At 45.8% G+C, this 57,671-nt stretch carries 53 protein-coding genes, 1 tRNA gene and 1 pseudogene (2 of these 55 only partly in view); 23 read left to right on the forward strand and 32 right to left on the reverse strand.

Annotation, left to right across the window (positions count from 1 at the left end; all coding sequences use genetic code 11):
* The 3 genes from R50345_RS21945 to R50345_RS21955 form a co-directional block, all read left to right on the forward strand.
* A protein-coding gene (locus R50345_RS21945) for a sensor histidine kinase (RefSeq protein ID WP_042130100.1) crosses the window boundary here: on the forward strand, window positions 1-1,090 show its 3' portion. The gene continues 755 nt to the left of window position 1, outside the view; only the last 1,090 of its 1,845 coding nucleotides appear in the window; its start codon lies off the left edge, out of view; the stop codon is at window positions 1,088-1,090.
* Window positions 1,050-1,883 carry a response regulator transcription factor gene (locus R50345_RS21950; RefSeq protein WP_231573870.1) on the forward strand — a complete coding sequence of 278 codons (834 nt, stop codon included), beginning with the start codon at window positions 1,050-1,052 and terminating at the stop codon, window positions 1,881-1,883. The genes R50345_RS21945 and R50345_RS21950 overlap by 41 nt, the downstream gene beginning before the upstream one ends.
* Before the next feature lie 190 nt (window positions 1,884-2,073).
* Window positions 2,074-4,911, forward strand: a complete 2,838-nt coding sequence (locus R50345_RS21955; RefSeq protein ID WP_052414689.1) for a GxGYxYP domain-containing protein — start codon at window positions 2,074-2,076, stop codon at window positions 4,909-4,911.
* On the opposite strand, the gene R50345_RS21960 is transcribed toward R50345_RS21955, so the two are convergent.
* Together R50345_RS21960 and R50345_RS32230 are read right to left on the reverse strand one after the other, a co-directional pair.
* Window positions 4,901-5,116, reverse strand: coding sequence for a hypothetical protein (locus R50345_RS21960; RefSeq protein WP_231573871.1), 216 nt, complete (start codon window positions 5,114-5,116; stop codon window positions 4,901-4,903). The genes R50345_RS21955 and R50345_RS21960 overlap by 11 nt on opposite strands.
* Window positions 5,098-5,220, reverse strand: coding sequence for a hypothetical protein (locus tag R50345_RS32230; RefSeq protein ID WP_269321968.1), 123 nt, complete (start codon window positions 5,218-5,220; stop codon window positions 5,098-5,100). The genes R50345_RS21960 and R50345_RS32230 overlap by 19 nt, the downstream gene beginning before the upstream one ends.
* Before the next feature lie 278 nt (window positions 5,221-5,498).
* Between R50345_RS32230 and R50345_RS30425 the strand changes: the two genes are divergently transcribed.
* On the forward strand, window positions 5,499-8,165 hold the full coding sequence (locus R50345_RS30425) for a cellulase family glycosylhydrolase (RefSeq protein ID WP_052414690.1): 2,667 nt from the start codon (window positions 5,499-5,501) through the stop codon (window positions 8,163-8,165).
* A 218-nt stretch (window positions 8,166-8,383) separates the two neighbouring features.
* On the opposite strand, the gene R50345_RS21970 is transcribed toward R50345_RS30425, so the two are convergent.
* The 6 genes from R50345_RS21970 to R50345_RS21995 all read right to left on the reverse strand — a co-directional run bounded on the left by R50345_RS21970 (window position 8,384) and on the right by R50345_RS21995 (window position 19,182).
* Window positions 8,384-10,351, reverse strand: a complete 1,968-nt coding sequence (locus tag R50345_RS21970) for a GH92 family glycosyl hydrolase (RefSeq protein WP_081954153.1) — start codon at window positions 10,349-10,351, stop codon at window positions 8,384-8,386.
* Window positions 10,352-10,464: 113 nt separating this feature from the next.
* Window positions 10,465-15,369: an S-layer homology domain-containing protein gene (locus tag R50345_RS30435; RefSeq protein ID WP_052414693.1), complete on the reverse strand. Its 4,905-nt coding sequence runs from the start codon at window positions 15,367-15,369 to the stop codon at window positions 10,465-10,467.
* 72 nt (window positions 15,370-15,441) lie between these two features.
* Window positions 15,442-15,570, reverse strand: a complete 129-nt coding sequence (locus R50345_RS32235; RefSeq protein ID WP_256719208.1) for a hypothetical protein — start codon at window positions 15,568-15,570, stop codon at window positions 15,442-15,444.
* 160 nt (window positions 15,571-15,730) lie between these two features.
* The gene (locus R50345_RS21985; RefSeq protein ID WP_042130108.1) at window positions 15,731-17,281 is read right to left on the reverse strand and encodes an extracellular solute-binding protein; all 1,551 of its coding nucleotides are present in this window, start codon (window positions 17,279-17,281) and stop codon (window positions 15,731-15,733) included.
* A gap of 73 nt (window positions 17,282-17,354) precedes the next feature.
* Window positions 17,355-18,233: a carbohydrate ABC transporter permease gene (locus tag R50345_RS21990; protein ID WP_042130109.1), complete on the reverse strand. Its 879-nt coding sequence runs from the start codon at window positions 18,231-18,233 to the stop codon at window positions 17,355-17,357.
* A gap of 10 nt (window positions 18,234-18,243) precedes the next feature.
* Window positions 18,244-19,182 carry an ABC transporter permease gene (locus R50345_RS21995; protein ID WP_042130110.1) on the reverse strand — a complete coding sequence of 313 codons (939 nt, stop codon included), beginning with the start codon at window positions 19,180-19,182 and terminating at the stop codon, window positions 18,244-18,246.
* Window positions 19,183-19,419: 237 nt separating this feature from the next.
* Here R50345_RS21995 and R50345_RS22000 point away from each other — a divergent pair, with 237 nt between their 5' ends.
* The 4 genes from R50345_RS22000 (at window position 19,420) to R50345_RS22015 (ending at window position 23,528) form a co-directional block, all read left to right on the forward strand.
* A complete protein-coding gene (locus R50345_RS22000; RefSeq protein ID WP_042130113.1) occupies window positions 19,420-21,732 on the forward strand; it encodes a helix-turn-helix transcriptional regulator in 2,313 nt (770 codons plus the stop codon).
* A 68-nt stretch (window positions 21,733-21,800) separates the two neighbouring features.
* On the forward strand, window positions 21,801-22,745 hold the full coding sequence (gene manA, locus R50345_RS22005; RefSeq protein ID WP_042130116.1) for a mannose-6-phosphate isomerase, class I: 945 nt from the start codon (window positions 21,801-21,803) through the stop codon (window positions 22,743-22,745).
* A 136-nt stretch (window positions 22,746-22,881) separates the two neighbouring features.
* Complete coding sequence (locus R50345_RS22010; RefSeq protein ID WP_042130118.1) at window positions 22,882-23,280, forward strand: sigma-70 family RNA polymerase sigma factor; 399 nt, start codon at window positions 22,882-22,884, stop codon at window positions 23,278-23,280.
* Window positions 23,281-23,330: 50 nt separating this feature from the next.
* On the forward strand, window positions 23,331-23,528 hold the full coding sequence (locus R50345_RS22015; protein ID WP_042130121.1) for a helix-turn-helix domain-containing protein: 198 nt from the start codon (window positions 23,331-23,333) through the stop codon (window positions 23,526-23,528).
* Window positions 23,529-23,843: 315 nt separating this feature from the next.
* On the opposite strand, the gene R50345_RS22020 is transcribed toward R50345_RS22015, so the two are convergent.
* Window positions 23,844-24,989, reverse strand: a complete 1,146-nt coding sequence (locus tag R50345_RS22020) for an IS701 family transposase (protein ID WP_081954154.1) — start codon at window positions 24,987-24,989, stop codon at window positions 23,844-23,846.
* A gap of 707 nt (window positions 24,990-25,696) precedes the next feature.
* Between R50345_RS22020 and R50345_RS32030 the strand changes: the two genes are divergently transcribed.
* Both R50345_RS32030 and R50345_RS22030 read left to right on the forward strand, forming a co-directional pair.
* Entirely contained in the window at window positions 25,697-25,915 is a 219-nt protein-coding gene (locus R50345_RS32030) for a MerR family transcriptional regulator (protein ID WP_256715173.1), read from the forward strand.
* 78 nt (window positions 25,916-25,993) lie between these two features.
* Window positions 25,994-27,202, forward strand: coding sequence for a tyrosine-type recombinase/integrase (locus R50345_RS22030; RefSeq protein ID WP_052414694.1), 1,209 nt, complete (start codon window positions 25,994-25,996; stop codon window positions 27,200-27,202).
* Window positions 27,203-27,611: 409 nt separating this feature from the next.
* Here R50345_RS22030 and R50345_RS32495 read toward each other — a convergent pair.
* Window positions 27,612-28,342: pseudogene (locus R50345_RS32495) on the reverse strand (DUF6946 family protein).
* 145 nt (window positions 28,343-28,487) lie between these two features.
* Here R50345_RS32495 and R50345_RS22050 point away from each other — a divergent pair.
* On the forward strand, window positions 28,488-29,216 hold the full coding sequence (locus tag R50345_RS22050; protein WP_231573873.1) for a M48 family metallopeptidase: 729 nt from the start codon (window positions 28,488-28,490) through the stop codon (window positions 29,214-29,216).
* 40 nt (window positions 29,217-29,256) lie between these two features.
* On the opposite strand, the gene R50345_RS22055 is transcribed toward R50345_RS22050, so the two are convergent.
* From R50345_RS22055 to R50345_RS31410, 8 genes are all read right to left on the reverse strand, one after another.
* Entirely contained in the window at window positions 29,257-32,190 is a 2,934-nt protein-coding gene (locus R50345_RS22055) for a type I restriction endonuclease subunit R (RefSeq protein WP_042130130.1), read from the reverse strand.
* Window positions 32,187-33,479 carry a restriction endonuclease subunit S gene (locus R50345_RS22060; protein ID WP_052414695.1) on the reverse strand — a complete coding sequence of 431 codons (1,293 nt, stop codon included), beginning with the start codon at window positions 33,477-33,479 and terminating at the stop codon, window positions 32,187-32,189. Before R50345_RS22060 ends, R50345_RS22055 begins: the two co-directional genes overlap by 4 nt.
* Entirely contained in the window at window positions 33,469-34,965 is a 1,497-nt protein-coding gene (locus R50345_RS22065; RefSeq protein ID WP_042130133.1) for a type I restriction-modification system subunit M, read from the reverse strand. The genes R50345_RS22060 and R50345_RS22065 overlap by 11 nt, the downstream gene beginning before the upstream one ends.
* A 159-nt stretch (window positions 34,966-35,124) precedes the next feature.
* On the reverse strand, window positions 35,125-35,856 hold the full coding sequence (locus R50345_RS22070) for a hypothetical protein (protein WP_042130134.1): 732 nt from the start codon (window positions 35,854-35,856) through the stop codon (window positions 35,125-35,127).
* Between the two features lie 148 nt (window positions 35,857-36,004).
* Window positions 36,005-37,876: an outer membrane protein assembly factor BamB family protein gene (locus R50345_RS22075; RefSeq protein WP_042130136.1), complete on the reverse strand. Its 1,872-nt coding sequence runs from the start codon at window positions 37,874-37,876 to the stop codon at window positions 36,005-36,007.
* 153 nt (window positions 37,877-38,029) lie between these two features.
* The gene (locus R50345_RS22080) at window positions 38,030-38,311 is read right to left on the reverse strand and encodes a hypothetical protein (protein ID WP_042130138.1); all 282 of its coding nucleotides are present in this window, start codon (window positions 38,309-38,311) and stop codon (window positions 38,030-38,032) included.
* On the reverse strand, window positions 38,308-38,637 hold the full coding sequence (locus R50345_RS22085; protein ID WP_042130139.1) for a hypothetical protein: 330 nt from the start codon (window positions 38,635-38,637) through the stop codon (window positions 38,308-38,310). The genes R50345_RS22080 and R50345_RS22085 overlap by 4 nt, the downstream gene beginning before the upstream one ends.
* A 42-nt stretch (window positions 38,638-38,679) precedes the next feature.
* The gene (locus R50345_RS31410) at window positions 38,680-38,838 is read right to left on the reverse strand and encodes a hypothetical protein (protein WP_156114849.1); all 159 of its coding nucleotides are present in this window, start codon (window positions 38,836-38,838) and stop codon (window positions 38,680-38,682) included.
* Between the two features lie 284 nt (window positions 38,839-39,122).
* Between R50345_RS31410 and R50345_RS22090 the strand changes: the two genes are divergently transcribed.
* The 6 genes from R50345_RS22090 (at window position 39,123) to radC (ending at window position 41,838) form a co-directional block, all read left to right on the forward strand.
* Window positions 39,123-39,464, forward strand: a complete 342-nt coding sequence (locus R50345_RS22090; protein ID WP_042130141.1) for a helix-turn-helix domain-containing protein — start codon at window positions 39,123-39,125, stop codon at window positions 39,462-39,464.
* 127 nt (window positions 39,465-39,591) lie between these two features.
* A complete protein-coding gene (gene sda / locus R50345_RS30935; protein WP_081954156.1) occupies window positions 39,592-39,756 on the forward strand; it encodes a sporulation histidine kinase inhibitor Sda in 165 nt (54 codons plus the stop codon).
* Window positions 39,757-39,760: 4 nt separating this feature from the next.
* On the forward strand, window positions 39,761-40,147 hold the full coding sequence (locus R50345_RS22095) for a hypothetical protein (RefSeq protein WP_042130143.1): 387 nt from the start codon (window positions 39,761-39,763) through the stop codon (window positions 40,145-40,147).
* Between the two features lie 24 nt (window positions 40,148-40,171).
* Entirely contained in the window at window positions 40,172-40,504 is a 333-nt protein-coding gene (locus R50345_RS22100) for a hypothetical protein (RefSeq protein ID WP_231573875.1), read from the forward strand.
* Window positions 40,505-40,571: 67 nt separating this feature from the next.
* A complete protein-coding gene (locus tag R50345_RS22105; protein ID WP_052414696.1) occupies window positions 40,572-41,081 on the forward strand; it encodes a BRO family protein in 510 nt (169 codons plus the stop codon).
* Window positions 41,082-41,232: 151 nt separating this feature from the next.
* Window positions 41,233-41,838, forward strand: coding sequence for a RadC family protein (gene radC / locus R50345_RS22110; protein WP_081954158.1), 606 nt, complete (start codon window positions 41,233-41,235; stop codon window positions 41,836-41,838).
* A gap of 446 nt (window positions 41,839-42,284) precedes the next feature.
* Here radC and R50345_RS22120 read toward each other — a convergent pair whose 3' ends face one another.
* Entirely contained in the window at window positions 42,285-42,689 is a 405-nt protein-coding gene (locus tag R50345_RS22120) for a helix-turn-helix domain-containing protein (protein ID WP_042130152.1), read from the reverse strand.
* A gap of 246 nt (window positions 42,690-42,935) precedes the next feature.
* On the opposite strand from R50345_RS22120, the gene R50345_RS22125 reads away from it, so the two are divergent.
* Complete coding sequence (locus R50345_RS22125) at window positions 42,936-43,820, forward strand: hypothetical protein (protein ID WP_042130154.1); 885 nt, start codon at window positions 42,936-42,938, stop codon at window positions 43,818-43,820.
* A 117-nt stretch (window positions 43,821-43,937) separates the two neighbouring features.
* Here the strand turns inward: R50345_RS22125 and R50345_RS22130 are convergent, their stop codons facing one another.
* The 4 genes from R50345_RS22130 to R50345_RS22145 form a co-directional block, all read right to left on the reverse strand.
* Window positions 43,938-44,726, reverse strand: coding sequence for a hypothetical protein (locus tag R50345_RS22130; RefSeq protein ID WP_042130156.1), 789 nt, complete (start codon window positions 44,724-44,726; stop codon window positions 43,938-43,940).
* A gap of 689 nt (window positions 44,727-45,415) precedes the next feature.
* The gene (locus R50345_RS22135) at window positions 45,416-46,225 is read right to left on the reverse strand and encodes a sigma-70 RNA polymerase sigma factor region 4 domain-containing protein (RefSeq protein WP_042130157.1); all 810 of its coding nucleotides are present in this window, start codon (window positions 46,223-46,225) and stop codon (window positions 45,416-45,418) included.
* Between the two features lie 241 nt (window positions 46,226-46,466).
* Window positions 46,467-47,414 carry a hypothetical protein gene (locus R50345_RS22140; RefSeq protein WP_042130159.1) on the reverse strand — a complete coding sequence of 316 codons (948 nt, stop codon included), beginning with the start codon at window positions 47,412-47,414 and terminating at the stop codon, window positions 46,467-46,469.
* A gap of 52 nt (window positions 47,415-47,466) precedes the next feature.
* Window positions 47,467-48,501, reverse strand: a complete 1,035-nt coding sequence (locus tag R50345_RS22145; protein WP_042130161.1) for a hypothetical protein — start codon at window positions 48,499-48,501, stop codon at window positions 47,467-47,469.
* Between the two features lie 243 nt (window positions 48,502-48,744).
* On the opposite strand from R50345_RS22145, the gene R50345_RS22150 reads away from it, so the two are divergent.
* Together R50345_RS22150 and R50345_RS22155 are read left to right on the forward strand one after the other, a co-directional pair.
* The gene (locus R50345_RS22150) at window positions 48,745-49,320 is read left to right on the forward strand and encodes a helix-turn-helix domain-containing protein (RefSeq protein WP_042130162.1); all 576 of its coding nucleotides are present in this window, start codon (window positions 48,745-48,747) and stop codon (window positions 49,318-49,320) included.
* On the forward strand, window positions 49,313-49,957 hold the full coding sequence (locus R50345_RS22155; RefSeq protein ID WP_042130164.1) for a hypothetical protein: 645 nt from the start codon (window positions 49,313-49,315) through the stop codon (window positions 49,955-49,957). Before R50345_RS22150 ends, R50345_RS22155 begins: the two co-directional genes overlap by 8 nt.
* A gap of 42 nt (window positions 49,958-49,999) precedes the next feature.
* On the opposite strand, the gene R50345_RS22160 is transcribed toward R50345_RS22155, so the two are convergent.
* From R50345_RS22160 to R50345_RS22175, 4 genes are all read right to left on the reverse strand, one after another.
* Window positions 50,000-50,941 (reverse strand): tyrosine-type recombinase/integrase, encoded by a 942-nt coding sequence (locus tag R50345_RS22160; RefSeq protein ID WP_042130165.1) that lies wholly within the window; start codon window positions 50,939-50,941, stop codon window positions 50,000-50,002.
* Window positions 50,942-51,114: 173 nt separating this feature from the next.
* Window positions 51,115-51,200 (reverse strand) — tRNA-Leu (locus R50345_RS22165).
* Window positions 51,201-51,360: 160 nt separating this feature from the next.
* The gene (locus R50345_RS31730; RefSeq protein ID WP_042130167.1) at window positions 51,361-51,843 is read right to left on the reverse strand and encodes a hypothetical protein; all 483 of its coding nucleotides are present in this window, start codon (window positions 51,841-51,843) and stop codon (window positions 51,361-51,363) included.
* Between the two features lie 75 nt (window positions 51,844-51,918).
* A complete protein-coding gene (locus tag R50345_RS22175; protein WP_042130169.1) occupies window positions 51,919-52,605 on the reverse strand; it encodes a M15 family metallopeptidase in 687 nt (228 codons plus the stop codon).
* A 290-nt stretch (window positions 52,606-52,895) separates the two neighbouring features.
* On the opposite strand from R50345_RS22175, the gene R50345_RS31735 reads away from it, so the two are divergent.
* A complete protein-coding gene (locus R50345_RS31735) occupies window positions 52,896-53,054 on the forward strand; it encodes a hypothetical protein (RefSeq protein ID WP_197069706.1) in 159 nt (52 codons plus the stop codon).
* A gap of 2 nt (window positions 53,055-53,056) precedes the next feature.
* Here R50345_RS31735 and R50345_RS22180 read toward each other — a convergent pair whose 3' ends face one another.
* Both R50345_RS22180 and R50345_RS22185 read right to left on the reverse strand, forming a co-directional pair.
* Entirely contained in the window at window positions 53,057-53,392 is a 336-nt protein-coding gene (locus R50345_RS22180; protein WP_042130171.1) for a YolD-like family protein, read from the reverse strand.
* 379 nt (window positions 53,393-53,771) lie between these two features.
* Window positions 53,772-54,332, reverse strand: coding sequence for a hypothetical protein (locus tag R50345_RS22185; protein WP_042130173.1), 561 nt, complete (start codon window positions 54,330-54,332; stop codon window positions 53,772-53,774).
* Between the two features lie 118 nt (window positions 54,333-54,450).
* Between R50345_RS22185 and R50345_RS22190 the strand changes: the two genes are divergently transcribed.
* Window positions 54,451-54,939 carry a PH domain-containing protein gene (locus tag R50345_RS22190; protein ID WP_042130174.1) on the forward strand — a complete coding sequence of 163 codons (489 nt, stop codon included), beginning with the start codon at window positions 54,451-54,453 and terminating at the stop codon, window positions 54,937-54,939.
* Window positions 54,940-54,997: 58 nt separating this feature from the next.
* Here the strand turns inward: R50345_RS22190 and R50345_RS22195 are convergent, their stop codons facing one another.
* Complete coding sequence (locus tag R50345_RS22195; protein ID WP_042130176.1) at window positions 54,998-56,473, reverse strand: glycosyl hydrolase; 1,476 nt, start codon at window positions 56,471-56,473, stop codon at window positions 54,998-55,000.
* Window positions 56,474-56,585: 112 nt separating this feature from the next.
* A complete protein-coding gene (locus R50345_RS22200) occupies window positions 56,586-57,002 on the reverse strand; it encodes a cytidine deaminase (protein WP_042132382.1) in 417 nt (138 codons plus the stop codon).
* Window positions 57,003-57,103: 101 nt separating this feature from the next.
* Between R50345_RS22200 and R50345_RS22205 the strand changes: the two genes are divergently transcribed.
* The gene (locus R50345_RS22205) at window positions 57,104-57,541 is read left to right on the forward strand and encodes a NucA/NucB deoxyribonuclease domain-containing protein (RefSeq protein WP_042130177.1); all 438 of its coding nucleotides are present in this window, start codon (window positions 57,104-57,106) and stop codon (window positions 57,539-57,541) included.
* A 79-nt stretch (window positions 57,542-57,620) separates the two neighbouring features.
* Here R50345_RS22205 and R50345_RS31420 read toward each other — a convergent pair whose 3' ends face one another.
* On the reverse strand, window positions 57,621-57,671 hold the final stretch of the coding sequence (locus R50345_RS31420) for a hypothetical protein (RefSeq protein ID WP_156114850.1). Its footprint extends 96 nt past the window's final position; 51 of the gene's 147 nt are visible here — the last part of the coding sequence; the start codon falls outside the window, past its right edge; it ends in the stop codon at window positions 57,621-57,623.

Here is a 57,671-nt window from a genome sequence, read left to right on the forward strand (position 1 = left end):
GTCTGAGCTGCTGAAAGACTCCTCCTTTACCGCCGAAAGCGGGGTATCGAAGACGATGATTGGAGGCAAGACCTTTCTGATTGTGACCCATACCTCGAACCAGACTGGGCTCAAGGTGGTCAGTCTGATCCCGCGCCATAATCTGATCAAGGAGACACTGCCCTTGCGCAGGCTGTCCCTGTGGATCGGCGGCGTCTGCCTGCTTGCTGCGGTCTTAATGGCCTTTTACTTCTCCAACCGGATAAGCCGCCCCCTTACCGAGCTGCGCAACAAAATGAAGCTTGTGCAGCAAGGCGACTTCGAGCAAAGTCTACCCGCAACAAGCCGGGACGAGATCGGTCAGCTCGCCAGGGGCTTTAATCGCATGTCTTCGGAGATTGAGCGCCTGATGAGCGAGGTGTACGAGCTTGGAGTGAAGGAACGGGATACCGAGATCGCGGCGCTGCTGAGCCAGATGAATCCGCACTTTATGTATAACACGCTCGAGTCGATTAATATGAAGGCCATCCAGCTGCAGCAGTACGATATTTCAGATATGGTCTCTGCCTTGGGCAGCCTGCTGCGCTACACCATTGATACTCGTTCAAAGCTCGTTCCGCTGCATATGGAGCTTTCCTTTATCGAGTCCTATGTCTACATTCAGCAGCTCCGCTTTGGTACTCGCCTGCACGTCGTCATTGATGCCGATCCGGCGCTCGGGGGGGGGCTATTCATTCCAAAGCTGCTGCTGCAGCCGCTCGTCGAGAACGCAATCTGTCACGGTATTGAGAACCAGCCCGAAGGCGGAAACGTGTGGATTTCGGCGTGCGGGGAGGGCGAGCAGCTTCTATTGACAGTCCGGGACGACGGTCCGGGATTGACGGCACAGGCACTTGCCCGGCTGCTAGACTCGCTAGGCGAGACGATTCAGAAGCCCCTGTCCTCCGCGCAGGAAGGACGGCGAAACGGAGTGGCACTCCGCAATCTCGATCAGCGGATCAAGCTGCTCTATGGTCAACCCTATGGCTTGCGGATAGAAATGACGCACAGTAAAGGAGCCTGCTTCACCATTGTGCTCCCAATCGGAAAGGAAGGGGATTCAATTGCGTAAAGTATTGGTCGTTGAAGATGAGGAGATCATTCGCAAAGGCATTGTTCAACTCGTGCATACCCTGCCGGGTGAATACGCGGTGACAGAAAAGGAGCATGGCAAAGCGGCACTAGAGCATCTGCATGCGAATGTGCCTGATCTGATCATCTCCGATATTCGGATGCGGGAAATGGATGGGTTGACTTTCTTGCGCAGAGCCAAGGCCCTTTACCCTTCCGTTCCTTTAATGATCATTAGCGGCTACGGGGATTTCGAGTATGCTCAGCAGGCTATCCGTATCGGTGTCGGCGAGTTCATGCTGAAGCCGGTAAACCGCAAAGCGTTCCTTCTGGCACTTGAGCGTCTGCTTGACCGGAGCACACCTGTGCCACAGATCCAGAGCGAAACGTCCGGACAAGCCATTATGTTTGAGGAGGGTGCATCGCAGCATGGCGACAAGCATGTCATCACTGCAATTAAATCCTATATCGCAGACAATCTGGACGGTGATCTTACGCTGCAGAGTCTGGCGGAGCTAGTCCATCTGCATCCGGCCTACATCAGTCGTCTGTTCAAACAGTGTACGGAAACAATGGTTTCCGAGTATATTACACAAGCGAGAATAGAGCGGGCCAAGTATCTGCTGTCACAGACGCCGCTCAAAATCTACGATGTCGCTAGCATATGCGGCTACCAGAGTCCGAAGCACTTCATGCTCGTCTTCAAGCAGCAGACAGGACAAACGCCGGGTGCGTTCCGCAACAATTACGACAACAGCCTCAGCCTGACAATAGGCAAGCAGGAGAATCACTAGCCTGGTTAGTGTTGCAAATGATATGGTTAATCATAAATGATATAAAAGTATTATTGACTAATATGTTATTTATATTTATTATTAATACCGTGAGCATGAGTGTGCATGTTCCGACTTCCTGGAGAGGAGTGTTTACACTTTCAATTCAGCATCATGTAAACGGATTCAAAAAATTGAAGGGAGTTTGATTATGCCAAAAAAGGGATTTAGAAATAGGCTTCTCTCAGTCTTCACCATCATACTTGCGGGTACGGGAATATTCGCCAGCGCTTCCCCCGTTTCCGCCGCCGTCACCTGGCCTTCATCACAAATACTGCCGACCTTATCCGCACCGGCATCTACGCTGGATGCTATAGGTCTTAAGACTGATTACTCCTACGGTGCAACAGGATCGCAAATCCAGCATGAGACGGGCCTAGCAGCAACGAAGGATCATCAGGATTACTGGGCAGCCCGCACCTCTATGGACACACCCAACAAGCTGATCGCTTACGGGCCCTATGCTACGGACATTCCGACCGGCATCAATACAGCCTTTTACAATTTGCTCGTGGACAACAATACGGCCAACAACGATAATGTCGTCACGATCGACGTATACGATTATACAGCCAATCAGATTCTCGCAACCCGCACGCTCACCCGCCAGGAATGGACTTCTGCAGGGTCCTTCCAGCGCTTCGAGTTAACCTACACCAACGCCACGGCCGGGCATGCGCTTGAGTTCAGGGTCCGCTGGCTGGGCACCTCCTATGTCGGTCTGTCCAGCGTTGGATCTTCACCGCGCAGTCTGGTAGATGCGTCCAACCTATTCACCTCCCTGAAGGGGCTGCTGGCTAAATCCCAGCCGCGTATTTACACACTCGGCGAGGAAGAGGGGAGCCACACCTGGGCGAACTCGCTGGGACTCGGGTATACAGATGTCGCAGACAAATGGTCGCTTCTAACCAAATATCGCAATGAGATCAGCGGCATTGTTGTCTACGATTACAATGTGCCGGACACGCTTAATCTCGCAGCCACAATTGCCTCTGTACAAAATGGTATCGTAGCGGGTCCTGAGCTGGTCCAGAAGCTGACGTCCGCCCCCTACAACCTGCCGATTCTCGAAGATCTGAGGAATGACTTCACGACCAAGATCCAGGTCTACGAATACTTGAAAGCTAATTACTGGCCGCAAACAACGCATCGGGTGCTGGTCGGCCTCGATCCGAAGCTGCCGGGACATTTGAGAGACTATGCCGCCGCCATGGGAGCCTCCGTCGTTTGGCTCGACCCGAGAATACCCGCAGAGGATGCCCTGCTGCGCCAATTCTTAGCCGATATGCCTGCCGGCACCGTATACATGGGCTGGTGGCCGGATGAAGCCTCCGGTGTGCAGCGTGTATCGGAATACGGCATATCAACGGTTGCCGCCGATTATTCCAACAATTTAACGGTGTTTGCCGGCACATCGCGTACCGTCACCGTCAAGCCCACGCCGAACAAAATACCGCTGGAAAATAAAATCTACGTTTCCTTGATCATGAGCGACGGCGACAACCTGCAATACATGGAACGCCGCTTCCGCAATCTCTGGGACAGTGCCAGCCGTGGTACCGTGCCGTTGGGCTGGACTATCTCACCTGCGATGCTCGATGCAATGCCCGGCGTGCTTGACTATTATTACAACACAGCCACAGAGAATGACGCTTTCATCTCAGGGCCGAGTGGCATCGGATATACCTATCCGAATTTCTGGAGCAACCAGGCCTACCTTGACCAGTTCATAGCCCAATCCGATGATTACATGAAGCGCAGCGGCCTGAAGGTGGCCACAATCTGGAATTTCATCAACGGTGGCATAAATGGCAACGTCGGCAACAGTTTTGCCAACAATGCTCCTTCCCTGCTTGGGCTTACCACGCAGCAAAGCGGAGGTGGCATTGACATTTACAATAGTTTGCTGCCTGCACAAGGTCTCAACGTAAACTATGGCGACTCTGCAAACGCATTAATCCACGAGATCAATCAGGGAATCGCTAGCTGGAACGGCCAGTCGCCGCGTTTCCTTTCCATTCAGGCGAATCCATGGCAGACCAACTACGAGGATCTTGTCACCACAGTAAATAGCTTTTCATCCAATCCAAATGTCGTCTTTGTCCGTACCGATACTTATTTCCAATTAATGAGGGAACAGAATGGTTTGCCGGTTGATCCGGACACACTCGTCGCGCGCCTGGAAGCCGAGAATACGAGCTATGCCGTTTCCCCGTTCAGCCATAGTGTCGGTCGCGCGGAAGACAATGGCTGGACAGCAAACGTTGCTCAGGACAGTCCCGGCTTTATGCTCTGGGGACCGTATGCTTCTACTTATCCTGCAGGCAAGCTGACGGCAACTTACCGGATCAAAATAGATTCACTGGCCGGCAACAACGACAAAGTCCTCACCCTTGATGTGCGGGACAACACAACTGGCGCAGTGCTCACATCGTACGATGTGTATCGCAGCCAGTTCAAGGCAAGCGGCCTACACCAGGATTTCAGTCTGGCATTCAATAATACCACCGGTCACGAGCTTGAGCTCAGAGCCTACTATCACGACAACTCCGCTGTGAATATCGACAAGGTAACGATTACGAAGAACATCGGCAAATACGAAGCTGAAGGCTCCGTAATCAGCCATACCATCGGACGCGCAGTTGAAGGTGGCTGGCAGGCGGACCCAGCACAGGACAACAGCGGCTTTATGCTGTATGGCCCTTATGATGCCAACGTTCCTGCAGGTGCACACAAGATCACCTTCCGCATGAAGGTGAACAACAACAGCACCGACAATGATGTAGTCGCCACAATCGACGTCCGGGATGCGACTACCGGCGAGACCATCATTCAGAGACAGCTTACCCGCCAACAGTTCTCAGCCGCCAATCAATATCAGGATTTCACCCTGGATTTCAACCATACCCAGCCCGGACATAAGCTTGAGTACCGCGTGCGCTTCGAGGACAAGGCGACCTTGACGATCGACAGCGTGATCAATAATTAATATCCGTAAACGGGCAAAACCATAACAGACGGGATGAGGCGGCTTCAACCGCTTCACCCCGTCTGTTTTTGCCGATATGCAACTGTTCCCTGTGAGTCAGTACCTGTCCGGCTTGCAAACACCAATATGCCTTGATTCCCGCCTGCAGGCGAATCAAAGCCTCCAGATCGTAATAATCTCCCCAGTTCATATGTCCATCCGGCACTCGGCACGAATAGCCCAAAAAGGATATCGTTCTGAAAATGGCCCGGGATCAGGAATATCCAATAAAGCCAGCCCCCATAATCTTTCCGGCAGTAGTGACGCCATTTCAAATGATATTAGAAACAAACCCGTTGAGAAAGCGGCTATGCTGTGTGCCCTTTCCATCTTGATTATAGACCTAATGTACTATCTTTTAAGACGGATAGCATAACCCGTAATATACCTTAATATAAATCTATATTTGCATTTACCTCTCTATTCTGACTAAGGAGGTGCCCCTGACTAACCCGTTCATCCTCTCAATTTCCGAAACAAATCAGCAAGACGATTCCATGCTGGGAATGAGGAATTAAGGAGACTAATTAAATGGAGGGTAATCAAGCATGCACAAGCAAAGAGCGGCAAGGAAGAAGTTAAAGGTATTCTTTAGTCTGGTTATGCTGAGCAGTCTGCTGTTTTCCGCAATCGGTTTCGGAGTTGAATCCACGGCAAATGCTGCAGCAGGCTTGGGAAGCGCGGACTTTCTAAAAACGAACGGAACCACTATCCGCAAAGCAAACGGCAGCGGGGAGACCGTTCATTTAAGAGGGACCAATGCGGGAGGCTGGCTAGTCCAAGAAGACTGGATGAATCCAACCAATGCACCTGACCAGAAGACCATGATGGATACATTGAAGTCCCGGTTTGGCGCCGCAGTGAGAGATCAGCTGGTGGCTATCTATGAAGACAACTATTGGACTACGCAAGACTTCGATAATCTCGCAGGCATGGGGATGAATGTAGTCCGGCTGCCCTTTTCTTATATGAATCTGACCGATGATAACGGAAATTTGAAAGCGGATGCATGGAAAAGACTGGACTGGTTCGTAAGCAACTGCAGCCAGCGGGGAATCTATGTCATCCTTGATATGCACGGCGCTTTCGGCTCGCAGAACGGCATGGACCATTCAGGCGAAATTAATGACGGCAATCAGCTGTACGGCAGCCCGTCCAACCGGGAGAAGACGCTCGCGTTATGGGAGAAGATTGCCGAACATTTCAACGGCAATCCCGCCGTTGCCGGTTATGACATTTTGAACGAGCCGGGAATCAAAGCCGCAGCCACCACCAGTCTGCAATGGGATTTCTATAATGAAATCTACAAACGGATCCGGGCCAAAGATTCCAATCACATTGTTATTATGGAATCCTGCTGGGATGCAGGCAATTTGCCTAACCCGAGCCAATACGGCTGGACGAATGTAGTCTATGAATACCACTACTATCCATGGGATGCGGTTTCCAGCACCTCCGGCCAGGCTTCTTATATTGCGAGCAAGGTCGCTGACATCACAAGCCACAACTATGGCGTTCCGACCTATATAGGGGAATTCACCTCTTTTGACCAAGAGGATGCCTGGAAGAATACCATGTCATCCTTCAATCAGCAGGGATGGAGCTGGACGACCTGGACCTACAAAGTAACCGGAACCAACTCCTCATGGGGAATTTACACCCATAATCCGCAAAAGGTGGATATTTATAACGACTCCCAGGATACCATCCGTCAGAAATGGTCAGGCGTCGGCACCTCAAACGCAACCGTGAACGCTAAGATCCACAATGTTATCAAAGCCTATCTGCCTGGAACGGTCAGCCCCGGAACCGGCGACGGCGGTGTTACCTTCTACGAAAACGATAATTATGGCGGGCTTGCCGTTATGCTCGGAGCAGGCTCCTACGATTTGAATCAAATGGTGGCGGCCGGAATTCCTAACGACAAAATCTCTTCAGTCAAGGTGCCTTCCGGGCTGAAGGTTACCCTGTACGAGAATCTGAACTTTGGCGGGGCCCAGCGGGTTCTGACCTCGGATGTATCCCAGCTCAGCGATTTCAATGATAAGACCTCTTCCATTAAGATTGAAAAAGCCGGTGCGACTCCATTCAGTGACGGCGAATATTATCTGACCTCGGTGGCCAATGGAGGCGTGGTTACGGCTGATAATGCTGGGGCGGAACCGCTAGCGGCCATCCGGCCTGCCATTGGTGGCGCATGGGAAACACTCTCGTTGAAAAACAACAGTGATGGAAGTGTCTCCTTCCTGTCGCAAGCCAATCAGAAATATATATGTGCGGTGATTGATGAATCCAACCAGCTACTGGCCCGCAGCACCTCCATCGGCACCTGGGAGAAATTCCAGCTGGTCAGCCTGGGTGACGGCACTTATGGAATCAAAGCCAGCGCGAACGGCACATTTGTGCAGGCCAATATGGATAATGGCGGCAGACTGGAAGCGACCAAGGATCAAGTGAACGGTGCCTGGGAAGCCTTCAAAATCACCAAGGTCGGTGACAGCTCGGGCTTGGTCTATGACGACAGTGTGGCCTCGAAAAAAGCGGAGTTTTTTGTGGATGCGGGCTATCAGGGGAAAGCCGTCCAGCTTGGAGTCGGCACGTATAACTATAACAGCCTGGTCAGCAAGGGGTTGTCCAACGACGCCATTTCATCTGTCAAAGTGCCCAAAGGCTACAAGGTAACTCTATATAATGATGATAACTATAGCGGGGGAACCAAGGTTTTATTTGAGGATGCATCATCCTTAGGGAGTTATAATGATAAAGCCTCTTCATTGAAAATTGAGAAGGCCAGTCTCGCCAACCTTGCTGCCGGTAATTACTGCTTCACCTCGATCGCGAACAACAAAGTCGTCACGGCCGACAACAGCGGCAAAAATCCGCTGGTCGCAAACCGCGATTCCTATAGCGGTGCCTGGGAGACCTTTACGCTCGTGAACAACAGTGACGGCACGGTTTCCTTCCGCTCTGCGGCCAACAACCAATATCTGACCGCTGTCGTTGATGAAGACAGCCAGCTATTGGCGAGAAGCACCACCATCGGAAGCTGGGAACGATTCTATATTGAGAGTATTTCAGGCGGACAATACGGTATCTATGCCGCCGCCAACGGCAAATACATCAATTCAGACCAAAATAAAGGCGGCAAGCTGCTGGCCAACAGCGAAACGATAGCCGGTGCCTGGGAAGCCTTCTGGATTACCCTAGTCAACTAAGAGCAGGAGAATTTGACGGTGAGTTAATATAAGGGCAGCAGCCACTCTGCTATTGCAAAATGGCTGCTGCTCTTTAGGTTTGCTATGAGAAAGTTTGAAGAACTGCTGCAAGCATTGTCTCAAAACACTGCCTTGATGATATTCGATCATTAACTATAAAAGCTGATTTTCTTCACTTTTCACCATATGCTCATCTCTATACTGGCCGGGACTGACGCCTACATGCTTCTTGAACACTTGGCAGAAACGCCGGGACAGAACGGATACATCCCCAGGCTGGCAAAAATATACCACGCGCTCAGGCTGCCGTTATCTTCATCTCCGGGCAGTCCATCCATCTCAGCGCTGAACAGCTCCTCCGCCGTTTTTCTCACCCAGTACTGGGTTTCGGACGGCGAGCCGATCACCGCGAAGATATAGGGCAAATGAAAGCTCGGCTGGTTGCTGATGGCAAATTGCCCGAAATCGACAGCAGCCATCTCCGACATCTCATGAATCTCGATCTCATAGCCTCCGGTCTTGAATTCCGGAGGAACGGTCATCAGCTCCTTCATCCGGGCCAGCAGCACCTCTCTTCCGCCCATCTGTTCAGCCAGACCCAGCATGTCATGCTGAACGGCCCAGCTGCTTTGCCAAGGACCTCCTTCACAGTAGGCTCCGCCCCACTTCAGGAGATCAAAGGCCTCCAGCCAGCTTCCATCCGCTTTCCTGGCCCGCATGAAGCCAAGCTCAGGGTCAAGCAGGCGGGTGTAATTGCCCGCGCGGCCGATCAGCAGCTCGTAGTCTTCCTTTCGCCCCAGACCCTTTGCGACCTGGGCAACACAGAAGTCCCCGTACGCATAATCCAGGGTGCTGCTGACGCTTTCATGATAGACCTCTCCCGGCAAGTATCCGTATTGTTCATAGGCCTCGAAGCCCTTTCTGCCGAAACGGGGGTCCTTGGAGGCCTGCAAGGCGTGCTTGCGCAAGCCTTCATAGGCAAGCTCCACATCAAAGCCTTCGATGCCTTTCGCGTACGCATCGGCGAGCACCGCATCAATCAGTGTCCCCGGCATGGAGCTGCGTTCACCCGGCGAGCACCACTTGGGCAGCCAGCCACCCTCTTGATAGGCATTGACATAGGATTGCAGAATCTCGCCCAAACGGCTTGGAAAGAGCAGGCTGAACAAGGGATAGGAAGTTCGGAACGTATCCCAGAATCCGTTGTCGCAGTACATCGGCCCTTTCTCAATTTGTCCGTTATATGGACTGTAATGGACTTTTTGCCCGTCCTCCGTAAATTCATGCCACATCCGGGGAAACAGACAGGTCCGGTACAGGCAGGTATAGAAGGTGCGGAGCTTGCGTTCGCTCCGGTCCTCCACCTGCACCCGGCTCAGCGTATCTTCCCAAGTCTCGGCCGCTTCCGCCCGGACAGCCTCGAAGGATTTGCCGCCGATCTCCTGACGGAGATTGGCGGCGGCCTGCTCGATGCTGATGAATGAAGTGCCTACCGTAAGCCCCGCTTCGCCAGACTCCGGCAGGCACAGGCCGATAAAGGCTCCGACACGTTCACCGGTTCCGCTGAGTTGAATAACAGTCGCCCCGTCCCCTGTGAAGGTGCCGCAGGCCTGTACATCAAAGTCGCAGTCGAAATCCATCACGAAATACATAGCGAAGTTCTCGGGAACCCCCTCCGAGTTGGCCCGGGTATACCCGCTCAGTCTTCGGGCGGCAGGGTCGATTGTAACCAAGGATTCGCCTGCAAACGGCACGGCGAGCATTCTCGCCTCCTCACGCTGCGTGAACTTCAGGCGAATGCTCGCACAGCGCTCTGTCGGGCTTAGCTCGAGCGAAGCCCGATAGCGACGCAATGAAATACGGAAATAATCGGGCATCACCGTCATGTCCTCCGGGCGAAAGGAGGAAGAACGTTGCCTGGCCGGCAGAGCCAGTACTCCGCTCTGCGGCATCAGAACGAGATGTCCATAATCCCTGATCCATGGACTGGGCTGATGGGTCAGACGAATCCCTTCGAAATGACGGTGAGAGGGATGGAAGAACCATCCATGGCCAGCTTCGTCCGTTTGCGGACTCCACGCCGCCATGCCGAATGGCCGGGCAATGAGCGGAAGCGTATTTCCGTTGGAAAATCGAAATGTGGACGCTGTCCCCTGCAGAGGATTGACATGCTGTAATAAATTCAAGATAAAACACCAACCTTTTCTTCATGTTCTATTTCTAAAAAACAGATGAGGCTGAGATTAGATAAACAAAACCTAGAACAGCGATTGGCTGCTAGGTTTTGCTTCATTACTCTTTATCGATTGCTTTGATAATCCTGTATCCGCAGCAGCATCGCTACTGCTTCCGCTCGGCTTGCTGTAGCATTCGGCACGAACTTGCCCTCGCCGCGACCGTTTACGATCCCGAGTTGGTGCATGGCTTCAGCCGCAGCCTTCGCCCACTTCGGAATGGCTGCGCCATCCGCGAAGCTGGTTGCGTCTTGCGCATTCAGCGGCAGCTCCAGCGCTCTCGCGATCATCGCCACCATCTCCGCACGCGTGATACGCTCGTTCGGCTGGAAGTTGCCATCCGGGTAGCCGCTGACGATTCCAGCTGCCACTGCCTCCGTCACCGCTTCCCTTGCCCAAGCGCCGATCTTCGCTTTATCCTCGAAGGCGAGAGTTGAGCCTTCCCCTTTCCAGCCAAGCGCTTTAGCCAGCATCACCGTGAATTCAGCCCGGGTAATCGCAGCGTTCGGTTTAAACGTGCCATCCGGGTAGCCGGTGATCAACTGCTTGCTCACCGCGTTGCGGATAGCATTCTCGCCCCAATGTCCGGCGATGTCCGTGAACGTAACAGCAGGCTGCCCCGGATTCGGTTCGACCGCCTTCTTCCCGACCGACATTACTGCAAATTTCGTAAAGTGGTTCACTACAGCCGTCATCCACTCTCCATTCACGACTCCGCCTACTTCTATCCATTCCCTCTTCTCTTCATTATAGTAGAAAATGGCAGCTCTCTGATTCGCACCTACCTTAGCCGGATCAAACTTCATCGTGAGGATGACCGATTTGCGGAATGGCCCCGGCACATTCTTCGTCATCTCATAAACAGAGCTGATGAAAGCTCCTTGATCGGCTTGCGGTATAGCCGCCGTCGCGAGCTTTTCAATGATCACTCGCAGTTCACTGTTCGCCGCACCTACCGGAAGCGAAACCATCACGTCTCCGTTCAGGCTCACTTCGCCGGATTTTCCGCTCGGGATAACAATGCTGCCATTCGTGGAGATGACCGTAGACAAAGCGCTAGTCCCTGTGCTACCAGAATCACCTCCGTTATCTGGCGTTACCGGAGCAAGCGGAGTCACAACAGCCATGTTCGAGAACGCGCTCTCCCCGGCCGCATTCGCGGCCTTCACCGCGAATGCATAGCTCATGCCGTTCGTCAATCCAGGTACCGTATAAGCGGTGGCCGTAATACCCGCCTCGACGAGTTCCCGTGATCCGGGATCGGCTGAGGCCTTCCCTCCCTTATAGCGGTAGACGGAATAGCTATTCGCCCCAGTGGCGGCACTCCAACTCAGAACCGTGCTTCCATTCCCTGTCGCAGCGCTCAGGTTTCGTGGCGCTGCCGGAACTTCCGGCAATGTCGCACTCGGCACTCCGATGATCACGTTGGAGAAGTCACTCTCCCCGGCCACATTAACAGCCTTCACCGCGAACGCATAGCTCGTTCCGTTGGTCAATCCGATTACCGTGTAAGTGGCCTCCGTTACGCTGGTAGTCAGCTTCCACTCGGCCGGATTGACCGGGGCCGATACACCTTCATACCGGTACACCGCGTAAGTAACCGCATCCGCTGATGCGTCCCAGCGAAGCCGCACTTCTGCGTCCCCTGCCACTCCGGTCAAGTTCACCGGGGCGAACGGAACCGTATGTGCTTCACCGGTGGGAGTCGCAACCACAGCGGGGGAGAAGTCGCCTACCCCGGTTAGATTAACCGCTTTGACTGCAAAGGTATAATTCGTTCCATTGGTCAGTCCCACAACCGTATAGGTCGTCGGTTTAAGGTCCGCTTCTACAAGCTGCCAAGCGCTTGGATCGGCAGGCGCCGCGTCGCCTTCGAAGCGATATACCTGGTAGCTGTCCGCATTCGGAACGGCATCCCAACGAAGCGTGACCTTCCCATCACCCACCAGCGCAGTCAGATTTGCCGACGCTTCCGGAACTTCCGGATTCACATAATCGGTTCCCCATTGAACGGTCGCACCGGTTTGCACTGTGATCGGGGAAAATGCGCCAGGTAGTTTCAGCGCTTCTCCGGATAATTGAATGGTCGCACCGTTAATATCCGTGTCGAAGATCTTCCCCATCCATGTCAGTCCCGCGACTCCACCGGTCGCTCCGGGTAACCGAACAAAGGCGGGAGCTCCAAGGTCCATACGATATCCATTGGCCATCCATACGTTATCGATGAGGTTAACGATTCCAAAGAGAGAAGGATAAATACTCGTCGCAATTGGAATGGCGTTGATATCGTCCGAAGACTTCTCGTATACCTCAGCGAAGGTCTTCGTTCGCACGATATCGCGGGTGACGGAATGAATGAATGAGGAGGCTTCCTCACTTAACCCGTGATCCAAGAGACCGTAAGTCATATATTGAGCGTTAGGTGCTTTAAGCCCTTTGAAACCTGCTAACTGCATCTCCGGGTTATACTCCGAGTGGAAGCGGTCCACCAGCTCATTGACATAATATTCGGGAAGTCCGAGCACATGGAGACCGGTGGCCACAGAACTGGTCTGTCCGGTGAGGTCGGGTCTACTTCCGTCCAGCCAATGCTTATAGAGGGTTGTCCCTTTCTTCGGGAAAAACCAGCTCTTGTAATCCTCGGTCAGTTTCAACCCCGAGTTTGCCCACTCTTCTGCATCGGCCGTTTTGTTGAGGCTCTCGGAGATTTGCCGCGCATATTCATAATCGATAATGAGCGAGATGACAAATTCCCCGTCCCTTTCATTCGGACCGCCGTCGCCGAAACTCCAGCGCAGATTGTTGGCAGCCCAGCGCAGATGCTTGACCAGATTGTCATAGATTCCTGCCAATCGTTCCTTGTCCCCGGTGATCTGATAGAGTATCCAGGCGGTCTGGGCCTTCCGGGCCGGAAGAGATTCTCCTCCCAGCTTACCGTCCGACTCGACACCTGCCATCATCCCTTCGAAGGTCTCCCAGGCAATATCCGGCTCCACATAAGCCAAGAACTGCATACCGAACAGAGAATCCCAGCTTGCCGAAGCTTCTGCTCCTTGCGGTCCGGACGTGTACATCGAAGGCTTCCCGGTGGCAATCTGCCGATGTGATCCCCCACACTCAGGTGTTGGCGGCAGTATATTTTGGGAAAGCCCGATCCATGCCATATAATACATTTGCTTCACATCTTCGGAAGTAACGCCGACTTTATTGACATGGAGAATATCGAAATCCTCAACCACCGGCACCTTAGCAAGAAATTCGTCCCAGTATGTTGCATACTTGGCTCGGCTGGTTGCAGCTCCTTCAAGCGTCGCCGCCGCTGTTGCTCTCTGCGCGGCCGTATCGACGGCGCTCGCGTCTCCACCAACGGCATAGCCGACGCCGACGGCATAATCTCCCTTCCCAAGCAAGGTCACAACCCAATAACCGGAGCCCGAAGAAGGTGTCTTCATCGCGTTGCGTCCCAAGCGCACATCATTTGCCGATGTGAAGAAAAACGGAACCGCATCTTGAGGTAAAGCGATGGCGTACGTGAAATCCCGATCCTTGTCAACGACCGTCAACACGTTCCCCTCGGCTGCAAAGGTTGCGGAGCCGGAGTACTCGCCAGCGACCGCGATAGCTCCGGCAGACAAGTCGGAGTGAATTGTCCGTGTCACCGATTCCGTGTCAAAGAAAAGATCAGAACCTGTAACCGCACCTGCAGAATAGGTTCCGTTATAATCGATCGCCTCGGGGCGCCATATCGTCTGCGACGTAGTTGCCGTATTTAGCCAGCGGTCATCGGAGTGAATAGCTAAATGATCGATTTTCGTCCATGAGCCCTGTCCGCCAACCTGGAAAATCTTGATCTTGAATTTTTTGACTCCCGACCAGCCTGTGATTCCGGCCAGATCGTAGGTAAATACTCCGGTATCCGAAGTGTCGCCTTGGAGGGTATAAGGCTCATACTGCCCGCCGGTATTGAGCTTGATGGCCCACTTTCCAGTGGTCTCCGGAATTTTCACACTGAGCGATGGCGTCTCGCTGAGATTGACAGTCACTTCACGCTCAATCGCACCGTAGCCATCATTCGATCTGATCGTGATTTTGCCCAGCCCGTCTTCATAATTCATAACGGTTTGATTGCCGGCGCTTTCAGCGGTTTTCCACAGTGTGGAAGTAACGGAATCGAAGACATCTTCGAACCCGATCTGCTTGCCCTCATAGGGATCCTTAGTATTTGTTGGCGGAACACCTTGAAATTGTAGGGAATCAAATTCGGCCGTATTCCCGTTTCCGCCGCTAACAAAGAGCATCACCTTGAAGGTCTGGTTGCCCGTCAATTCCTTTGTCTGAGGCAATGTCCTCAAATCGAACAGGAAGGAACCGGTTTGGGTCGTGTCCTGCTGAACATCCCGCTGATAGCCTTTATCGATTTTGAGTGCCCATTTACCGGTTGCTTTCGGCACGGTCACTGACAAGTAGGGCGAGTCTGTAAGGTTCAGGGTGATTTCCTTGGACGTGACGCTTCCCCAATCGCCGGTTGTCGTTACCACTGCGCGTCCATCTGTCGCAGAGGCGGTTACACCGGAAGTCTGCCAATCATTGGCGGAGAGATTGTCAAACGGCTCATTAAAGACGACCGGTTTTTGTTCGACACTGGGAGGCAGCATTCCGCTTGCTTGGAAGGTCTCCAGCAGCCGATCCTGTACCTTGGCTTTTCCTTGTACGTAATAGCCGCTACCGAGCGGAAAATGCGCGCCGCCGTCCGGATGGTTGCCCGGGTTGAGAACAATGCGAGAATCCGGGATGGACAGCCATCGTTGCTGCGTTGCCGAGCTGTCCGCAAGCTGGGCCGAGGTCATTGAAAGTGTCGAAGTCATCCCGCTTTCTTGCACCGGTGATGCGTAAATACGATCAACAAGATTCACAGAAAATAATGAAACGGTCAAAGACAAGGCTAAACAAGCACTTATCATTTTTTTCATGTGATTTTCAACCTCCTGAGTTCAAACTGAAGCCCGCCCCTCTTCTCTGCGGAGCTTCAGGTTGAGATATTTTTAAATCAAGGGTCCTTCGTATGACACTGTATCGAATATATCTTCCAGCGGAATGTCCGCCACAGCCATCACTTCATCGAGCGCTCCGTGATACAGAGTCAGCCAGCTGCGTTCGATGCGGATCGGCACTGTGCCATTGCCCATCCAGCTGCCTTTCCATGCGCCCGGGCGCAGCCCCATCAGGAAGCGGTGGCTACACCTGTGTTTAACTCACAAAGAGGGAAGGGAACGAATTCTCCGCAAAGCGGTAAGCTACATCCTCTTCCCCACAGGTTATCTTTGTTTTTGTTTACTTGGCCGGCATTGCGTCGACTTGCTTCTGAATCTCGTCGACGACCTTCTGACCGCCAACCCCGAGAATCTTGTCCTTCATCATCTTTAATCCTTTATCGGTAGGCAATACACCTTGAGCCATCGGCAAGTACAGGGAATCATAGAAAGGAGAAACCTTAGCATACTCCGTCTTGACCTGATCCGCGTTGAAGGTGAACCCGGAAAGCGGACTCAAGAGAAAGGTTTCGGCCAATTTCGACTTCTCAAACCATTCCTTATCGCTCGGCAGCATACTGTCCGGGGTACGAACTAGGGTAGGACGCCATGTCATGACATATCCCGGGAAGGAGTAATCGGACAGCTGTTTGAAGGACGTATCTCCCGATGCTTCCCAATCCTTGCCTTCAATTCCGTATTCCAAAAGGTCATGATTTTCTTTAATAGAAAGCCAGTTGGCTACGTCCATCACCAGATCGGCATGCTTAGAGGCTTTAGGAATGCACATAAAGTTCCATTGCTGGAATGTTGAATACGGCTTAGCCGATTGGTCGTAAGGTACTACCACTTCAAGCTCGACACCTGGAATCTTGAGCGCTTCTAGGTATTTCAGACCTTCCACTCCGTCAGACGCATACAGCGTTGCCGCGTACTTACCTTGCGTGAACAAGGTTTGCGCGTTTTGCTCCTGAGCAATATTCTTGGACAGGATACCGTCATTGTAAAGCTTCGTGATCCTGTCGAAATTCTGCTGGAGGGACGGATTCTCCCAGGCCCCTACTATCTTCTTGTCTTTCTGGGAGTAATAGAACATCTTAACCGTAGTTTCCACATAGTTATCTTTGCTGGTATTATTGGAATAATCGGTGAAGAGATTCGGCATAGTGTCGGCTCTGCGACCATCGACAATGAACGGTTTGATCGTCGTTTCCTTTTCCTTCACGGTATAAAGGAAATCTTCAACATCTGCAACCGTTTTCAACTCTGGCATGCCGTATTTCTCACGAAGATCCTTCCGGATCAAGAAACCGTTCATCGCTCCTTGAGTTGTGCCCAGCGGAATTCCCATAATCTTGCCTTCGAATTTGTTCGACGCCCACATTTGCTCAGGGATCGAATCCTTCAGTTCCTTGCGGGCCGCCACCATGTCGTCAAGCGGAATAATGGAACCGCTTGAAATCATTTGTGCCATCGATAGCCAAGGAGCGTCCAGGTACATATCAAAATCCTCTCCTGCCGACATCTTGACCGATACGGAGTTGCCATAATCCGACCATGGCAAGAAATTGATATTCAGAGAAGCGCCTACATTGTCGGCTTTCAGCTTGTCGTTCACGGCCCTCATTACCTCCTCGAATTCGTTAGGCTTATCGCCGGGAAAATACGCTTTCAATTCAACGATTTCCTTTGGGGCCTCCGTAGCTGGAGCCGTGCTGGCCGTGGACACCTCTCCATTAGTGGAATTACTCGGGGAAGCATTCTTGTTTCCCCCGCCTCCACAGCCAGCCAGCAGTAGAGAAAGCGATAAGCCGCTGACGAGAATGGTACTGATTGCTTTGTTTTTTTTCATAATTTGACCCTCCTCGAAAAGTAATCATCTATGCGTTAATCCGGTCGCCCGGTTAATGCCGAAATCCATTCATTCAACCCTTTACCGCTCCAACAGTCAGGCCTTTGACGAAATACTTTTGCAGCATCGGATACAGCAGAATGATCGGTCCGATAGTGAGTACCGTCGTAGCCATTCGTACGCCATAGGTGGGGGCTTCTGTCGAGATCGCTGCGGCAGCAGGAATCAAATTTTTAGCCGCTTCCATATTAGAGACCATCCGCCGTAGGATTAGCTGCAGTGGAAACAGTTTTTCATTGTCGATGAACATTAAGCCCATAAACCAGTCGTTCCAGTAATATAGTGCATAGAACAAGCCAACGGATGCTAGAATTGGCTTTGAGATCGGTAGGATAATCTGGAAGAATACCCGCATTTCGTTAGCGCCGTCGATCCGGGCTGCTTCTTCCAGTTCATCCGGCACGGTGCGAAAAAAGCTGACCAGTAGGAAGACGAGAAACGGCTGACAGAGCAACGGCAGAATCAGTGCGCCGATGCTATTCTGCAGATACAGCCACTGGCTGACAACAATATAGAAGGGAATGATTCCTCCCGAGAAAAGCATAGGCAAGTAACAGAACAGGAGTAGCGGTGTCTGCAGCACATTGCGCTTGTTGGACAACGAGTAGGCGAGCATCGCCGAGATGCACAGTGCCGAGAGTGTCCCGATCACCGTAATCAGGATAGTGACTTTGTATCCCTGGGCCAGTGCATCGGAATGCAGCAGCGCCTTATAAGCCGCTGTAGAAAAATGCTTAGGAAACAGGGTATACCCGTTCACGATCAGTTCGCTTTCCTTCGTGAAGGAGCCGATGATCATCAGTAGAAACGGGAAGACACAGAAGATCGTAAACAAAATGAGAATGATGTAGGCCATGGCTGTAAAAGTACGGTCGGATGCCGTCTGTTTCATGATTTCCCTCCTAGAACAATGCGGATTCCTTAGATGCCTTACGGGTGATGGCGTTGGCGGACACGACGAAGATGAGCCCCATGACCGATTGGAACAGGCCCACAGCTGAGGACATCCCGAAGTCGTGTAGCTGTCTCATCGAGCGGAAGACGAAGGTATCAATGACATCTGTGGTTGAATAGAGCAGTGAATTGTCACCGATGATAGCATAGATCATGGCGAAATCACCATTAAAGATACGGCCGACCGACAAAAGCGTCATGATCGAAATCGTTGGGACCAGCAGTGGCACCGTGATCTTCATCATGATTTGGCGTTTAGATGCACCATCAATGCGGGCGGCTTCATAGAGTTCCTCGGAGATTCCGGTGATCGCGGCCAGAAAGATGATCGACAGGTAGCCGGCACCTTGCCAAACCCGGATCACCGTGAGGATGGCCGGCCATAGCTTCGACTCGAACATCCAGTTGATCGGCTCTAACCCGAGATTCTGCAGCCAGGTATTAACCGGTGGCTGTTCGCCTCCCAAAAACGATTGGACGAGCATACCGATTACAATCCAGGACATGAAATAAGGTAAGAAAATTAGCGATTGAGATATTCTCTTGAAATACTTGTTGCTTACTTCATTGAACATTAGTGCGATCAGCACCGCAAAAAAGGTTGTGAACATGATAAACAACACATTCAACCCGACCGTATTGCGGAGAATCACCCAAAAGTCATTCGAAGTAAAGAAATAGTCAAAGTTCTTAAATCCAACCCACTTGCTCCCGGTAATCCCGCGGGAGAAATCATACTCCTTGAAGGCGATCATGATTCCGTATATAGGGAAATAACTGAATATTAGAAAAAACAGCAAACCGGGAATCGCCATTAGGTATAAAAAAGGACTGTGTGCGATCTGCTTCAGCTTCCAGCGTATGCCCCGTCTTTGAGCATGCTCCATGCTCCTACCCCCTTAGTTGTCATTGGTCCGTGCACGGCCGAATGTCTGAAATCACCATATCAGGCCGTGGAGCAGAGAACAATTACAACATGCAACGGTACTTCTTCCTTGCATCCATTCACCGGTTCTTGAATCCATCACTCACCGCAAAATCCATTGATTTGGTTCAGTGAAGATGCTTCTATGGTACAATAAACCCTGCATTCCTAAACAAAAGGAACCGTCCGGGGGAGCTCAATGGAAAATATATTTAATTGGAAACGAATTAAACGACGAACGACTTTTCTAAAAATCCTCATCTATTTTATTAGCGCAACGACATTCCTGCTCGCTGTTTCTTTTGTTGCCCTTTACGGGCTGTCTGCCAAAACCCTCTTAAACGAAATCGGCGATCATACTGAGTCAGCTCTTGTCAATGGCGGCAAGAATACGGCTCAATTGATGGAATGGTCCATCAACTACGCTTACTCCTCCAGCTCTGACAGCCAGCTAGAGTCATATGCACTGGCCGAAGTAAACAGCACTTTTGAGACCTATACGGTCTGGAGTCGGCTAATGAATGTGAAGAATGGCAATCCATCCATTGATTCGGTCTATCTGATCAATGATTACACTGACAGTATCATCGATTCCCGGCTGGGGCTTACTGACATCGACGAGTTCTATGACCAAGAGGTACTGGAGCGGCTGCGTACACGCAAGATTACGGACGGGGCATTTCTGATTCCGCGCACCCCCCATATGCCTCTGAATTCTAGCAAATATCGGAGGGTGATTACGGCCATTATCCCCTATGAAACCGGCAAGTCCATCTCGGCGTTTGTATTGAACGTGGACGCGGACAGTATTATGACACTGCTGCAAGCCAACAGCTTCCTAGAGACCAACCTATTTGTCCTTAACGATAAGAATGAGATGATCTTCAGCACCGATCGACTAAGTCAGGATCAAATACAGGATTTCACCGCAGCCAGCTCGGATAAGATAAATGGCTGGAAGCTCTACAAGCCTGAAAACGAAAGGGAACAGATGCTGGTTTACGCCCAGACCTCGATTAAGGGTATTCAGAACTGGCGCTTCTACGAGACCATTCCCAAGTCTGTCATTCTGAGCAGGATCGATTTCCTGCGTAATATCACCCTGCTGTTGTTCGGCGGACTGCTCCTAGTTTCGCTCGGAGTAGTCGCTCTGCTGTCCCGAAAAGTCTATTCGCCGATTCAGGAGCTGGTGCAGAATGTCATGAAACAGCACCAGTCCGAAAAGCAAGACGGTCTGCTGGCAGCCAATGAGCTTGATTATTTGTCCCAGGTCTTCGTCTTTCAATCGGAGAAGATCCACGAACTGACAGAGGTGGGCCGGCAGCACAAATTCTTCGCTCGGGAACGCTTCATGCGTGAACTGCTCAGCGGTCCGGCGCCTTCTCTGGAGGAGATTCGCCAATCTATCCGCCGGCTGGAGATTGAGCTTCCGGAGGAGAACCTGTCGGTTGCCATCTTCCGGATCGACTACTTTCCGTCGTTTGTCCAGAACTATTCAGATAAAGACCAGCGGCTGCTAAGGTTTGCTATGACCAATATTGTCGGAGAGTCACTGCAGCCCTTCTTCGCCGCCCGAATTCAAACCGTGGATATGGGAGCGGATCATATCGCCGTCATCCTGCCGGTGGACAAAAGGCAGCCTAATGCTATTGCCGACAAGCTGCGGGAGTCGCAGCGGCTGGTGAAGCAGTATCTCTCCATTAGCACAACCGTGGCTTCCGGCAAATGTATGGAAGGATTAGCCGAGCTGCATGAAGGATACATGACTGTATACGAAATGACCCAGGAGCGCTTTCGGCTGGGGCATGGCGCGCTCGTGTCGGAAGAGCAGGCTGATAGTAGTCCGAACGAGCTGTACCATCTTCCGCTTGAACTGGAGAGGCAGATGGTACATGCAATTCAGAAGGCCGACGGCGACACTCTGCTCCCTACGATGGACGCTGCTCTCTCCGCGCTTAGAGAGCGGCCTTATTTTGAGTGCAAAATGTCGCTTATCACCTTTTTCATGCATGTTCGCCGTTCTCTTCAGGAAGCTGCTCCACATTTCATACTGTCCAGCTCCTGGGGACTCACTTCCGTCGAGAATCAGATTATGAAGCTTGAGACCCTCCAGGCATTCGGAGAATGGATGGAGGACTTGTCCAGCCAGACGCTGGCGGAGATCGCCGCTGCCCGCAATGTATCCAAGAAGGCGGGACTTGTCCAAGAGGTAGATCAACTAATCGCAGCACATCTGACCAATCCTAATCTGGCTACCAAGCTACTTGCCGATGAGCTCGGATTGTCGATTAATTACCTGCGCAACCTCTACAAGCTGGAAACCACCCGTTCGATTACCGAAACAATTTCAGAACGCAGGCTCGACATCATTTGCGAGGAGCTGCTGACGAGCGACAAGCCGATTGAGCCACTTAGTCAAAAGTATGGATTCACAACACTGAACACATTTTACGCGGCGTTCAAGAAAAGGTACGGGGTAACACCAGCCATGTACCGGAAAATGAATAAATAGCGGTATGAGACCCGCTTTATATCCGGAAGTTTTCTTACCCATTATTAATTAGAGGAGTTATAACATTTATGAATCTACCTATTTTTTTGCAACCTGTTTTTCAAGAACGCATTTGGGGTGGAACTAAACTCAAAGACTTGTTCAATTATCCCATTCCAAATAACTCGACTGGCGAATGCTGGGCGATATCGGCACATCCTAATGGACAGAGCATTGTAAAAGGAGGAGTCTTTCAAGGTATGTCACTAGGGGAGCTATGGAACTCGAAACCCGAACTATTCGGATCAAGTTCACCAGTGTTTCCTTTACTCACTAAAATTTTGGATGCCTCAGATAATTTGTCTGTTCAGGTGCATCCAGATGATGGCTATGCTGATAAGAATGAGAATGGAGAGCTTGGTAAAACGGAATGTTGGTACATTCTCGATGCTGAGCCTGATGCCACTATTATTTACGGGCACGAAGCATCCTCTAAACAGGAATTAGAATATATGATTCAAAGCGGGGAATGGGAGAAACTGCTCAGAAAGATTCCAGTAAAGCAAGGAGATTTTTTCTATGTACCCAGCGGCACATTACATGCTTTGGGGAAAGGAATTGTCGTACTGGAGACCCAACAAAGTTCAGACACGACTTATCGAGTATATGATTATGGTCGCCGAGATAATAATGGGAATTTACGTGAACTTCATTTAGGGAAAGCCATCGAAGTTACAACTACACCACAGATACATATACCATCTTCATATGTAACTCAAAAATATGACGGACTCTATATAACCCAATTTGTTTCGAATTCGTACTTTACAGTAGAAAAATGGGAAATCACTAATAAAACAAAATTGCCAGCTCATCCGAAATATTCTCTCATTAGTGTGATTGAGGGTAACGGTTATATCTTTATCCAAGACGGCAAGTATAGACTAAATAAAGGTGATCACCTTATTCTACCTGTTGATTGCGGACCTTATGAAATTGATGGAATGATTCAGCTTATTATTTCACATGAATAATTTGCGCCCTTTCGCTTTATTATGCCGATTATAGTAAAAATGTCGAAAATTTATTTTTACATTTCTTATATATTAAATCCAAAGGTTGCCTTTCCCTCTCATCATTCCCATTTAATTAATGAGAGGAGATGGAAATATGCATAATGTTAACAAAGATCAAAAAGCAATTAAAAATGCTTTTAGTAGTTATGTACAGTCGTGTTTACGTCATGCGAGCCGGGATTATTATAAAAAAGCTCTTCGCCATACTTCTCATACTATTCTATTGGATGAAAAAGAATTAAATAACATCAAACCCAACTTTAGTATTTGTTTGTCGTCCTCTACCCGAGTCGAAAATTGTACTACATTGATACAAATTATCGATGAATTGAAATTTAGTACTGTAGAAAAGAGGGTATTGGCCCTAAAGTACTGTAAGGATTTAACTGATAAAGAAATTGCATATAATCTTGGTATCTCAAGGCAAGCAGTCAGTAAAATGAAAGCAAATTTATTACGGAAATTAAAAGAGCACCTCTCTTTATATTGTTAAACTAATAATTCTCTTAACCTTACATTAAATTAAAAAGGGATGGAATCAGTATGCAAGAAATAGGTACACTGATTGAATTGGCTCAGAGTGGCAATCGTGATGCCGAAGCTAGACTAATTTTTCTTTATCAACCACTGATAAATAAATTTGCAAAACAAAACGGGCATATAGATGAGGATTGCAGACAACACCTTACATTAGAGTTCATATTAGCAGTACGTCGTTTTAATCTTAATCGTTATCATTAGAATATGAAGATTGCGTTTTTAAACTATGCATAATAAAAAAGTAATTTTTCATTTCAATGATCTTTAATTGATAGATATTTTTATATTAACTTGTGTGATTAATTTGTAACCCCCTGTTTTTATGGCAGGGGGTATCTTATATTACTTGAGTGTTGCGATTTAACTCAGCAATAAGCTAAGTGGACAGACCTGTAGTGCTATCAGTAAAAACAACGTTTAGGCAGACAGTTTGAAATGTTTCAGGATGTCGAAAAGCGGCTTTTTCTCCAAGGCTTGCTGGTAAACATAGACGATAATCTGCCCGAAGTACTCTTCTCAAATGCGATACACCACATCGCCTAGTGTCATGGATGATTTGTCTCTCATCCATTCCTGCCGCTGGAATTCAAGATAGTTTTGCGTCAGGAATTGAATGGCCCAAAAACGTTGAATGCCGATAAAAGAAAGCAGTTGATATTGGTCAAAGCCGAGCAATTCCTTGAAATAACGATTACCCGTTTCGATGTTCCAACGTACGTGATAATATCGCTGGATGGTAACGAGATCCAGGGACTGATCCGTACAAAGAAGACAAACCTGAGGTTTGCTCAAATCGGTGTAATCATCTTTCCAAGACAGCAACAGCTTGACGTTTTCGATCTCGCTCACGGATCCTTCGTAGGGATAGACCCAGTACATTCCCTGACCTTCCACGGTAACAGAGTGGAGATCAGTTTTGTGAATGTGCTGTGTAGCGAAATCACTAATTTGAATCGGAATGCCGGCTGGACAGATCAGCCGATTTGTTTTTACGGCTGCAATGACATGAAATCCCTTGCGGTTACAGGCGTTGATGACCTTCTCGCTCGTATACCAGCTATCCATAAGGACGTAGACGAGTGCATCATCCTCAGCAGGGAAGGCTTCGATCATTTCCAGAGCCAAATCGTTCTTGCTGCTAAACCTCATTCGCTGCGCCTCACAATACTCTTTCTGGTAATACGGGCGAAAATCCCAAGCGTAGGAGCAACCTTCACTCACCACATGGGAAGTGACAATGCTGTGGCACCAGACAGACTTGCCGTCTTCATGTGAATTCTGAAAGCTGAGCGCCTCCATCTTCTTGGTCGACTTGTCTTTCTTACAACAAGTGTCATCCACAATAAGAAACATAAGAGATCTGGAATCACCGCTTTTCACACGTTTCGCCCGGATCTTTTCCAATGCAAATTGCATGCGTCTACGCTGCATGCGGTTGACGCACCAGGGAGAGTGATTCAAGAAATTGGTCATGCTACTGAGATGACGATCTTGTCTGGTAACGTTACGAATCTGAGTGATATTCTTACGTCCGGCGCAGAGAATGATGCCGTGAACGAGTGTGAACACGTGATTCAGTTGTGGTTTAGATAACTCCAACTTCAGCACTAAAATAAACTTGACGATCATGGACATGTAGAGGGATACCATAAGAGTGGACATCTCCTTTATATGGAAATTGTGGCGTCGTAACCGTCAATTTCTACACAAAGGTTTGATGTCCTTTTTATTTTAAAATCTTCGACGAAAGTTCTAACAAACTTGCTTTAACCGGGTCAAATCGACAGCGTAGTTTTTGCAACACTCAAGTTATATTAGTGAAATCGTTCTATCCCAACAAGTAGAGGAGCAAAAAATAAGTTTAGAATTTTAATTGCTTATTCCTTATCTCATCCCCATTTAAATTATAGGGGCTAAGCTATAAAAAGCCTGCTTCTAAATTCCTTACTTGTTCTTTGATATCTACATATCTTCTGTTCAAGTACTTTCCCATTGCCTCTGCAACAGCAGAAGCGACATAGCGGAAGCGCCAAGAAGGATCGCATGTGCCCTGAGCGACTATCTTTCCGACTTAAATCATCCCATGGTAGGATGAATCGCAATGACCGGTATTGGGGATTATGATACTTCTGCCTGGCCAGCGTCACTGCATTGGGGGCAGCCCGCTCGGATGAGAGGGAGCTTTAAAAAGCTATGATGTCGAGTAACCGTCGGCAGCTTGAACAGATCTCTATGAATTTGTCGAGAATATATTGATTCATAAATAACACCTCCAGCCTCCATATATCTACAAATATTTTCTTCGTTAGGAAGTGCTATAGATGCAAACTGATATAGGACAGCCAGAACTTCAATCTTTACTTCTGCTTATGTATCGTAATTTTCCCGATGTAGTTAACATAGATCAATTGTGTGTTATGTTAGGTAATATAAGCACAAAAACTGCTTACAAACTATTGCAAGCTGAACGTATACAGCACTTTAAGATTGGTAGGATATACAAAATCCCTAAAATCTATATAATCGAGTATTTAGCCACAGTTATAAATGGCACTTCACCCTCTAGCTTTCACACTTTACCGCATTGAACCGCTCTGCTCATACGTGTTATAATTAATGCGTCAATGGTAGGACCAATGCGGGCTGCTATGAAGGAGGTTTTTTTCATGGTAGCAGGCCACCTACAAGAAAAAAAGGGTCTTTTTTATATGGTCTTGAATTGCAAGGATGAAGAAGGTAAGAGAAAACCAAAATGGATTCCTACTGGCCTTACGGTAAAAGGAAACAAAAAAAGAGCAGAAGCATTGCTATTAGAGACAAGGAGGGAATTTACTCTTCTTTTAAATGCTACTGAGGAAGAACCAGTTGAAGAAGTTATCGAAGAAATGTCAGCTGAAGAGCCAGTCGATCAAGGACCCCTATTTTCTGTCTTCATGCTTCAGTGGCTAGCAATGATGAAACACCAGGTTGAATTTATCACTTACGCTTCGTATCACAACGTCATTACTAATCATGTTGTACCTTACTTTGAAGAAAAAGGGCTTTTTCTCAAAGAGCTATTACCATGTCATATTCAAGAATACTATCAGTATGAGCTTGAAGAAAATGGAGTGACAACCAACACGGTTCTCCATTATCATGCTAATATTCGCAAAGCGCTAAAACATGCTCTCAAAAATGATTTAATTAACACTAACCCGGCAGATAAGATTGAAAGGCCAAAGAAAAATGATTTTGTAGGCAGTTTTTACAACAAGCAGGAGACAAATATTCTGTTTGAAAAAGTTAAGGGCGAATTGATAGAGCTAGCAGTCATTCTTGCCGCTTTTTATGGATTGCGGCGAAGTGAAGTAGTCGGATTGAAATGGACAGCTATAAATTTTGAAAACAAAACGATTAGTATCAGGCACACGGTAACTCCGGTTTATTTTGAAGGTCAGGAACACATCATTGAAAAGGACCGTGCTAAAAACAAACCGAGCCGCCGCACCTTACCTCTTGTGCCAGCTTTTAAGGATTTACTGCTGCGCATTCGTGAGCTTCAAGCTCTCAATAAAGCCATATGTGGTAAATCCTACTGCACAGATTACGAGGAGTATATCTATCTGGATAAGTTGGGACAACGAATTAAACCGGGCTATATCACACAGAACTTCACTAGAACTCTTAAAAAAAATGGTCTTCGTCATATTCGTTATCACGACCTGCGTCATAGTTGTGCAAGCCTCCTACTCTCCAATGGAGTCAGTATGAAAGAAATTCAAGAATGGCTGGGACACAGCAACTATTCTACAACAGCCAACATTTATTCTCATCTAGAGTACAGCTCCAAAGTATCTTCGGCATCAACAATGAGCGGTGTTTTGGTCTTTTAATAAAAAAAGATCGCACTACCCTCAATATTTCATGAGAGTCATGCGATCTTCTCCTCGTTCTCTCCTTCGGAAAAAGGAGAGAACTGCAGGAGAGAACTCGATAAAAAGTTCTCTCCTAAGCTGTTTCAAAAACCAAGGTTTTTCGGAAAAAACCCTTATAAATCAAGGATGCCGAGGACGGGGGTCGAACCCGTACGGTACTCACGTACCGCAGGATTTTAAGTCCTGTGCGGTCTTACCTTTCCACAAACCCTTGCTATGAGTGCATTTTTCGCTATCTGTTCGATGTTAGCTTAACAGGATTCGCTAATACCAAACTCAGTAAAATCCTGTGTGCTTACACCTAATATAGCACCAAACAATTAAGAACACAAGTTCTCATTCCTGTATTGGCAACCTAATACCCCGCCTATATTTCAATTTCTATTTTCCCCACATATAGCGGCATATCTGAAGGAATTAGTCTACCTCCAGGCAACATAATGGGGCCATATAGCTCTCCATTCATAATCTCACGCCCTATTAAATGCTTTAAAAATGCCTGATAATCTGCTTCATTCTGCATAGCCTTCTTCGTCTTGCCACTGGCTGGCACAAATTCGCAGATTACAAATACAGCTTGTGAAGCCTCCTGCTTGTGTGCTTCAATAACCGTCCCAGCCACAGCATGAATCAGTTGATAGCGTAAGCCTTCTGCATCTTTGTCACCCAGAACCGCCTGCGTCAGCTGTCGGATTCGCTCAGGAGCTTTTGATCTGGGCTTCTTAATGCTTCTGGATTCATATACTCCCACGAGATCGCCAAAGGATTCATCCGCTTTTGCTTCCACAGTAATAATTTTCGTTTGGAGTTAACTGTACCTATAATAATCAGATCATGGTTTCTGCCTTTCCCTCTCAGCTGATCCAGCTTTGTTTCATATTCTGGTACCGCCCATTCTGCTTCAAATCCTTGTAAGTCGGCGTGACTATGCAGTAATTCAGTTAAAGCGATAGGAGTTTTAGGTTGTCCTCCTTCCAGCCAAGAACGGGCAAGTTCATAAGCACTCCTCCCTTTCTTCCAGTGCAATTCTTTTTTTGCAGGTGGTGCATTTAACTTCCACTCTTCAATGCTGGAAATGTTAACTCCGCTTTTGCTCATTATCTTCAAACCACTCACTCCTTTTCTTATTTCTCACACTGATAGTATAAAGGCAATCTGTGCAGCTGGTTGTCAGCGAACAAGGGTTTGGTCTATACTTTTATACAGATCACAGAAGTTCAAGAATCCAAAGGAGCGTTATTTTATGCGGCAACAAATGACTTACGGTACTACTACCATTGAATATACTCTTATACGTAAGCCAGACAAAAAAGACGTCTCCATTTCTGTCGATATGTACGAAGGAGTGCGTGTCATTGCTCCTGAATGCATCGAGCAAGCTCAGATTGATCAGATCATGTACAACAAAGCGCCCTGGATCTTAAAGAAACAGTATGGATTCCGTGAGATTGAAGAACAGGTCTCACAGCATGAATTCCTAAGCGGAGAGAAGATCCGTTATCTCGGGAGAGCATACCGACTGAAAGTTACGAAGCAACCAATACGCACAGCTACACTTCAATTTAAAAACGGAAAATTCATTGCAGATATCCCTATTCATTACAACCAAAAACTACAAACGGAGGAACTTAAAAACCTCTGTATTGAATGGTACAAAGCCTATGGTACGTTCAAGATTCAAGAACGTATTAAACAATACACTAAACTGATGGGCCTAACCCCCACTTCTCTGCTTCTTAAAGATCAAGAAAAGCGCTGGGGTAGTTGTACGCAAAAAGGAGAGCTTCTGATCAACTGGCGTATCATGATGGCTCCCCTGCGGATTGTGGATTATGTAGTTGTTCATGAAATGGCCCATTTAAAAGTACCAGATCATTCCGAAGCGTTCTGGAGCTTTCTCAGATCTGTAATGCCTGACTACGAGGAGCGAAAGGAATGGCTCAGAATTAATGGTCCATCGTTAACTCTATAGATCCTCACTACTCCGCCCCATCAAAATTTTTTATGAATTCTTATTTTCGGTAATGGATTCCTGCCAGATCGACGAGCTGAATGGTCAAAGACTCCAGCTTGTCCTCTGGACATTTAAACACCCGCAGTTGACGCTTGGTTTGCTTCCGCATTTCCCGCTTTACATCATCCTTCTGCGTCCATTCAATAACGGACAGCTCCTGAATCTTTTCTGTGATTACTTCGGTTAAGGCTTTAAGCGCCTCTTTATTATCTTCTTCAGGAAGCTGCATTTCCAGCATCAAAAAGAATGGATATTGCTCTCGTGTAAGCCCAAGATGCTCCCCTTGCTTGGCTGCATCCCGCATCTCACCCATAATCTCCTGCATCTTTTCCATCATTTCAAAAATATCCATCTGCTTCAGCTTCCGCGCTTCAATCAGCTCTTCCAGCTTCTTCTTCAGTGAAGTATACAGTACAGGGTTTTCATCCAGCTTAACCCGAATTTCATGACGGATGGCATGCTCCATCTCAGAAGCTTTGGCTTCACCTTGGAACTGGCTCAAATGCTGTTCGAACTTACTAGACAAAATATCAATGGGATCATGCAGAATTTCCACTTTTGAGGCCCGCAGATGATCAGCGATCAGTTGCCTTACCTTTTCCCCCAGGTCACTGATATCCATATCTTCCACCTTATATCGGGACTTGGCAGCTTGTCTTACTTTGCCGAGAAAGGCCAGGTCGCCCACATAAGGCTGAGCCATCGGGTTAGGCAAAATCATGTCCATACTCTTAGCAAATAGCTTAAAGGCATGTTCAAATTCACTCCGTACATCTTCGGGTTCCAAGATTTGAATGCAGCTTTCTAGATCGTCTTTACGGATATAGTCAAAATATCTCATGGCTGCACGGTGCCGACTCTGTAATCTAGGAAGTTCGCTACCGATTGGCATAAGAGCCCCTTGAATGTCATCCTTGGAGAAAATATCAAGTGCCTTCTCCAGAAAGCTGGATACGCCAAAGTAATCTACGATGAGGCCATAAGTTTTACCATCGTATGTGCGGTTGGTACGGGCAATCGCTTGCAACAAGTTGTGCTCCTTAAGAGGCTTATCCAAATACATGACCTGCTCAACAGGTGCGTCAAAACCTGTCAACAGCTTGTCGCATACAATCAGGAAGGATAGCTTATCTTCTTCCAGCGGCTTCTTGAAACGTTCAATCAACAGTTTTTCTTCATCTTTGGAGATTGCATATTCCTTCTTACGGTCGTCATCATCGTTGCTGGATGAATAGATGACCGCTGAATCCAGATCACTGAGTTCATCCATCTTCTGCTTATAGGTCACTGCAGCATCTCTGGAAATGGCGACTATCTGAGCTTTAAGCCCATTCGGTTGAATGTGTTCTTCATAATGCTTGATAATGTCCAGTACAATCTGCTCAATCCGTTTCGGGCTGGCGATAATAGCTTCTTCGTCAGCATACTTCTTCTTTATCCGTTCTCTAGTCTCTTCATCGTATTCACGGAATTTGCGATCAAACAGTTGATCTAGCGTTTCCCCTTCCACATGCAGATGCGATAGGCGTGCTTCGTAAAAGATAGGAACCGTTGCCCCGTCATCCACTGCCTGCTCAATTGTATATTTGTCGATATAAGAACCAAATGTGCGGGTTGTGCTTTTATCTTCTTTATCGATTGGCGTACCTGTAAACCCTAAGTAACAGGCATTCGGCAGAGCTGTCCGCATGTTCATGGCAAGACCCTTGTATTGTGAGCGATGAGATTCATCAATCATAACAATTATGTTTGAAGCGGTAGAAAGCACAGGGAATTTATCCTGGTCTTTCTCCGTTTGAAACTTCTGAACCAGTGTCATAATGGTCGAGCCAGATCCCTGCAGTAGCAATTTTTTCAGATCACGCACGCCTTCAGCCTGCTGAGGATTAGCAAACCCACAACGACGAAATGTATTCGTTATTTGGTTATCTAAATCTTTACGATCCGTAACTATGATAATAGTTGGGTTACTTAATGCTTCGATTCGTCTCAGCTTGACCGCCAGATATAACATCGTGAGTGATTTCCCACTGCCTTGTGTATGCCATACTACGCCGCCGCGATCTCTTGGATCACTTGCCGTCAGGATGCGGTTTGCTGCCTTATGTACGGCACGGAATTGCTGATAACGGGCAAGCTTTTTGATGATGCGACCGCCCTCGGGTTCGAAGACGATGAAATTCTGGATGAGATCCAACAGGTTTGCTTTGGATAGCATGCCTGCGACAAGAATATCCTGAGGTGTCGGGTTGATTCCAACTTCAGGGCTTGTTAATGGGTACGGATCTTTCCATTCTCCAAAGTGCTGTAATTGTGCTCCAATCGTTCCCGCTTTAGCACGGTCATTACTTGTGGCGATCAGGATTTGGTTATAGTGAAACAGATGCTCATAGTCCTTCTGATAACGCATCATCTGCTTAACCGCTTTACCTAGCTGTTCATTAATGGAGACCATTGGGCTTTTGCACTCGATTACAACAAGTGGCAGGCCATTAACAAACAAAATTAAATCGGGACGGATCGGTTTCTCACCGCCTGTGATTGTGAATTGATCAACGACCAAAAACTCATTGTTTAACGGGTTGTCAAAGTCGATCAGCCTTACGGTCTGACCTTTCTTTCCTTTGCCGAGATCCTGTTGTATGGAAATGTAGTTCACCAGCATACTATGTAATTTCTCGTTGACTTCCATCAAGCTGGTCGCTTCTACATGCTTAATAGAGCGGACAATTTTGCTTAGATTGTTATCCGAAAGCCAGGGATTCAGAGTTTTGATCGCTTGGGTCAGCCGTTGAGTCAGCACCACTTCACGGCCAGTCTCACGTTCAGAATCCAGGGAAGAGCCATGCAGATGTGCATAGCCCATATCCTGAAGCTGTTTAACTAATCTGTTTTCAACCAATTGTTTTTCGTTCCAATCACTTGTGCTCATACCAGCACCTCTTCTGATTGATCAACATTGGCGCGTCCCCTGCCTGTCAGCAAACTCTTCATAAGTCCTGTTTTTAAATTTCTTAGCATTTTAACCTGATCCTTTTCAGCTAATATACGATTGTCTAGAGACTGAAGGAACCCTGCAATTTTTTTTTGTTCGGCCAATGGTGGAAGGCATATATTTAAAGTAAGAAAAGCCTGTTTCGAAATATTCTTCATACTTCCACTTGTCCCTGTAGCAATTCCACCTATTTTATCTCTCATATATGTCCAAGTTAATACAAAACTTAACCAAAGAGGATTTGCCCTTTCATGAGCTATTGTTGCTTGCCAAAGACGATCTGGAAGAAATAAATTAGGATAATCCTTATCAATATACGAACTTGATCCAACTAATAGTGGTGTATTCATTCGACTAATAATAATATGATCTTCTTTAGGATTAACCATGGCTCTAGTATACTCTTCGGGCAGTATAGCTTTATGTTCTTCTGGATTAAAAACTCTTTCTGAAACAGAGCTTGTTTTCAAAATACCTAGTTCCGATTTATTTGTTCTTCTGCTCTCAGAATTAACACTTACACCAGCCTTAAGATTTTTAATAATATCCCCTAAAGAAACAATTTCCCACGTCGACGGAATCTCACCAATTTCTGTCTCATTAAACTCTATGTGTCCAATTCCCTTTGTCAGCAACTGCTGCATTAAGCCTTCCTTTACCGTTTCTGTTTGGTTGATAATCGCTTCTGTTTTTTCAATCGCATCGTCGACGGACGAGAGGATTTCAACAATTTTTTGTTGTTCAGCAAGCGGAGGAAGTGGCATTAATATATCTTTAATATTTTCATACTTCAGATTCAATGTATCATCTACTAGGCCTTGTGAGAATCTACGAAACAGCCTAATCATAGAACTTGTTTTAAATAAATATTCAACAAATTTTCCATTCAGAGCTCTCTTTGGCTTTAGAACTGTATATGCAGGACTTACTATTCCTTCTCCATTACTAAGCGATACTACTCCCTGCCACATTCTCATTGTGTTGTATACAATATCACCAGGTTCAATTACTTTATATTTAGATTTATCACTAGAAGAAATATCCCTTTTCTCGCTCTCTGACTGTGGAATTATTCCTCTTCCACGGGTGACAGACAGTAAGGGTAGATCTTCGCGGTTGTTGATTTTACTCTCAGCAAACAGTTCACCTATTTTAACAAATCTCCAGTTTTCAGGTAATACGTTTAAGAAAGGTAATCTTAGTTTAGTATAATAATCACACACCATACCCCAGCTCCTTCAAAAACCCATACATCTTAGCTTCAATCTCTTCCCGCTCCTGCTCTAACTGCCGAAGTGTCGTAATTGCTTCTTCTACGACGATCTCTTCCTCTTCTACAGCAGAATCAATATATCGGGCAATGTTAAGGTTGTAGTCATTCTGGTTGATCTCATAGAGACTTACCACACGAGCATATTTCTCAATATCCTGCCAAGCATCGTAAGCTGAAACGATCTTCATAATATCCTCATCACGGAGCACGTTCTGATTTTTGCCTTCCTGGTAATCCTTCGCTCCGTTGATAAACAGTACATTGCCCTTCTTATGTTCTTCCTTATTACGATTCAGAATCACGATACACGCTGGAATTCCTGTTCCATAGAAGAGATTGGACGGTAGGCCAATCACTGCTTCAATCAATCCTTCTTCTCCGTGCAGGCCTTCAAGCAGCCCTTTACGAATCTGGCCTTCGGCTCCACTACGGAACAGAATGCCGTGTGGCATTACAACTCCAGCTTTACCATGGTGATTAAGCGTGGCCGCCATGTGCTGAACAAAGGCTAGATCCCCTTTATCTTTCGGTGGGATACCAAAACGAAAACGCCCGTAGGAATCTGCTTCTGCTTCTTCACGTCCCCAGTTACTTAGGGAAAACGGTGGATTAGCGATAACACGATCATACAAAATCAGTTCACTGTCTTCCGTCAGCTTCGGATCACGGATGGTGTCGCCTTTTTCAATCCGATGGTCGCTCAGACCGTGTAGGAGCAGGTTCATCTTACAGATAGCCCAAGTATTGAGGTTTCGTTCTTGACCGTGCAGCGTCAGGTTACGTGAATTGCCACCTTTAGATTTGATATAGTCTACGGACTGGATCAGCATACCCCCAGACCCTGCAGTCGGATCGCAGATACGCATACCTTCTTCAGGCTTGATCAACTTGACGATCAGTTCAACCACTTTACTAGGCGTATAGAATTCTCCGCCCTTTTTCCCAGCATCATCGGCAAACTGCTTGATCAGATATTCATAGGCACGCCCTAACATATCAGGTTCAGTCAGATTGTCGTTACGCAGGTTGATGGTACCAAAGTGCTGGATCAGTCGCAAAATCAGCTTGTCAGGCAGCTTTTCTTTATCGTTAAAGTCGATGCTGGCAAGAACACCTTGCAGCTTCGTATTTTCTTCTTCAAGGCTTTCAAAAGCAACATTTATGGCTTCGCCTACATTGCTTGTAACGGTAGACAAATAGGACCAACGTGCACGCTCAGGTACGAAGAACTGGTGCTCGTCACGGTCTGTCCAGCCATAGGTTTTGCCTTCTTCACGCTCAATTTTTTCGGCCACTTCCACAAACACATCATTCAGCCGCTTCAGAAATAACATGCCAAAGATATAGTTTTTGTAATCGGATGAATCAATGCTTCCGCGCAAGATATTGGCGGACTCCCACAGATGGGATTCAAGTTGCTGTTGGGTAAGGGTACTCATGTTAGCCTCCATGTATTTCATCTTTCTCGTTGTTAATATAGGTCTAATTATCTATTAAATAAAACATATATTTAAATAATACTATAAACCTGCTGGTTAATATAGTAATATAAGTGTTCACTTAGCAAAGCTTGACCCTATCCGCCCCGAGAATTCTTATTAATTCTCTACCTTCCAACCTTCAAAAAGCTTCGGTGATGCCAATCTCGTACCAAATTCATCAACGAAGTAAACATAAACCCTCTCATCACCTGTAATAATATATTTGTAATCCAATATCACCTGTGAAATTAAAGTTCCATACGTTTCAACAAACCGCTCTTTCTGAAAGTCTTGAGAGTAGTACCAGGTATCTGAAACTGTGACGTCAATCTGACTCCAGCTATTCTCTCGGGGTTTTATTTTTAGAATGATGCCATCGGCCTGCTTATAGATTTCTTTCAGCTTTGCTGTCATTTTCTCAGCATTTTGTTTCAGCCGATCAAAGGAATACACCACTTGATTGTTGTTATCCACCACTTTATAGACCAAGTAGTTTGTACGCCCTTCGTTATAGGTAAGGCTAGCTACAGCGCCTGAAATGGATTGAGCTGTTTCTTTGGCAACTTCCTTTTTAGCTTTGTTAAGAATGATCTTTATTGTCTTATCCTCATCTGATATTAAGTAGTAGTTAATCAAAGGATACCAAGTTGTTTCACTGTAATTGTATTCCATTTCATTCTGCAAAGTATCTGGAGTAAAAAATGGAATTCCATCTCCGCTACTACTTACGTGAGCAGGAATCACTTCTGTCCCTGGGGACTTCATAGCATTAGTACCAAAGAAAATGCCCAAGAGTACTACTACCACTATACCAAACAGTGAAATCCCTTTGCTTTTATTACTTCTCATGTTCACTCTCCTAAGCTAACATACTAAAGTGTAAGTATTATAAAGACTATTCTTTCCCGCTCATTATATTTCCTGCATATGGAATAAAAAGCACCACTATGGGTGCTTATCGACTTTAAGATATCCATTAAGATATCTATATTCAGTTTTATTGCCTTTTCAGAGTTTCCTTCCTAAAATCTGATTCATACCTTAAGGTATCTTTGTCACTATTTAAACTTAGGGCAACCTGACTGGATGCTGCTTCGAATTCTAATACCATGTTGTATCCATCTTCATAAATGATCACAAAGGATTCCTTATACGGCTCCAGCTCCTGATAATACTCCAGCGTTCCTCCTGAATCATCTTCAAGTTCAAGATCAAAGCAAAGAGATTGGGAAGAGTCACACCACTTGCCTTCAAAACCACTGATAAGCAATTCTCCCTCCTGCTCTGCCTCTGTTACTGCACCTGATCTCTCCAAGAAATATTTCTGTTCATTATCCTTATACTCCAATACACCTGAATCAAAGAGTATGAGTATGGTTGGCTTTTCCTCAATTCCTATTTTGGCCATCAGCGTTCCATCAGGATAGACATACTTAAAAGGCTGAGGATCTTCCTCACCCTGACCATAGAAAGTGATAATACCAGAAGTGCTGTCGGTAAAGGAAAGGTTGAATGCCATTTCGTCACTACCAGGTGTACTCCAATCTCCTTCATATAATTTAAGATCATATTGTCCGTCTGAGTTCTTTTCCATCATTCCTTCATCAGTGTTTGTACTATTAGTTGACTGCAATACCTCCTCATCGTCAAACACTGGCTCTTCCTTCACAGAATTTTCACCGCCTTGATAAGCTGTGACTGTCTGGTTCATATTCGTAACTATAACATTCCCATCTACAAAGACTGGAGGATACATAATGTAATCATCTACTGGATAGTGCCAGAGCTCCGCACCAGTTTCTTCATTAATAGCTGTAAGACTAGAGAAATCAGGCAAGTTCTTATACTGCCCGTCTTGTCCGTCAAAGATGCCAATGTATATAGTATTCTTGATAACTGATGGTGTTGTTATCGCCGCACCCATCACCACGTAATTCCTCTCCTCACCAAATTGCTTGTTCCATTCTTCATTCCCAGAACTCCTATCAAGTGCGATTATGGTGCCAGTCCTCTTTTCTGTGAGAAGTACCTTATCCTTTAGTAAGATTATATCTGGTGATCTCGGCAGCCCTAATAATTCATTGTCATATTCCCATAACAATTCTCCTGTATTGGAGTCATAGCTCGCAACATTGCCGCTAATATTAACGGCGACAATCTGTTGATCCGAAGCAGCGTAACTACCGATAAGTCCTCTAGTGTTAAAACTATGTAATTCTTTCCCGTCTATTTCATTAACAACAAGCATCTTTCCAGCAGCAGGAATGTATAGCTTATCCTTAATTACTGTGGGAGTAAGAGTCAACGACCAGTCACCCGCAAGCTTCCATGCTTCTTTTCCTGACTGGATATCTAAAGCTTTGAAAGTCATGGGTCCTTCTTTGGTAAAATCAGTGATGAACACACGTTTACTCGAAACTACTGTAATTGAGGGTCTCGTCAGAAATGGTAATTCAGAAGTGAAATTATGTTCCCACATTTCCTCTCCAGTTCCCTTATTGACCGCATGCATACCTGAACTGTCCGTATATAGTACGATATCACTTACAACTGCTGGAACTGAGGTCTGCCCATTTACAGTATGACTCCATCTCTCTTCTCCCGTGGCAGTATCCACCGCATATAGCTTCTCAGCACTTGAGAAGTATGTATTCTCATCTGTAGTCAGTACCTGTCCGAAAACCTCATTTTCCCCACCCTTAAAAACCCACTCTTCCTTGGCAACGCCTTTAAAGAGTTTATCTTGATAATGATTTGTATAACCATCAGCTTCGGATTTGCCTTTCCCACTGTTACCGCTACAACCTGTTATGCTTATGCACAAGACAGCTATAATGAAGAAAAAGCTATTTTTCGATATATTCGGCAACTCATTCACCCCTATTTCTTTTCTGTCCGTTCTTTGTCAAAGAGCATTCTATTTTTACTATGTCAAATATTTGCCAATTTGCTGAAACTTGCAGTGAAAGGTGCAACTCTACATACCCTCATGCAACATAGCTTCCAAACCTTAAGCTAGTATTCATTGTCGCTTATTGCCTTTACGAATAATTAAATATAAGCCCACGGGAAGAGTTATTGCCATTAATACATTCGGAATCTTTGATCGTTCAACCTCTCCGCTATACGGAAAAGCAATTTTATTACTTTCTTCAGAAGACAAATAGATATTACTCATGGAGAAAACGTCTAGATTCATGTCCCCAACGTCTGGCTGCTTCAAATGTACTGGAAAAGGGAGATGGTATTCAATGACCAATACAAGCAGCAAAATCAGTAATTTGATCACAGTCGATTGTTTCATTGATAACGCATCCCTGTATATGTCCAATGATCTCCATCTAAGCGAATTCCCGAGACTGCTACGGTTTTATTCTGACCGTTATTTAGGGATATTTTGAATTGCACACTATAAATATTTGAGTCATGTTCCTTGTATACTTCCACCATATCCTTCGAATATTTTTCTACAGTTTTGACTCCAGATCCTAAAGGTTTGGCAAATGCCTCTTTTGCCTGAGTCACAGCATATTCATATGCACCTTTCTTCGAATCACCACCACAAGCACTTAACAGTAATATCATTAGAATGACTATAAAATAATTTATCAGCCTTTTTGATGTTGTCATAATCAAATATACCTCCACTTGTAAGTATTTTGCCCTTTACTTTTAACTCATAATACCAAGTAATCCGACAAACAATAATGCCAAAATCACCACTACCACTATTACAATTAGACAACTAAATTGAAATTTCTCACCCAGTCCTTTTGCACCGATTAAGCCTATGATCAAAAAGCCAAGACCTACGATTCCTGCGCCTACCATTGCTTATGCCTCCCTTCCATAGAATCAGGAAATAATTTTGTATAGTAGCTTCTGAAATTTATATAAAATCGAACCACAAGGTATATAGGTACTATTGCCAAGCAAGTTTTAGATGCGCCCACCCCCTCGCTGGGAAAAGTACCAGTTATAGGTAATGAGACCTACAGTACTATTTATATCATAATTATATACAATTGAGTATATTATCTGAAATTTAGATTCATCTGAATGTTGGGAGGTAAAGGTGACTGCGATATGTTTTGCATGAGGTGATTACTTAGATTATGCAGAACATTAAAGAAGTAGTAGGAGCCCGTGTGCGGGAACTCAGGAAGGAAAAGGGCATGAGTCAAGAAGAACTTGCCCATGCAGCTAATTTGCACCCTACTTATATCGGCAAGCTGGAACGTGGGGAGCGCAACATGAGTGTAGAAAGCCTTGAAAAGACAACTAAAGCACTTGGAATTACCTTAGAACAACTTTTCAAATACATCCAACCCTCAAATCAAGATGAAGACTCTAACATTATGGAGCAGATCATTAATAGGTTATATGACAAAAGCCTCCAGGAAAAGCGTACTATCCTGAAGCTTATAGATACTGCCTTTGAGCTAAAAGGCAAATAGAAAGTATTTCAAGCAGGCCTGTGTTCACTTCTTTTGTGAATATGGGCCTTTTTTTGCGTTCTAGGAGGGACAGCGATAATTAGGAGCCTTTGAGAGCAAGCTCCACTTGAAAGGAGGTGAACAGGCAATGGAAAATGAAATGGGTAGCGAAGGTATAGAAGAAGTCAGTACGGAATTACTTATCAGCGCCTATTGGAAGGCCACCCAGCTGGAGCTAGACTTAAACTTTATACAGATGATTGCAGATGAACTGTTACATCGCGGAATTCAGATTAATTCAGAGACGGAGTGATGGGATGGTTAGAGAAGTGCTGGTCTCTAAAACTAATAATGGTATGGAGTATGTCTTATATTCTTCTAGGATTCCTGTGATGGGGGAGCATATAAGCCGTACTAAGGGCTTAATAAGACAAGAAATGATGATAAAAGCTTACGGTATAACCGTCTCTATCCCCTTGGGTAGGGAACATATCCTATACGATTCAGGATGTTTTTCAGGAAAAGGGTATCGTGCCAGTAGTAAATATTCTAAATTAGTTGCCAATGGGCTAAAAGACTTGGAGGAGATTAGAGCCTTTATAAGTAAAGAATACAACTTGTATTGCAACAATCCGTATGGAAATCCATTTTCCGAATTAGCCAACGCAGAGCTGAAGAGATTAATCTATAAGCAAATTCCCTAAAGACTCCTGGTCATTATCCTAAAGATGATGACATATGGAGTCTTCTTTACGTTTGACAGAGATCAGACGGGGGCTAGTGAGATCAGCCCCGCCTTGGAGGTGGTTAAGATGAAGAATACAAAGGAAGGACTACCTGAAGCTCTTACGGTAACTTTACGGCAACTGGTTATGAACGGGCATTACAGCATGGCTGGAATCGTGCTGTATGTTTACTTCATTCGCTGTTGGAAGCTGGAGGATGAACTTGCTGCTTATTATGTACCGCGTTATTTTGCCAAATACTTTCCAAATCATTTGGTTAAGTATCAGAGACAGACAGCGCAGCTACAGCAAAATAATTTTAAGAAAGGCACCTGAAATGGCTTGTCAAAACGGCTTCTTAGTGGTTATGACTAATACAGAACGTAACTTAGGAGGAATAGACATGCAGCTATCTTTTGTACGCAATAAAAATCTTGGTGAGGTCCAGTGTGACTTCTATATTGACGAAGAGAATGAGGTTTGGATGACGCAGGAACAGATTGGTAAAGCCTTAGGGTACAGCGATCCTGTGAAGGCGATCTCTAGAATTCACACACACAACAAAGACAGGTTGGATCGGTTTTCCGTAGGTACCAAGGTGCTAGGTACTGATGGTAAAATGCATGATACGTACATTTATGACCTCAAAGGTATCTCCGAAATTTGTCGATGGAGCAGTAAACCCCAGGCTAACCAGTTCGTTGATTGGGCATGGGGTGTTATGGAGAGTTACCGCAAAGGTGAACTGGCTCCAGCCCCACGTACTTCTGCAGATGAAGAACAGCTTAATTTGAGACGGGCAGGACTTCTGACGGAAATGGCGGTCAACTTTAAAGATATTCTTTCTCCTGAATCAGTAGCATTACTTGCTTCTCACGCCGCTAAACTTAAGTCATCCATATTACCTCATTAACTACCATGCTTAGATCATACAAAAGGAAAAGACCGCTGGCAGGCGGCCTCAGTAATACAATTTCACTACAATCATAAACAAATATAAGTTCACATTCAAGAGGAGCGGCTACGGCTGACTCCTCTTATTCTACGTTATGGAGGAATTTATAATGACTACCAACAATTCATATATGGCTATTGTAGCTAACACATTGCGTGAGAAGAAAAGCAGCTACACAGTAGAAGAGATAATGCGTGTTTTCCATACCCCAGAAGAGCTATTGAACGCAACAGAGCAGGAGTTGATGCAAATTCCAGGGATCGGTAAAATCAAAGCACAGCAGGTTCTAGCCGCCCTTGAGCTTGCTAAGCTGTTAAATACTCCTAAAAGTCCGCCTTCTGTTATACGATCACCTCAGGACGCCTATGAACTGCTGTATAGTGAGCTGGCATACTTGCAGAAGGAGCATTTTGTTTGTCTATTCCTTAATACCAAGAACCACATTATCGGCCAACCAGAGACGATCTCTATAGGCAGCTTAAGCTCTGCTATCGTGCATCCCCGCGAGGTGTTCCGCGCCGCTATCAAACGATCCAGTGCAGCTCTTATTTGCGCTCATAATCATCCCAGCGGCGATCCCACTCCATCTTCTGAAGATATATCTCTCACCTCTAGGTTAATACAAGCAGGCGAAATCGTCGGCATTGACGTGCTGGATCATCTGATCATCGGTGACAGCAGGTATGTAAGTTTGAAAGAAAAAGGGGTTATGTAACCAGATGGGGAGTCAGTCAAATGACTGCTCCCCTACTTCATGGCCTTCGGCTATCCCACTCCTCTCGCTTCGCTCGTATAGATACCCCATCCTTCCACTACACACCACTTCTGTCCATACAGCTATACATCATCTGCTGGATGTTAATCCTTAAAAAGTGTACGTGGGTTGAAAGAGTATTCAGGATCATTAAGTCTTCTTATAAGTAATTCATGAGCAAAGTTGGTGTATGGTTCTGGCGCTTGATACTCTGGCTTAGGCCTATTCATTAGCATTAGTAGATTTCGCCGATACTTATTGGCTTCAATCTGGGCAGCTGTAGTATTTGGAAGGGAGTCCTCCAAGTCTAAGGCTCTTAATAGTTCATCCATTTTTATGTCTACATCCTTCCTCTAATATCTTCATGAGGATTGCTAAAATCGACAACGATATCCATTCCACCATACTCAATCTTCTTCACACCCTTCATCAAGTTCTGCTACTGAGAATATCAGGGTTTTGTCCATGTACCATTCTTCATAAAGGTATGTATCTACTTGCTTTTCACAACGTCTTGGAATCGGCCTCAATCCATTCTCTACAGCTGAAAGAGTTGCAACATTCAACTTAAGCATTTTAGCCATTTCCACCTGAGAGAAGCCGTCTGCTACACGTTTTATCCGCAGCAATCCCCCCTTATCGAAGTATTGCTCATCCAGAAACACCATGACCTCACGACTTGAACACAAGAAGCGCATTACTAGATCAACTTCGGCTTCAGAGTAGCCGTAAAAGAACGTTTCACCTGTCATATCATCATCCTTTTCTGTGTGAATTTGTCCTTTCCCAGCAGTAAAGAGCTTGTTTCCCAACCCTTATACACCTTTATAACCATTTAAGGGATATTATTCAATAAATATTTACATTTATTTTTAGTTAAATTTCGATATAAATATTAGTTCACATTCCGTTCACATTCACACCCATCCTCAATCAAATTCATCGTAAATCCTTGTTACATATGGGTTCCAACCTCTTTGTCGTAGTGTTTCCAGAGAGTATTAAATGAAGTGTAGGAAGGGGGGCCTATGCTATAATTCTTAATGGAGGTGCTGGAAATGGAGAAGTTACTTAAGTTGCTGGAAGAGATGCACGTTGATATAGATTCCTTCTGTGAAAAGCTGGGGATGTCTTTTGAAGAAGTAGCAGCGGCAGCAAATGCATCTCATGATGCATATACAGAACTTGGCCTGTTATATGCCTCTGTAATTAATGATGAACAGCATCTATATCCCAAGCTTTTAGAATTCTTTAGTCCTTATGTTTCAGACAAGGAAGAGATCGCTGCCTTTATAACCCAAGTCTTACGGCTTCGTCAGAACTTTATTCCACGCAGGATGCTTAACAGTATCGAACGGTTGGTCACATTGGCTGACGATACAGAGATCATTCGGCCTGGGAAGCATTCTCTTAAGATTTTTTATTTTGTAGTCTGTATAGAGACGCTGTACAGTTTGGTAGGAAGTCACCTTAAAAAATATGAAATTATCATAGACTTCTTCAACTCCTACATACCTGAGCCAGATAAACAACTTATACTAAAAGGGTTTCGCCGCAATCTTTCTGATGACAAGTTCAACGTATATAGACAACCTGAGGAGACATATGAAGAGCATGTAGCGCGTCTTAAAGGCCCTACTGTAGACAGCACCTTTAACACACTGGTTACAATGGAGATTTTCGCCAGAGTAATCAATGAGCTAAGGAATTGCTTTGCACATGAAGGGGACTATTGGAAGTTCCACTTTGCAGAAAGTGATCACACTGTAATGAACTCACTCATAGTTGCTGAAAACAAGGAAGAGTTCCTGCAGGTGAAAAATGGCGCAGACCCTACTCACTTCAGAAGGGTGTATTCTGTAGATTTAAGCTATGAGCAATTTAAGGGTGCTTGCGTAAGGGGCTTCATTGAGATTGCACGGAGTCATCTACAAGCCACATAACGTAGAAAAAATTATGATCATAGAGAACACGCTAACTTCAATCCGACTTGCACAGGTAATTCAGAAGCTCAGCTCTTTGCTCCCTATAAAACATATGGCACTTTAGGTGCAAGTTCATCAGGAAGATAACTCCCCAAGCTGCTTCGATGGGACATAGAGTAAAGAGTTTATGTCTTTTGTTTCAAGTGTAGAGGTAATAATATCGAACAGATTCACACCGTACTCATATCCATATTCTCTTATTTTTGCTTGTGTTGTCCTAGTAACACTGTTTTTAACGCCGAGATTAAGCATACGAACTTCATCCTGTAGCTTCTTCGGCATGGCTGTAATATCAGGTAGAATCCAGTAGTCTTTGGCGGCGGCAAAATCCTCAGTAGTAAGTTCCGTTACTCTCTTCATGGGTTCAAAACGATAACGAAGCTCCACTCTTGTCCATGTATCCGTCTTTACTCCCCGTACCTTTAGCATCTGCTCCTGTTTATCATAAGCATGAAGCTGAACAGGTGAAGATTCCCGCCCCAGATATAAAGAAGTAGGGTAACATTTCTTAGTTGCTTTCTTCGGAGGGGAAACAACATGTAGCTCTTCATACGGTAAGCTGCTATCAAAGGCCATATCAATTCTCCTAGCCTTCCATCTGATAAGTGGGATTAACTTAAATACGGCTTGCAGTAATGGGCTTTCGTTTGAATAACCTTGAAACGATAATGCTGTAGAGTAGTTAGCATAGGGAGCTTTGGGGAAGTGGCTAAGGATAACTCCATATCTTTTATCCCTTACGACGAAGCTGTAATTAGCGCTGGACGTGTATCCATAGCGTTTAATAATCGTGTTGTAGAGTAGCTGTCTACCAACATCGTCCAGTTGTATCTTCAGATGCTTTGTATCTGTTAATAGTTCCATTTCGGCTCATCCTGTTCATATGGGTTGAGTACAATGACAGGAAACTGGGTCATATTATACTCTCATCCCTAGAACAACCATTTGAGATCATTTTGCATAGAGGAACCTATGTTCTAATTTTGTTTCTTTTAGTGTCATATCCAGCAAGCCTATATGCATGCCAAGTATCCTTCTCATTCCGCTCCAAGCTTCTCTGTTAAACTTAAAATATTATAAGGAATCAATTGCTAATGTGCGTATCCCGCCCATTCATGTTCTACACTGAACCTAAGCCACGCTGTGTACGCCCAGCTTCCATGATACAGAAGGGAAGCATATATCCCTGAATCCATACTTCAATCTTTACATTTTAATAGAGTGCTCTCCCACTGCTTCCCACCCACAAACAGGTTAGTCTCCAACCATTACGTATATAACTGGCTAGGAAACATAGATAGCACAGGTAGTAGTACTAACCTTACGGGCACATAAAGGTCGAATGGTTAACGTACCGTTCGGAGTAAGCTCGGCTCAGTTTCGCTACCGCTCACTTCCTTACGGTACGTTCATACCAGCTAAGGGCGCGGATGATGATATCTTTTTCTTCTTTAAAGTCTCCCGCAGCATCCGTTATGCGCTGCAGGAAAGTGACGTACCTATAAATATACTTGCATTACAAGCTGAAAGGTTTGGATTACAGAAAATATTCCTTATGAGCTTGCCATCCAAATTCTTGTATGCTCTTTAATTCGCCGTACATGATACTTAACGGTATTAATAGGAACCCCACACTCATCAGCAATACTTTGTTCCTTGTATCCCTGTAAACGTAAATAAGCAATTCGTGCCTGAACAGGATTCTTTTCGTTAACATACTGGACAATTTCTTTTTCTGTCTCTTCATCCATAAGGTGACTGCCCACATCTCCCGTCAAAGAACCTTTCGGTGTCCAGTAACGCAGATCTACCTTTAGCACCTTTAAACGGTATTTGTGTGCTTTCCTATCATATTTGTAGCCTAGTTGTTTAATCATATAACCGTGCTTTAGACGTAGGTATAGAAACCTCCCCAAATACATTAAGAAACCGTCAGAAAGATTGCCGTACCTGTGCTCCCGCTCCCAGAACCGCTTTAATACATCAGAAAAAACAAGATATGAATCCTGATACAGTCCAAGCATAGACGGCTTTGCATACCAGCAACAGGCTATCACACGCTGAATCGTACGTGAGATCACAACTTGGACTAAGGGATTGCTGAAAGTAGCATTTACATTTTCAGCTGTATGCGTCTTCTGGCTCAACAATCCCTCCAGCAAACTATACGCTTCTTCAATGAGCTCCATAGGTTTATCCACATTACGCTCCATTTGACTGAACACAAGCTGGCTTTGACATCGCCATAACTGAGCGCGTTCAGTGCTATGAAGAAGGATACTCCCTGAAGGTGGACTCAGCCATATCTTCATGAACACCACAAACTGTCTTTCAAAACCTTTCCTCCACGCTTGATAATCCATAGATAACTTCCTTTCTTTTAGAGGTTAGTAGTGGGTACTGCTGAATGCAAAAAAAGGACAGATAGAAGACGCAGTTAAAGGCACCATCGCACCTTTGATCCTACGAACTACTACCTGTCCTACTACCCTGCGATCCTACACTACATCCCATCTACAACCCTACTCACACTGCATACTTATAGCTGTTCCAATAAACCTTAAATCCAATCCCTCATACTGCAAATTTTCTAACTTACCCTGATCAGTAAAACTGTCTGATAGGCTGATCTGGGCTGTTCCATAGGGCTCTAATCTCCTCTATACGCTGCCTTTTCATGGCTGTTCCAATGTTCCCCATACCTACTGAAGACTGGCTTAAAACGTCAATAAATTGCTCTGTGAAGGCTCTCACGTCCATCGCTCTACAGATGTCTTCTACTGTAATGTAAACCATACGGCAGTATCTTGGATTCCATATTCCAAGCCTGTTTATTTGAGGAACAAAGTCTGGAGTAAGGCAGGATAATATCCAATAGCCAATAAGCTGCCGCAGATGCCGCACAGCATATTTGAAGCTGGATTCCACCTTAATCTCAATCAGTGTGTTATCCAGAATCAAATCCCCGTCAGCACCGCCTACAAGCCCTGTAATGGCCCTTCCAAATGATGGGTTACACATTATGCCCTGCCCTGCAATGAAGAATGATTGCCGTTCCTGAGTGTTTGTAATCAAGCCTCTAAGATCGACGATATCAGCATCCACTACACTCATAGGACCACGTACATCCATGTATCCAGAACGGTAATAGCTTTCAAGATGGGCCAAAATCAGGCTATCTTGCAATAGAACATCGTCCATTTCCATTTGACCGCTAATATACCTATTCCTGTGCTCTACTATGGATGTTAAACGGGAATTCAGATGGGCATCGGAAGTTGACCACCGCTCCAAGCCAGCAAATGCCGTTAGCTCTTCTGCGGTCTGTTCCTGATGGACACCGTTTATTCTTTGCACATATGCACGAAGTAAATAATCGTATCCATGACCTATTAGTCCTGCTGTGGAATACTCTCGCGGGACAATCTGCGTAGGATTGGTTGGGAATGGATCTCCACCATCAACATTCTGGAAGTGCACCTTCATATTTGGGATTGTTGCAAATAGAGCCTTGATGTTGTTATCAAACGTCAGCAAGCTTGTCAGAGACATAAAAGCCCTCCTTCAGTATGGCTAGTTTGTAGAGAAGATTAAACGATTCACTTCACTTTTTGTCTCTTTGGTTTCTAGACTTAGGAGTTCTCAGCAACCTTCTATATTCTCCATTTTCTTCTGTTTGTTTGGTTAAGTCTGAAATCGTTGCTTCATTAGCCGAAAAAGGAAGAGTTAGCGGCGGCAAATCCACCATCCCCAGAATCGGAGACACACCAGCAGTTTTAAGTTCATTCAGATATCTGATTTGTGTGCGGCGGCTGATACCATCCAAGGCATTGCGTCCATAAGCATCTATAAATCCCATCAGTCTGATTGCCGCTCCAGCTCCGTAGAGATCTGCCAGCTTCCTCTGCGCTTCATTAGCCGAAGAGACCCTCAGATTAGCTGTGGGCAACATATTGAAGTATTTTGCAATCAAAGCACCCGTCACTTTATCTGTGCTTAAGTCGCCAAATTTATGGGAATCAATAGATTTGTCTCTGTAGAAGTCATCTGTTTTGTGCCTTACTTCGTATCTCAAAATCCCTTTGCTACGTTCAATATCCTCCTGAGTAACGCCACACTCATCAAACAGCTTATTCTGCTTGTCATAGAAATAATGCTGCTTAGAATCGCAACTAAAGTACACCGATTCTTCAGCGACTGGCTTAGTCTTGTACTTTGCAATACGGACTTTGCTTAAAGCCACAATATAAGCTGTTACTTGATCTCCGACCTGGAAATCATGATAGGTATCCATTCGGCGCACAGTCCACTCAGGAATAGGATCAGCTTCTATACCTATACTTCCCAGGCATCCTTCGATTGTGGAATACACACTATATCGGTTACTGTCATTAAGTGGCATCACAGAAGAACCTGTAACCAGTTTGGGCAGGGATGGAATACATACCTTAAGCTTCTGATTCTGAACAGTGTATTTAACAGTCACCTTACATGGGAAACCTTCTAATGTGTAGCGGTAGCACAGATAGTCTTTGTTATCGTTATGATGATAAGTGTGATGGTCAGTGCTCTTAAGAATGCTCAAAGTTTCTGAGCTTAGAGCAACCATAGTTTCCAGCTCCAATGTGTCTATCTTCATTTCCAGCACTCCCCTTGTTGTCTGCTGTTCCGTTATGTTTATCTGTGTTGTGCAATAATTGTCATAGTTAGTGGTATTGTTACTAGAGATTTTGTAGTCCAGCCCATATGTCTCTCTCCCTTCACTCCAATATTTGACTACGACAACAGGATAACATCCTATCCCCTAAAAAGCAACACTAAGTATTGCCTAAAAGAAATAGTTATGTTACAATTCAATTACAAGCCAAAGGAGGACATATACATGAGCGAACTTATCCCATATGAAACAACCGAAGAAGACTTAGTTAAACTTAGCCAAATGGATTTTGGCGGCATACACAAATTTATCAGGGAAAAGGCTAATCAATTGAACCCAGGGAAATTCACTGTAAATTCTCTTTCAGAGTTGGTAGGCATCGCACCTTCAACGATTTCAAAAGTAGAGACTGGAAAACAGAAAAAACTGTCTTCAGATATTCTGGACAAGATATCCAAGAAGATCTCAGTTCCGCTTGAAGTGTTTAATCCTGAGTACTATAAGATAGATCCAAAACCCTTCACCATTTGCGGCATTACATCCAATGTCCATAACTTTAATATTCTTGCCCCTTCTTACCGCATGCAGGTGAGTTTAAAAGCATTCTCCCCTTCTGGTGTTCTTTACAAAGAACTAGAGGAGATCGTTCCGCTGTCCGTACTGGAATCAGAAGAATTTATATGGGAAATTGAACAATTAATCGAAAAGATAAAGATTCGGCGTAATACCTGGGTTAGAAAGCAGAGTGCTGTTGAACAGTTGAATGAGTGGAGTCAAGCTGGAGAAGAAGAACATGATTGATTTGACTAACGGTGTAGATATTTCTGCACATGGAATAGAAACTGCGGTCAGCGTAGTTCCACCGAAGTTTATTAATCTTCAAGATAAGGCGGTTGAATTAGCGCCTGATTTCCCTAATATGATGTACACCCTGTGGGGATTCATCTGTGCTAACAGAAGGTTCCCTTCACAAACTGAATATACACTTCACTTCCTTAGCATCCACGCCAGTGTCCTTTCTTCTCTGGATGAGAGTGCTATCAAAGCCAGATTGCTTCGGGCGTTCCCTTCCCTTATCAGGGAAATTCATTTTTATGCTCTGGTTAAGGAATCTGGCTTCTTTCAAGAAGTAAACTATTCAGCTAAATTGGATGTTGAGGATGGCACAGATCTTTCCGTAAGATGTGGAGGTTATGAATATGGGGTTTCTTGTTATGTGCAAACCGAAAGATCTCTGGAGTACAGAAGACGAAAAAGAAGCCGCCCACGTAATCCCAAGGCTAACTCCATTGAACTTCCGCTAGACTTAAGCTCAGGAAATACAGTCAACGGATGGATTTTCTATAATAGAAATCATGTTCACGTTTTGCTGGACCACATAATCGAATATGCATCCAAGAACTACAATCAGGGCTTTCTGGATGTTATGGGTGTCTAAAAAATGAAGAGGTGTCAAAGTGACACCCCTTGCTACTGTTATTTACCGCACCTTCCCAACCCTCTTCTTCTGCTGCACTAAACGGTTCAGTGGGGATGCCGTATTATGCTGTTCCTTCATATCGTTGTCCGAAAGCCGCACATACCGCTTCGTCATGGTCATGTCCACGTGGCCCAGCATACGCTGTAGGCCGAATGCATTGCCGCCACCTCTCAGGAAGACCACAGAGAAGGCATGACGCAGCGCATAAGGCCAGATATGAATGCCCAACTTCTTACCGTACATTTCTACACGGTCTCCCCATGTGTGTCTGGTCAGTGGCTTCCCTTCATTAGTACAGAAGATCGGTGACTTGCCCTTCCACTCTTCGGGATGAATGGAGATCAGCTCAGAGATTGCATCTACAGTGATTGGAGACAACGGCAGTGTACGGGAAACTCTTGTCTTGGCTTTCGCTGCATCTATACGGATCTCATAAGCGCGGGGATGAAAGTCATCCTCCATTAGTCCAAAGGCTTCCTTCGGCCGTATGCCACAATCCAGGAACATCAGAAACAGTGCGTAATCCCTCAACCCAGCGAAGGTTTCCCGATTGGGCAAAGTAATTAATCGGGCCAGCATCTCTTCGTCAATGGTAACGGGCCTGCCTTCGTCCTTGCGCTTCTTGAATCCATCCAGAGGGTTATCTTCCAGAACCCCATGCTCACAGCACCATTTAAAGAAGGTCCGTAGATACACAAGCCGATTGTTATAGGTGGCTGGCTTAATGCCTTCCTGACTCAAATGCTCACAGACGGCGTTCTCCAGTTCATCGTAGGAGTTTCTGGCTTCTGGATACCGTTTATACAGCAGTTGTATATGCGTGGTGTAGTCCAGTAGCGTCTGCTCGCTGATGCCGTTTGCCTTCTTCCAGGTAATGAACCGATCCATAGCCTCTTCCATTGTTGCGGGGGTTTTCTTGATTTTGTTTACGCGTGACGCCATAAAAAAATCCTCCTTTGCCTCTACCTGTTTTGTGAAGAACAGATAGCTCAAAAGAGGACCTCTAGCAGGGAATCCTGTGCGGCTGTGGCAGCCCATTTGAAGCACACAGGATTCACTATTTTTCTGGTTTGCGGAAATGAATCCAAAGGGCCAAAACCCTTATAAATCAAGGATGCCGAGGACGGGGGTCGAACCCGTACGGTACTCACGTACCGCAGGATTTTAAGTCCTGTGCGTCTGCCTGTTCCGCCACCCCGGCATATTATGTGTTGAAGCTTCATACGATGTTTACGTATAACGCGACAAGAAATATAATATCATGAATTTCGATAACACGCAATCCCTTTTTGAAAAATAATTTATCACATTAAAAATAACCCGTTCCAGCGTGTGCCGACACGGGTTATTAGGCATGTCGATTATCTGCGTTCGTCACTTCTGCTTCTCATTCCAACTAGGCCCAAAAGTCCAAACAATCCGAGCCAGCCCCAGTTAGACCCTCTGCTGGTAGTCCCAGTATTCGTAGTTGTACTGGTTGCCCGATATCTACCGTCCGTTGTAGTGTTGGATAGTGGAGTTACCGTATTTCTATTGTAGTTATCCCGGGTGTAATTTTCTGTATTGTAGTTATTGTTGTGATAGTTGTTACGATTATAATTTTCCCCTGTGCGAATCTTATCTTTCATAATGCTCTCATGCTGATTCATCGTTCCAGTCGTGCCGTTCATTAGATTGCCTTCCGTATTCATCATCCGAGTGTTATTCACGGTACCATCCATGCCCGTATTCGCGTTCGGGATACCGCCTAAAGCGGCTGACCCGATTGGATTAGCGTAACTAGCTCCCATTATACTCATTGACAGTACAGTACCGCATGCAAGGCTTGTTATCAGCTTGTTCACAACGTATGCCTCCCTTTATAGTTAGTGATCACTGATAATTTCCCCTTGGATGGCACTGTCTATACATAAATGGATCTACTCTTTTACTACATTCACCGTCTTACTCGCAGCATCATACGTAACCTTTGCTCCAAGCGCCTCAGCCAGAACCCGTACGGGTACATATGTTATACCTGTATCAAGAACGCCATCCGTAAGCTTGCTGCCATTCAAGGTTATCGATACTTTAACATCCTTATTCACTGCGTCATCCTCCCCGATTATCCTTTTTAAAGCTTCATTGACCTGATCCGTTGTAGGACGTTTACCTGCGCGAAGTTGACTTGTGGTTAAACCGAAGGTCATTTGCAAGTGGGAATAATCTTTAAAAGACGTCCAGTCTCCTCCCCATTCAAGCCCCAACTGTTTACCCACCTGTACCACCTCTTGCCAGTCCGCTATTTTATCTTTATCCCCATCACGATTCATATCCCAGGAAAGACTATTTCCGTCCGGCAGCAAAAGCGCAAAATCAAACGCAAGGCCATAATTGTGATAGCTGGTTCCACCCTTGGCGTTGGTAACTATTGGCCCCGGCTTATTTCTCCCCTGTGCATACAAGGCATTTTGCTCTGCGATTGAGCGTAATCCCTGGGTAATCACAATCGGCACTCCTTTGGCATAGCTTTGCTGAATCAAAGCCTTTGCTCCTGCTGCCAAAACAGGATGAAGCCCAACAAGACGCGCCGTCGATTTATCCCTTACTTGTTCCAAAGTCAGCATAGAATCACCCCTTGCTATAATCAATGATCCCGACTCCCCATTCGCTTGTACTAATACCCCTGCTTGCCTTAGCATACAAGCATAAACGTCTTCGGCGTCCATATAAGGAAGGATGATAAGCGTTTAAGCGAGAAATATAAGACATAAAGGATAGGTGCATAACTTTCTTATATTAAAAAAAGACCCCGGTATCCCCGAGATCTAACCTGAAAGGTAGCTATTCACGGCTTCTCCACCTTGGATCATTTCCACAAAAAAGGGCAAAATATTAGCGAAAGGTGGGAACACATATGGACATTCATAGCGATAGCTATAGAGTTGCTGCACTCAGCGAACAGGATGAAGCACTCGAAATTATTCGGAATGCCGAAGCTTCTATTGCACATCTAACCGGCAACCCAACCGTAACTCTAATTGCTTATGAAAAAAATGAAGGCAGCAATTCTTAGCATTAGACGATGTAAACCTCAACAAGGTCATCCACATTGATCCACTTCCATTCCTCCGCCCACTGCAGCTTAAACTCACGCGAGTGGGTGTGAATGGAGGTCACAAAACCACTTATTGTCGTATTCTCAAAGGGGTCAAACAACACAACAGTCACACGCACATGACTTCGTAACGATAAGGCTAGTGTACATTCGATTTCCTCCAGCTTCTGCTCATCCAGAATAGGCTTAATGCGTCGTAGCGTCTCCCGTTCATCCCTAATAATTCTTACCTTGTGCTCCGGCAGCATCATCCGACTGCTTTCCCACAGTCCGTTTTTCTCCAGCTTTTTGCCCATGGTAACCCCTCCCTAATATCTATACTATCCTATATATACGAACGTATGTTTGTATTATATCCATACCTTCGCTGAATAATCAATAATCAGGAAAAAGATACCACTTTTCTATCTTCCTCTTTATCTAAAAGTTGTATAATAATACATATCTGATCGAGAGGAGCTTTCCACTTGAAAAAAAATACTGCACTTCTCATCCTAATCCCTGCGTTATTCCTGTGCACATACCCCCTCGTATATCAAAGTAATACACTCTCAGACCTTACAAAAGGAATTGTAGCTGGCTTATTTATAGGATTGGCCGTGTTACCTCTACTTAAGCTCAAAATCGCAGCAAAAAGACGCTGACAGTTAAACTGTACAGCGTCTACATTCCGATCTATTCTTTAACGTTCTCTGACTCAGTGGTGGACTGACCATCGGCATCGATAAGCCCTGTTGCTTCTCTTGCTTCATTAAGCTTGGATATGCCGTACAGCATCGCTACATCAGCGTTCTGATTCAATTCCTGGAACTGCTCAGCAGTGACCTCTGTGGAATCAGCACCTTGAGAAGCTTGTTCTTTTAGAGCATAAGCACTTTGAAAAGCAATTTTGGACTCCTCAAGCAGCTTACGAATATCTTCAGGCAAGCTAGAGGAGATCTTCACCTTTTCAGCCTGATTAGATAGGTCTGTTGCAGTTTTCTGGAATTCGTTAATCTTCTTCTCTAGCTGCCTGTCCGAAAGCTCTCCTGCTGAATAACCAGCGATGGCTTCGTTGAACTCCGCTAAAGATGATTTTCCTAATTCCTCAAGTTTAGACATTTCATTGTAGAAGTTTTGCACGGTCTCCTGCACTTCTTCCTCTGAGGCAGGCGCCGATGAAGTTGAATTATTATTGCTGCAGGCGCTAAGGATGACAGTCAACATTAGCGTTCCTATTAGTAACACTTTTTTCATTTATTTATCCCTCCACTTAACAGAATAATGTCGCTTTGTGTAAAGTGCAAATGAAATTTATGTAAAATGACTATTATGTTATAATTATTTCAATTGTAATTAGGGAAGGAGAGTTTTTATGCCTTATTGCACAACCTGCGGTTCAGAATATAAGCAGGGCGTGAAATTTTGTGGAGAATGTGGATCTAGCATTGACGGCACCGCTCCAGTGACCGCCCGGCGTCCATCAGCAAATCTAAACGCTACTCAAGAAGTCGTACTCTGGAAAGGTAAACCGGCTAGCATCTCGGATCGCCTCAAAGGAATCGTACGCCTAAACACGACTACGTACACCATTACAAGCCAGCGCATTATGGTAAAGACCGGACTTATCGGTAAAAATGTCGAAGAAATTGAATTACTGCGCGTACGCGATTTATCCGTAGCACAATCTATCATGGACCGGATGCTCGGCATTGGTTCATTAACTGTATTTTCTGATGATGCCTCAGCGCCTCAGCTTCTTTTCCGAAAAATTCGTGATGCCCAAACCGTTAAAGATGTCCTGCGCAAAGCCGTACGTGACGAGAAGATCGCCAACAACATTAGCTATCGCGAACAAATCTAAGACCGTTCGGACGTTAAAAAAGCCCCGGATCCGGGGCTTGCTCCAAACAGATGTTCTTTTATGGCAGATAGAACGCTCCTGCTGGGATAACTCCCTTTGGCTGGCTAGGACTTTCCCACTGTAATACAATCCGCGCGTCACCTTCATTCTCATAATACTCCACTTTTATTTCATGCAGCTTGCCCGCAATCAGATTCACACTGCCTTTACGCTCCTGTCCACTCTGATTCACCCAACTGTCAATGATCAGCATTCCATCAATCCACACCCGCACCCCGTCATCAGAGGAGGAGTAAATGGTATAAGTCTCACTATAAGCTGCCGTGAGCTTCCCGCTCCAACGTATAGAGAATGCATCGACACGAATGGCTGGATCGGGTGAACCCTGTTTCCATGAAAATTGGATGTTCGCATCCGTTCGCGTCAACGCAGGAGTCCCGCTAAGGGTCATATTATTGTAATATTGCCCCCATAGCCCGCTTTGCAGCACACTATCTCCCTTAGCAGCCACAATCGCTGCCTCAGCAGCATATTCATCTCGTGTGAATACATAGCTGTCGTTCATAAAGGCTCTAATCACCGCATCGGTGTTTTTCTCATAAAGAAGCTTGCCCCAGGTCATCTGATAAGACCATTTGGGCTGTGATTTAGATAGTAGCGCAGGGGACGGTAGCTCTCCGTTCTCTCCAATCGCGATCAGCTTTCCCCGGCCAAGATCCCATAGACTATCATAGTGACTTCCCTTGAAATCGCCGTCATAGATGTCTAGCGCTAGCACATCTACTTTGTCACCGCCCGGGTAGTATTCCGCAGGGTCATCACTCCACTGATTTTGGGCGTTTGTACTCCATACCCACAATAAATTATGCAGCTTATGATAGCCGGTAAAGCGGTCAAACATAAGATTCCACAGCTTCACGTAGTTGCTCTTCTTTCCCCACCAAAACCATCCGCCATTCATTTCATGATAGGGCCGCCAGAGCACAGGAACACCTGCGTCATTCAGTTTTTTTAAAGAGAGGGCTATCTTATCCAGATCAGCGATCAGTGCGTTGTACTGAGCAGTACCCGGTGTTATATATTTGTCAAAATCAGCGTTGCTTATGCTCGTAGATACGTTAGCCCAAGCCGGCGCTGTTCCTGGCAGCTGAGCGTGATAGCTAATCGTTATGATTCCACCAGCTTTATACCAGCGAATAGCGCTGCTAACAACCCAATCCCGCTGATTGTCTATTAGCGCCGCCGTCTGATTATTGATTGCCCCCAGCTCGTAGCCGTGAAGGGCAGCGTATTGCCCGCTGGTATTTTTCAGCTTCCCGTTGAATTCATCCGCGCTCTCCAAATAATCATGTTGTCCACTAATCCATCCTTTTCCTTGCAGAAAATAAAGGGTATTCAACAATTTCTGAGCCGAAGGTACCGTTTCCGAATCCGCCGGTGTCATTTGCAATTTACGATACGCTATCTGCCACTGAACATCACTCACAAACCTCGATGCCGAATCCACCATATTTCGAAGGCTGCGCTGTTCCATCCACTCTCACACCCTTTTAACTTTTTTAAGTTATAGTATGGGGACAATAGTGACATGAACTCAGCGAATGGACATGAAGTTATAAAATAACGGCTCCCGGTGATTCCCCGACTTACCTCGTATATCTCAGCGGCAGTAATTCGGTGATCTCATATTTGGCTAACCGGCCTTCCTCGGATACAATAACCTTACAATCCTTCCCGTAATCAGCAATTAACTCACGGCACATCCCGCAGGGGGAGACTACTTTAATCTCTCTTTCCTCGCTATCCGGATCAGAATGCCTTACCGCAACTATCGTATCAAATTCCTTATAGCCTTCGGAGATCGCTTTTCCAATCACCATTGCTTCTGCACAGACCGTAATCCGCCCCATGCTCGCTTCTACATGTACTGCGGTAAAAATCTCCCCTGTCTTAGTACGAAGTGCCGCCCCCACATGATGCCTTTCCCATTCATAACGTCTAGTAATAATATCTTCAGCTGAGGCGATAAGCGTCTGATCCTCTATAGTAATTAAATACTCCATTTCCAATTGCGTCCTCCTCTTGTTTTTCCTAAGTATATTAAATCGCACTACATTATGATATAAGATATACTATTTTAAGCGCGAAAAAAGGAGGAGCAGATATGAAAACAAAAAAATTAATCACCAGTCTCATCATTGTTGTGTTACTTGTCTTGGGCAGTTACTGGTTTGAACAGAACGGAGACCCGGCAGCCCCCTCATCTCCATCCGATTCCGAAGTTGTTCAGCTGATCTTCCCGTCAGATCGTTATCCTGAGACCGCTAAGCACATTCAGGATGCGATTGCCAAAGGGGAATCTGCCACATGTACCATTAACCGTGAGCAGGCTGAAGAGAACCGCAAAGAATCCTTAAGAGGGATCCCTACCAAAAAAGGCTACGACCGCGACGAATGGCCCATGGCCATGTGTGATGAAGGCGGCGAAGGGGCCGACATTGAATACATAACGCCAAAAGATAATCGCGGTGCAGGAAGCTGGGTTGGTAATCAGCTAGAAGATTATGCGGATGGAACCCGCGTAGAATTTATGTTCAAATAACGAGCTTCGTAAACAATGTTCCAAAAGAATAGCCCCATCCGGTATACACCGGATGGGGCTACAATGTGCATCAGCTAGCTTAGAATAAGCAAGCTTTAGTGATGATAACCAGCAAGATGAAGAGTACCAG

It is taken from the genome of Paenibacillus sp. FSL R5-0345 (genome assembly GCF_000758585.1).
Classification (GTDB): Bacteria; Bacillota; Bacilli; order Paenibacillales; family Paenibacillaceae; genus Paenibacillus_AQ.

What these genes read in the sequence shown, in the direction of transcription:
- R50345_RS21985 (WP_042130108.1), bottom strand. Translation starts at nt 17,281, where the DNA reads ATGAAAAAAAACAAAGCAATCAGTACCATTCTCGTCAGCGGCTTATCG.
- R50345_RS22105 (WP_052414696.1), top strand. Translation starts at nt 40,572, where the DNA reads ATGCAGCTATCTTTTGTACGCAATAAAAATCTTGGTGAGGTCCAGTGT.
- R50345_RS22055 (WP_042130130.1), bottom strand. Translation starts at nt 32,190, where the DNA reads ATGAGCACAAGTGATTGGAACGAAAAACAATTGGTTGAAAACAGATTA.
- R50345_RS22200 (WP_042132382.1), bottom strand. Translation starts at nt 57,002, where the DNA reads ATGGAGTATTTAATTACTATAGAGGATCAGACGCTTATCGCCTCAGCT.
- R50345_RS21955 (WP_052414689.1), top strand. Translation starts at nt 2,074, where the DNA reads ATGCCAAAAAAGGGATTTAGAAATAGGCTTCTCTCAGTCTTCACCATC.
- sda (WP_081954156.1), top strand. Translation starts at nt 39,592, where the DNA reads ATGGAAAATGAAATGGGTAGCGAAGGTATAGAAGAAGTCAGTACGGAA.
- R50345_RS22180 (WP_042130171.1), bottom strand. Translation starts at nt 53,392, where the DNA reads ATGGGCAAAAAGCTGGAGAAAAACGGACTGTGGGAAAGCAGTCGGATG.
- R50345_RS21995 (WP_042130110.1), bottom strand. Translation starts at nt 19,182, where the DNA reads ATGGAGCATGCTCAAAGACGGGGCATACGCTGGAAGCTGAAGCAGATC.
- R50345_RS22015 (WP_042130121.1), top strand. Translation starts at nt 23,331, where the DNA reads ATGCAAGAAATAGGTACACTGATTGAATTGGCTCAGAGTGGCAATCGT.
- R50345_RS22090 (WP_042130141.1), top strand. Translation starts at nt 39,123, where the DNA reads ATGCAGAACATTAAAGAAGTAGTAGGAGCCCGTGTGCGGGAACTCAGG.
- R50345_RS22175 (WP_042130169.1), bottom strand. Translation starts at nt 52,605, where the DNA reads ATGCTGACTTTGGAACAAGTAAGGGATAAATCGACGGCGCGTCTTGTT.
- radC (WP_081954158.1), top strand. Translation starts at nt 41,233, where the DNA reads ATGACTACCAACAATTCATATATGGCTATTGTAGCTAACACATTGCGT.
- R50345_RS30425 (WP_052414690.1), top strand. Translation starts at nt 5,499, where the DNA reads ATGCACAAGCAAAGAGCGGCAAGGAAGAAGTTAAAGGTATTCTTTAGT.
- R50345_RS22125 (WP_042130154.1), top strand. Translation starts at nt 42,936, where the DNA reads ATGGAGAAGTTACTTAAGTTGCTGGAAGAGATGCACGTTGATATAGAT.
- R50345_RS21990 (WP_042130109.1), bottom strand. Translation starts at nt 18,233, where the DNA reads ATGAAACAGACGGCATCCGACCGTACTTTTACAGCCATGGCCTACATC.
- R50345_RS22030 (WP_052414694.1), top strand. Translation starts at nt 25,994, where the DNA reads ATGGTAGCAGGCCACCTACAAGAAAAAAAGGGTCTTTTTTATATGGTC.
- R50345_RS22185 (WP_042130173.1), bottom strand. Translation starts at nt 54,332, where the DNA reads ATGAAAAAAGTGTTACTAATAGGAACGCTAATGTTGACTGTCATCCTT.
- R50345_RS31410 (WP_156114849.1), bottom strand. Translation starts at nt 38,838, where the DNA reads ATGGTAGGCGCAGGAATCGTAGGTCTTGGCTTTTTGATCATAGGCTTA.
- R50345_RS30435 (WP_052414693.1), bottom strand. Translation starts at nt 15,369, where the DNA reads ATGAAAAAAATGATAAGTGCTTGTTTAGCCTTGTCTTTGACCGTTTCA.
- R50345_RS22205 (WP_042130177.1), top strand. Translation starts at nt 57,104, where the DNA reads ATGAAAACAAAAAAATTAATCACCAGTCTCATCATTGTTGTGTTACTT.
- R50345_RS22150 (WP_042130162.1), top strand. Translation starts at nt 48,745, where the DNA reads ATGAGCGAACTTATCCCATATGAAACAACCGAAGAAGACTTAGTTAAA.
- R50345_RS22065 (WP_042130133.1), bottom strand. Translation starts at nt 34,965, where the DNA reads ATGAGTACCCTTACCCAACAGCAACTTGAATCCCATCTGTGGGAGTCC.
- R50345_RS32030 (WP_256715173.1), top strand. Translation starts at nt 25,697, where the DNA reads ATGTATCGTAATTTTCCCGATGTAGTTAACATAGATCAATTGTGTGTT.
- R50345_RS22130 (WP_042130156.1), bottom strand. Translation starts at nt 44,726, where the DNA reads ATGGAACTATTAACAGATACAAAGCATCTGAAGATACAACTGGACGAT.
- R50345_RS22195 (WP_042130176.1), bottom strand. Translation starts at nt 56,473, where the DNA reads ATGGAACAGCGCAGCCTTCGAAATATGGTGGATTCGGCATCGAGGTTT.
- R50345_RS22190 (WP_042130174.1), top strand. Translation starts at nt 54,451, where the DNA reads ATGCCTTATTGCACAACCTGCGGTTCAGAATATAAGCAGGGCGTGAAA.
- R50345_RS32230 (WP_269321968.1), bottom strand. Translation starts at nt 5,220, where the DNA reads ATGGCGTCACTACTGCCGGAAAGATTATGGGGGCTGGCTTTATTGGAT.
- R50345_RS22000 (WP_042130113.1), top strand. Translation starts at nt 19,420, where the DNA reads ATGGAAAATATATTTAATTGGAAACGAATTAAACGACGAACGACTTTT.
- R50345_RS22050 (WP_231573873.1), top strand. Translation starts at nt 28,488, where the DNA reads ATGCGGCAACAAATGACTTACGGTACTACTACCATTGAATATACTCTT.
- R50345_RS22020 (WP_081954154.1), bottom strand. Translation starts at nt 24,989, where the DNA reads ATGTCCACTCTTATGGTATCCCTCTACATGTCCATGATCGTCAAGTTT.
- R50345_RS22080 (WP_042130138.1), bottom strand. Translation starts at nt 38,311, where the DNA reads ATGAAACAATCGACTGTGATCAAATTACTGATTTTGCTGCTTGTATTG.
- R50345_RS22060 (WP_052414695.1), bottom strand. Translation starts at nt 33,479, where the DNA reads ATGGTGTGTGATTATTATACTAAACTAAGATTACCTTTCTTAAACGTA.
- R50345_RS22070 (WP_042130134.1), bottom strand. Translation starts at nt 35,856, where the DNA reads ATGAGAAGTAATAAAAGCAAAGGGATTTCACTGTTTGGTATAGTGGTA.
- R50345_RS31735 (WP_197069706.1), top strand. Translation starts at nt 52,896, where the DNA reads ATGGACATTCATAGCGATAGCTATAGAGTTGCTGCACTCAGCGAACAG.
- R50345_RS22100 (WP_231573875.1), top strand. Translation starts at nt 40,172, where the DNA reads ATGATGACATATGGAGTCTTCTTTACGTTTGACAGAGATCAGACGGGG.
- R50345_RS22085 (WP_042130139.1), bottom strand. Translation starts at nt 38,637, where the DNA reads ATGACAACATCAAAAAGGCTGATAAATTATTTTATAGTCATTCTAATG.
- R50345_RS22135 (WP_042130157.1), bottom strand. Translation starts at nt 46,225, where the DNA reads ATGGATTATCAAGCGTGGAGGAAAGGTTTTGAAAGACAGTTTGTGGTG.
- R50345_RS22095 (WP_042130143.1), top strand. Translation starts at nt 39,761, where the DNA reads ATGGTTAGAGAAGTGCTGGTCTCTAAAACTAATAATGGTATGGAGTAT.
- R50345_RS22160 (WP_042130165.1), bottom strand. Translation starts at nt 50,941, where the DNA reads ATGGCGTCACGCGTAAACAAAATCAAGAAAACCCCCGCAACAATGGAA.
- manA (WP_042130116.1), top strand. Translation starts at nt 21,801, where the DNA reads ATGAATCTACCTATTTTTTTGCAACCTGTTTTTCAAGAACGCATTTGG.
- R50345_RS22140 (WP_042130159.1), bottom strand. Translation starts at nt 47,414, where the DNA reads ATGTCTCTGACAAGCTTGCTGACGTTTGATAACAACATCAAGGCTCTA.
- R50345_RS22010 (WP_042130118.1), top strand. Translation starts at nt 22,882, where the DNA reads ATGCATAATGTTAACAAAGATCAAAAAGCAATTAAAAATGCTTTTAGT.
- R50345_RS22145 (WP_042130161.1), bottom strand. Translation starts at nt 48,501, where the DNA reads ATGAAGATAGACACATTGGAGCTGGAAACTATGGTTGCTCTAAGCTCA.
- R50345_RS22155 (WP_042130164.1), top strand. Translation starts at nt 49,313, where the DNA reads ATGATTGATTTGACTAACGGTGTAGATATTTCTGCACATGGAATAGAA.